Origin of the sequence: Marinomonas sp. BSi20584, from assembly GCF_002792415.1 — a bacterium.
GTDB lineage: Bacteria > Pseudomonadota > Gammaproteobacteria > Pseudomonadales > Marinomonadaceae > Marinomonas > Marinomonas polaris.
On the sequence record NZ_KZ454878.1, the window covers coordinates 115,343 to 173,013 of the forward strand.

The 57,671-nt window shown below is 41.2% G+C and carries 53 protein-coding genes; 35 read left to right on the plus strand and 18 right to left on the minus strand.

Going from position 1 to position 57,671, the window contains the following annotated elements; translation table 11 throughout:
• Positions 1-2: 2 nt before the first annotated feature.
• The 4 genes from TY87_RS11185 (at position 3) to TY87_RS11200 (ending at position 5,267) form a co-directional block, all read left to right on the plus strand.
• Positions 3-1,166 (plus strand): EAL domain-containing protein, encoded by a 1,164-nt coding sequence (locus tag TY87_RS11185; RefSeq protein WP_100187139.1) that lies wholly within the window; start codon positions 3-5, stop codon positions 1,164-1,166.
• A gap of 254 nt (positions 1,167-1,420) precedes the next feature.
• Positions 1,421-3,040 carry a methyl-accepting chemotaxis protein gene (locus TY87_RS11190; RefSeq protein ID WP_100187140.1) on the plus strand — a complete coding sequence of 540 codons (1,620 nt, stop codon included), beginning with the start codon at positions 1,421-1,423 and terminating at the stop codon, positions 3,038-3,040.
• A gap of 153 nt (positions 3,041-3,193) precedes the next feature.
• Complete coding sequence (locus tag TY87_RS11195; RefSeq protein ID WP_100187141.1) at positions 3,194-4,813, plus strand: methyl-accepting chemotaxis protein; 1,620 nt, start codon at positions 3,194-3,196, stop codon at positions 4,811-4,813.
• A 163-nt stretch (positions 4,814-4,976) separates the two neighbouring features.
• Entirely contained in the window at positions 4,977-5,267 is a 291-nt protein-coding gene (locus TY87_RS11200; RefSeq protein ID WP_072841035.1) for a YkgJ family cysteine cluster protein, read from the plus strand.
• 39 nt (positions 5,268-5,306) lie between these two features.
• Here TY87_RS11200 and TY87_RS11205 read toward each other — a convergent pair whose 3' ends face one another.
• A complete protein-coding gene (locus TY87_RS11205; protein ID WP_100187142.1) occupies positions 5,307-5,684 on the minus strand; it encodes a VOC family protein in 378 nt (125 codons plus the stop codon).
• A 91-nt stretch (positions 5,685-5,775) separates the two neighbouring features.
• Between TY87_RS11205 and TY87_RS11210 the strand changes: the two genes are divergently transcribed.
• Complete coding sequence (locus tag TY87_RS11210) at positions 5,776-6,114, plus strand: thioredoxin family protein (protein WP_100187143.1); 339 nt, start codon at positions 5,776-5,778, stop codon at positions 6,112-6,114.
• Between the two features lie 21 nt (positions 6,115-6,135).
• Here the strand turns inward: TY87_RS11210 and TY87_RS11215 are convergent, their stop codons facing one another.
• On the minus strand, positions 6,136-6,405 hold the full coding sequence (locus TY87_RS11215) for a hypothetical protein (RefSeq protein ID WP_100187144.1): 270 nt from the start codon (positions 6,403-6,405) through the stop codon (positions 6,136-6,138).
• A gap of 115 nt (positions 6,406-6,520) precedes the next feature.
• On the opposite strand from TY87_RS11215, the gene TY87_RS11220 reads away from it, so the two are divergent.
• Positions 6,521-7,468 carry an N-acetylmuramoyl-L-alanine amidase-like domain-containing protein gene (locus tag TY87_RS11220; protein ID WP_100187145.1) on the plus strand — a complete coding sequence of 316 codons (948 nt, stop codon included), beginning with the start codon at positions 6,521-6,523 and terminating at the stop codon, positions 7,466-7,468.
• 16 nt (positions 7,469-7,484) lie between these two features.
• Here TY87_RS11220 and TY87_RS11225 read toward each other — a convergent pair whose 3' ends face one another.
• Positions 7,485-7,892 (minus strand): DUF2721 domain-containing protein, encoded by a 408-nt coding sequence (locus tag TY87_RS11225; protein ID WP_072841030.1) that lies wholly within the window; start codon positions 7,890-7,892, stop codon positions 7,485-7,487.
• Between the two features lie 228 nt (positions 7,893-8,120).
• On the opposite strand from TY87_RS11225, the gene TY87_RS11230 reads away from it, so the two are divergent.
• The 7 genes from TY87_RS11230 to TY87_RS11255 all read left to right on the plus strand — a co-directional run bounded on the left by TY87_RS11230 (position 8,121) and on the right by TY87_RS11255 (position 13,656).
• On the plus strand, positions 8,121-9,404 hold the full coding sequence (locus tag TY87_RS11230; protein ID WP_072841029.1) for a polyamine export protein PaeA: 1,284 nt from the start codon (positions 8,121-8,123) through the stop codon (positions 9,402-9,404).
• 233 nt (positions 9,405-9,637) lie between these two features.
• Positions 9,638-9,778, plus strand: a complete 141-nt coding sequence (locus TY87_RS22490) for a hypothetical protein (protein WP_157789894.1) — start codon at positions 9,638-9,640, stop codon at positions 9,776-9,778.
• A gap of 471 nt (positions 9,779-10,249) precedes the next feature.
• On the plus strand, positions 10,250-10,555 hold the full coding sequence (locus tag TY87_RS11235) for a DUF883 C-terminal domain-containing protein (RefSeq protein WP_100187146.1): 306 nt from the start codon (positions 10,250-10,252) through the stop codon (positions 10,553-10,555).
• 17 nt (positions 10,556-10,572) lie between these two features.
• Positions 10,573-10,950 (plus strand): hypothetical protein, encoded by a 378-nt coding sequence (locus TY87_RS11240; protein WP_100187147.1) that lies wholly within the window; start codon positions 10,573-10,575, stop codon positions 10,948-10,950.
• 3 nt (positions 10,951-10,953) lie between these two features.
• A complete protein-coding gene (locus TY87_RS11245; protein WP_072841026.1) occupies positions 10,954-11,370 on the plus strand; it encodes a hypothetical protein in 417 nt (138 codons plus the stop codon).
• 206 nt (positions 11,371-11,576) lie between these two features.
• On the plus strand, positions 11,577-13,160 hold the full coding sequence (locus TY87_RS11250) for an ABC-F family ATPase (protein ID WP_100187148.1): 1,584 nt from the start codon (positions 11,577-11,579) through the stop codon (positions 13,158-13,160).
• A gap of 103 nt (positions 13,161-13,263) precedes the next feature.
• Positions 13,264-13,656 (plus strand): MmcQ/YjbR family DNA-binding protein, encoded by a 393-nt coding sequence (locus tag TY87_RS11255; protein ID WP_100187149.1) that lies wholly within the window; start codon positions 13,264-13,266, stop codon positions 13,654-13,656.
• Between the two features lie 50 nt (positions 13,657-13,706).
• On the opposite strand, the gene TY87_RS11260 is transcribed toward TY87_RS11255, so the two are convergent.
• Complete coding sequence (locus tag TY87_RS11260) at positions 13,707-15,344, minus strand: methyl-accepting chemotaxis protein (protein ID WP_100187150.1); 1,638 nt, start codon at positions 15,342-15,344, stop codon at positions 13,707-13,709.
• A gap of 289 nt (positions 15,345-15,633) precedes the next feature.
• Between TY87_RS11260 and TY87_RS11265 the strand changes: the two genes are divergently transcribed.
• The 9 genes from TY87_RS11265 to TY87_RS11305 all read left to right on the plus strand — a co-directional run bounded on the left by TY87_RS11265 (position 15,634) and on the right by TY87_RS11305 (position 26,674).
• Positions 15,634-17,535: a PhoX family protein gene (locus tag TY87_RS11265; protein WP_100187151.1), complete on the plus strand. Its 1,902-nt coding sequence runs from the start codon at positions 15,634-15,636 to the stop codon at positions 17,533-17,535.
• 341 nt (positions 17,536-17,876) lie between these two features.
• Positions 17,877-20,297 (plus strand): putative bifunctional diguanylate cyclase/phosphodiesterase, encoded by a 2,421-nt coding sequence (locus TY87_RS11270; RefSeq protein WP_100187152.1) that lies wholly within the window; start codon positions 17,877-17,879, stop codon positions 20,295-20,297.
• A gap of 52 nt (positions 20,298-20,349) precedes the next feature.
• Complete coding sequence (locus TY87_RS11275) at positions 20,350-21,912, plus strand: FMN-binding glutamate synthase family protein (RefSeq protein WP_100187153.1); 1,563 nt, start codon at positions 20,350-20,352, stop codon at positions 21,910-21,912.
• Between the two features lie 208 nt (positions 21,913-22,120).
• Positions 22,121-22,534, plus strand: a complete 414-nt coding sequence (locus TY87_RS11280) for a VOC family protein (RefSeq protein WP_100187154.1) — start codon at positions 22,121-22,123, stop codon at positions 22,532-22,534.
• On the plus strand, positions 22,531-23,466 hold the full coding sequence (locus TY87_RS11285) for a 2-hydroxyacid dehydrogenase (RefSeq protein ID WP_100187155.1): 936 nt from the start codon (positions 22,531-22,533) through the stop codon (positions 23,464-23,466). Before TY87_RS11280 ends, TY87_RS11285 begins: the two co-directional genes overlap by 4 nt.
• A gap of 37 nt (positions 23,467-23,503) precedes the next feature.
• Positions 23,504-23,854 (plus strand): 5-carboxymethyl-2-hydroxymuconate Delta-isomerase, encoded by a 351-nt coding sequence (locus TY87_RS11290; RefSeq protein WP_072841009.1) that lies wholly within the window; start codon positions 23,504-23,506, stop codon positions 23,852-23,854.
• Between the two features lie 30 nt (positions 23,855-23,884).
• A complete protein-coding gene (locus TY87_RS11295) occupies positions 23,885-24,880 on the plus strand; it encodes a phospholipase A (RefSeq protein WP_100187156.1) in 996 nt (331 codons plus the stop codon).
• A gap of 181 nt (positions 24,881-25,061) precedes the next feature.
• Positions 25,062-25,577, plus strand: coding sequence for a phosphatase PAP2 family protein (locus TY87_RS11300; protein ID WP_100187157.1), 516 nt, complete (start codon positions 25,062-25,064; stop codon positions 25,575-25,577).
• On the plus strand, positions 25,574-26,674 hold the full coding sequence (locus TY87_RS11305) for an MJ1255/VC2487 family glycosyltransferase (protein WP_100187158.1): 1,101 nt from the start codon (positions 25,574-25,576) through the stop codon (positions 26,672-26,674). The genes TY87_RS11300 and TY87_RS11305 overlap by 4 nt, the downstream gene beginning before the upstream one ends.
• Before the next feature lie 28 nt (positions 26,675-26,702).
• Here TY87_RS11305 and TY87_RS11310 read toward each other — a convergent pair whose 3' ends face one another.
• Positions 26,703-27,626, minus strand: a complete 924-nt coding sequence (locus TY87_RS11310) for a dienelactone hydrolase family protein (protein WP_100187159.1) — start codon at positions 27,624-27,626, stop codon at positions 26,703-26,705.
• A 248-nt stretch (positions 27,627-27,874) separates the two neighbouring features.
• On the opposite strand from TY87_RS11310, the gene folM reads away from it, so the two are divergent.
• The 4 genes from folM to TY87_RS11330 all read left to right on the plus strand — a co-directional run bounded on the left by folM (position 27,875) and on the right by TY87_RS11330 (position 31,063).
• On the plus strand, positions 27,875-28,597 hold the full coding sequence (gene folM, locus TY87_RS11315) for a dihydromonapterin reductase (protein WP_100187160.1): 723 nt from the start codon (positions 27,875-27,877) through the stop codon (positions 28,595-28,597).
• 73 nt (positions 28,598-28,670) lie between these two features.
• Positions 28,671-29,354: a GTP cyclohydrolase I FolE gene (gene folE / locus TY87_RS11320; protein WP_072841003.1), complete on the plus strand. Its 684-nt coding sequence runs from the start codon at positions 28,671-28,673 to the stop codon at positions 29,352-29,354.
• 189 nt (positions 29,355-29,543) lie between these two features.
• Entirely contained in the window at positions 29,544-29,819 is a 276-nt protein-coding gene (locus tag TY87_RS11325; protein ID WP_232617114.1) for a hypothetical protein, read from the plus strand.
• A 68-nt stretch (positions 29,820-29,887) separates the two neighbouring features.
• Positions 29,888-31,063 carry an MFS transporter gene (locus TY87_RS11330; protein WP_100187162.1) on the plus strand — a complete coding sequence of 392 codons (1,176 nt, stop codon included), beginning with the start codon at positions 29,888-29,890 and terminating at the stop codon, positions 31,061-31,063.
• Between the two features lie 28 nt (positions 31,064-31,091).
• On the opposite strand, the gene TY87_RS11335 is transcribed toward TY87_RS11330, so the two are convergent.
• Entirely contained in the window at positions 31,092-32,303 is a 1,212-nt protein-coding gene (locus TY87_RS11335) for an MFS transporter (RefSeq protein ID WP_100187163.1), read from the minus strand.
• A 380-nt stretch (positions 32,304-32,683) separates the two neighbouring features.
• Here TY87_RS11335 and TY87_RS11340 point away from each other — a divergent pair, with 380 nt between their 5' ends.
• Complete coding sequence (locus tag TY87_RS11340; RefSeq protein WP_100187164.1) at positions 32,684-33,901, plus strand: MFS transporter; 1,218 nt, start codon at positions 32,684-32,686, stop codon at positions 33,899-33,901.
• Between the two features lie 12 nt (positions 33,902-33,913).
• Here the strand turns inward: TY87_RS11340 and TY87_RS11345 are convergent, their stop codons facing one another.
• Entirely contained in the window at positions 33,914-34,837 is a 924-nt protein-coding gene (locus TY87_RS11345) for an AraC family transcriptional regulator (protein ID WP_072840998.1), read from the minus strand.
• A gap of 294 nt (positions 34,838-35,131) precedes the next feature.
• Between TY87_RS11345 and exaC the strand changes: the two genes are divergently transcribed.
• The 6 genes from exaC to TY87_RS11375 all read left to right on the plus strand — a co-directional run bounded on the left by exaC (position 35,132) and on the right by TY87_RS11375 (position 42,644).
• Complete coding sequence (gene exaC, locus TY87_RS11350) at positions 35,132-36,649, plus strand: acetaldehyde dehydrogenase ExaC (RefSeq protein WP_100187165.1); 1,518 nt, start codon at positions 35,132-35,134, stop codon at positions 36,647-36,649.
• A gap of 290 nt (positions 36,650-36,939) precedes the next feature.
• On the plus strand, positions 36,940-38,322 hold the full coding sequence (locus tag TY87_RS11355) for an L-serine ammonia-lyase (RefSeq protein WP_072840996.1): 1,383 nt from the start codon (positions 36,940-36,942) through the stop codon (positions 38,320-38,322).
• Between the two features lie 303 nt (positions 38,323-38,625).
• Positions 38,626-40,200: an inorganic phosphate transporter gene (locus TY87_RS11360; protein ID WP_072840995.1), complete on the plus strand. Its 1,575-nt coding sequence runs from the start codon at positions 38,626-38,628 to the stop codon at positions 40,198-40,200.
• 134 nt (positions 40,201-40,334) lie between these two features.
• Positions 40,335-41,030: a hypothetical protein gene (locus TY87_RS11365; protein ID WP_157789895.1), complete on the plus strand. Its 696-nt coding sequence runs from the start codon at positions 40,335-40,337 to the stop codon at positions 41,028-41,030.
• A gap of 180 nt (positions 41,031-41,210) precedes the next feature.
• Complete coding sequence (locus tag TY87_RS11370; protein ID WP_232617115.1) at positions 41,211-41,903, plus strand: hypothetical protein; 693 nt, start codon at positions 41,211-41,213, stop codon at positions 41,901-41,903.
• Positions 41,904-42,023: 120 nt separating this feature from the next.
• A complete protein-coding gene (locus TY87_RS11375; RefSeq protein ID WP_100187167.1) occupies positions 42,024-42,644 on the plus strand; it encodes a LysE family translocator in 621 nt (206 codons plus the stop codon).
• Between the two features lie 41 nt (positions 42,645-42,685).
• Here the strand turns inward: TY87_RS11375 and TY87_RS11380 are convergent, their stop codons facing one another.
• Positions 42,686-44,698 carry a DNA topoisomerase III gene (locus tag TY87_RS11380; protein ID WP_100187168.1) on the minus strand — a complete coding sequence of 671 codons (2,013 nt, stop codon included), beginning with the start codon at positions 44,696-44,698 and terminating at the stop codon, positions 42,686-42,688.
• Positions 44,699-44,806: 108 nt separating this feature from the next.
• The gene (locus TY87_RS11385; protein ID WP_100187169.1) at positions 44,807-45,289 is read right to left on the minus strand and encodes a universal stress protein; all 483 of its coding nucleotides are present in this window, start codon (positions 45,287-45,289) and stop codon (positions 44,807-44,809) included.
• A 452-nt stretch (positions 45,290-45,741) separates the two neighbouring features.
• On the opposite strand from TY87_RS11385, the gene TY87_RS11395 reads away from it, so the two are divergent.
• Entirely contained in the window at positions 45,742-46,362 is a 621-nt protein-coding gene (locus TY87_RS11395) for a BamJ family beta-barrel-assembly machinery protein (protein WP_072840989.1), read from the plus strand.
• A gap of 118 nt (positions 46,363-46,480) precedes the next feature.
• Here TY87_RS11395 and TY87_RS11400 read toward each other — a convergent pair whose 3' ends face one another.
• From TY87_RS11400 to purB, 3 genes are all read right to left on the minus strand, one after another.
• Positions 46,481-46,897: a GNAT family N-acetyltransferase gene (locus TY87_RS11400; protein WP_100187171.1), complete on the minus strand. Its 417-nt coding sequence runs from the start codon at positions 46,895-46,897 to the stop codon at positions 46,481-46,483.
• Between the two features lie 29 nt (positions 46,898-46,926).
• On the minus strand, positions 46,927-48,129 hold the full coding sequence (locus tag TY87_RS11405) for a cupin domain-containing protein (protein WP_100187172.1): 1,203 nt from the start codon (positions 48,127-48,129) through the stop codon (positions 46,927-46,929).
• A 113-nt stretch (positions 48,130-48,242) separates the two neighbouring features.
• Positions 48,243-49,616, minus strand: a complete 1,374-nt coding sequence (gene purB, locus TY87_RS11410; RefSeq protein WP_100187173.1) for an adenylosuccinate lyase — start codon at positions 49,614-49,616, stop codon at positions 48,243-48,245.
• A gap of 259 nt (positions 49,617-49,875) precedes the next feature.
• On the opposite strand from purB, the gene TY87_RS11415 reads away from it, so the two are divergent.
• Entirely contained in the window at positions 49,876-51,477 is a 1,602-nt protein-coding gene (locus TY87_RS11415; RefSeq protein ID WP_100187174.1) for a methyl-accepting chemotaxis protein, read from the plus strand.
• A gap of 162 nt (positions 51,478-51,639) precedes the next feature.
• On the opposite strand, the gene TY87_RS11420 is transcribed toward TY87_RS11415, so the two are convergent.
• The 6 genes from TY87_RS11420 to TY87_RS11445 form a co-directional block, all read right to left on the minus strand.
• Entirely contained in the window at positions 51,640-53,862 is a 2,223-nt protein-coding gene (locus TY87_RS11420; RefSeq protein ID WP_100187175.1) for an NADP-dependent isocitrate dehydrogenase, read from the minus strand.
• A gap of 278 nt (positions 53,863-54,140) precedes the next feature.
• Complete coding sequence (gene hflD, locus TY87_RS11425) at positions 54,141-54,770, minus strand: high frequency lysogenization protein HflD (RefSeq protein ID WP_100187176.1); 630 nt, start codon at positions 54,768-54,770, stop codon at positions 54,141-54,143.
• A 17-nt stretch (positions 54,771-54,787) separates the two neighbouring features.
• Positions 54,788-55,915, minus strand: a complete 1,128-nt coding sequence (gene mnmA, locus TY87_RS11430) for a tRNA 2-thiouridine(34) synthase MnmA (protein ID WP_100187189.1) — start codon at positions 55,913-55,915, stop codon at positions 54,788-54,790.
• Positions 55,916-55,991: 76 nt separating this feature from the next.
• Positions 55,992-56,396 (minus strand): NUDIX domain-containing protein, encoded by a 405-nt coding sequence (locus tag TY87_RS11435; protein WP_100187177.1) that lies wholly within the window; start codon positions 56,394-56,396, stop codon positions 55,992-55,994.
• A complete protein-coding gene (locus TY87_RS11440) occupies positions 56,332-57,060 on the minus strand; it encodes a pseudouridine synthase (protein ID WP_100187178.1) in 729 nt (242 codons plus the stop codon). Before TY87_RS11440 ends, TY87_RS11435 begins: the two co-directional genes overlap by 65 nt.
• A gap of 126 nt (positions 57,061-57,186) precedes the next feature.
• On the minus strand, positions 57,187-57,465 hold the full coding sequence (locus TY87_RS11445; protein WP_072840980.1) for a cold shock domain-containing protein: 279 nt from the start codon (positions 57,463-57,465) through the stop codon (positions 57,187-57,189).
• Positions 57,466-57,671 lie beyond the last annotated feature (206 nt).

Consider the following 57,671-nt stretch of genomic DNA (forward strand, 5'->3'; position numbering starts at 1 on the left):
TTGTGAAAACGGATAGTTTGAATACTGAGCGTGATTGGCAGGAGTTACAAGAAACGAATAGTCGCTTTATTGTGTTAGACAGTAATGATCTGATTGTTTCGTGTAATGACAAGGTAAAGCATGCTCGATTAGACTTACACAGAGAGGATATTCTTCCGTCAGATTGCTTCTGGCTAGACGCCGATCAACGTACATTTTGCTTTAGTGAATTCAAAAAAATTGCTGGAAAGGAAATCAAGCTTCTATTTATGCCGAATGGCTCCGAAGCTCGTAGAGTGAAAGTGCTGGTAGAAGCGTTTCAGTTATTCAATCAACAATATTACAGCCTCCTTATCCAGGACGAACATGTAGAGTTTGTCCAGGACGAGTATATAGAATTTGATCAGGGCAAAACACATCCATTTTATGGCATGGCTCAGGCGTTAAGTGCGGATTTGAAAAATAGTCTGTTAGAGCTGCACTATCAACCTCAGATAAATACTGTTGATAACAGTCTTTATGGAGTGGAAGTCTTAGCTAGATGGACTAGCGATGAATTTGGAAGTGTTACACCTGATCGCTTCGTTGCTCTTGCTGAAGAATTTGGGCTAATTGCTGAATTAGATTTATGGGTATTACGCCAATCATGTCTACAATTAGCTTCATGGCGAGATAGAGGAATTCATATTCCTATGATTGCTGTTAATTTCTCCCCTCTCAGTTTTAATTATCCTAGCCTAAAAAATGAGATTCAAGCCCTTCTTGATCAGACTGGTCTTTTGGCTTCTAGCTTGGTGATTGAAGTCACAGAAAGTAAGAAAATAAAGACATCAGATCTTTTCATTGATGCAATTAATGATCTTCATTCAATTGGCGTAATTATTTCCTTAGATGATTTTGGTACAGGATATTCTAATTTAAAAAGGCTTCTGAAGTTTCCAGTATCTCAATTGAAGTTAGATAGAGCTTTTGTTAGTGACTTACCGAATAAGCTTTCTAAAGAGCTTAGTGCAGTAGTGCTTTCTATTAGTAAAAAAATAGGTGCTGTAGCGATAGCAGAAGGTGTTGAGACTCAGCAGCAGCTGTCTTGTCTAAAAAATATGGGTTACGAGGTTGTTCAAGGTTATATATTTTCTCCCCCTTTATCTAAATCTGAACTAGAACATTGGTTTTATGCTGTGGAATAAATTAGAAAATCACTGATTGAAATAACATTCATTTTAAATTAATTTCGCTTTTACAAAAGTATACATTATTTATCTGATGGGGTTTTCTATTTGATTTATTTTATTATGTGTTTACAAATCTACACATTTTTATTTTTTTCTTCTTGATATGTTTAATTTGAATAAAGTAATTGTTTAATCTTTTAGCACTTAATGTTCATTAGTTGTTTCTAATGTGTTGTGCTTTTAAAACGGAAATTTTAAGAGGAATAGAAATGTTACGGAATGTAAGTGTTAGGTCTCGCCTGTTATTAGCTTTTTCGGGTGTTATTTTTTTGATGGTTTTGTTGGGAGGTGTTGCCATCTCTTCTATGGGGAAAATCCGAGCAAATTCAGAAATGATTGAAACGAATATTTTGCCAGCGATTACAAGCTTGGGCGATGTTAATAGTAACTTGATGCGAGTTAGGATTTTTACCTTAAGACTGCTGAATGATACTAGTGAAGAAGATAAAAAAAGTACCTTGGCTGCGCTTGAAAATATTAAAAAAGAAGTTGCTAAATATCGATCAGAATATGAAGCGACTATTTATTTAGATAGTGAGCGTGGCTTGTTTGAAGAGTTTAAAAAGGCAGAATTAAATTATTATAAATTGCAAGATGATGTTTCTTCCTTATCAATGCAAGGAAATAAAGATGCTGTATTGGTTTTAGTGCCAGATATGAATCATGCAGCTGATAGTATGGTGCGACTACTGAAAGAAATCGTAGTTGCCAATCAAAAAGGCGCAGATGAAGCCAGTATGGACTCTGAAAAATCATATGATGAAGGCTTTATTTTGATTAATGTTGTTATCGCCATAGCTGTAGCTATGGCGATAACTATTGCTTTAGCACTATCAAAGAGTATCAATGCACCATTAAATGATGCTGTTATTTCGGCAGAAGTGATTGCTAAGGGAGATCTTACGCAGTTAATTACTGCGCAAGGAAATGATGAATTAACGCGTTTAACCAGTGCATTAAAAGCGATGCAGGGTAATCTACGAGAAGCGATTATCCACATTGGTGATTCATCGAGTCAGCTAGCATCAGCGGCAGAAGAATTAAATACGGTTACGGAAAGTTCGTCGAATGGATTGATGTTACAAAATGAAGAAATCCAACAAGCTGCAGCTGCTATTACTCAGATGAGCTCTGCGGTAGATGAGGTGGCTCGAACTGCGCAGCAAACGTCTGAGGCTTCAGCAGATTCGGCTAAGTTGGCTGCCGAAGGTAAAGCGCGTGTAGGTGATACGACGGCCGTTATTCTTGATATGAATAAAGAAATGACGACCAGTACCCGAGTGATTAACCAATTGGCTGAACAAGTTGCATCGATTGGTCAGATTCTTGACGTGATTCGTGCGGTGGCAGAACAGACAAACTTGTTAGCTCTAAACGCAGCAATCGAAGCAGCGCGTGCCGGTGAAGCAGGCCGAGGTTTTGCGGTAGTGGCGGATGAAGTAAGAAGTCTTGCTCATCGAACTCAAGAATCTACTGGTGAAATTGAAACCATGGTTCGTCAAGTTCAGCTTTCAGCAAATGAAGCCGTGTCTTCAATGGAAAGCACGAGCCAAAAAACCAATCAAGCTCAAACGGTTGCGGCTGAAGCGGCGAAGGCGTTGGAGCAGATTACCGCTCGTATTATTGCGATTAGTGATAGTAACCGTGTTATTGCTAGTGCAGCAGAGGAGCAGTCTAATGTTGCGAAAGAAATTGATGGCAACATCACGACGATCAGTGATTTGGCTGCGCAAACAGTGGTTGGTGCAAACCAAACTAGTGCAAGTACAGCAGAATTAACTCGATTAGCCATTGAATTAAATGAATTAGTGGTTAAATTTAAGGTATAAATTTTAACTGTTAGTTTTTTAGGTTTAATTTAAAATATATTGTTGATCTAGTTTGGTAAGTTTATATTCCATTAATAACTTCCAAACTAGATTAAATACATGTTTTTTGTGATAAGGTAATAAGGTTTTTTTTGCTTTAAAAAGGATGGCGAAATGTTAAGGAAAATCAATATCAGGTCACGTTTAATGATGGCCTTTACTATAATTATATTTTTACTGGTTTGTCTAGGTGGTGTGACTATGTCAGCTATGAAAGACATTCGAGCTAATTCTGAGATGATTGAAACGAATATATTGCCTGCTATTACAAGCCTAGGTGATATGAATAGTAATTTAATGCGAGTGAGGATTTTTACTTTAAGATTACTGAATGAGACTAATGAAGGTGATAAGAAAGCAACCTTAGTCGAACTTGAAAATATAAAAAAAGAAGTAGGAAAATACCGATCAGAATACGAATCAACTATTAACTTAGATAGCGAACTGCATTTATTTGAAGAGTTTAAAAAAGCAGAAGAAAGTTATTATAAACTACAAGGCGATGTCTCTTCGTTATCTATACAAGGTAATAAAGAAGCGGCTTCAGCTTTAGTATCTGATATGAATAGTGCGGCTGATAATATGGTGCGTCTACTGAGGGCACTTGTAAAAGCTAACCAAGAAGGTGCGGATGAGGCCAATTCAGATTCGGTAAGAGAATATGATGCAAGCTTCACACTAATTATCGTTATTATTGGAGCTGCCGCCGTAATAGCATCGACCATTGCGGTTGTCCTTTCTAAAAGTATCAATACTCCATTACAAGATGCTGTTATCTCAGCAGAAACCATTGCCAAGGGGGATTTGACTCAACCAATTACAGCACAAGGAAACGATGAATTAACGCGTTTGACTAATGCTTTAAAAGCAATGCAGGGTAATCTACGAGAAGCGATTATCCACATTGGCGATTCTTCGAGTCAGTTAGCATCAGCTGCAGAAGAACTAAATACTGTTACGGAAAGTTCGTCGAATGGATTGATGTTACAAAATGAAGAAATCCAACAAGCTGCAGCAGCTATTACTCAGATGAGCACCGCGGTAGACGAGGTGGCTCGAACTGCACAGCAAACTTCTGAAGCATCAGCGGATTCCGCTAAATTGGCGGCTGAAGGTAAAGCACGTGTTGGTGATACAACGGCCGTTATTCTTGATATGAATAAAGAAATGACGACCAGTACCCGAGTAATTAACCAATTGGCTGAACAAGTCGCGTCGATTGGTCAGATCCTTGATGTGATTCGTGCGGTTGCAGAACAGACAAACTTGTTAGCTCTAAACGCAGCAATCGAAGCTGCGCGTGCCGGTGAAGCGGGCCGAGGTTTTGCGGTAGTGGCCGATGAAGTAAGAAGTCTTGCTCATCGAACTCAAGAATCTACTGGTGAAATTGAAACCATGGTTCGTCAGGTTCAGCTTTCAGCGAATGAAGCTGTGTCTTCAATGGAAAGCACGAGCCAAAAAACCAATCAAGCTCAAACGGTTGCGGCTGAAGCCGCGAAGGCGTTGGAACAAATTACCGCCCGTATTATTGCGATTAGTGATAGTAACCATATAATTGCGAGTGCAGCAGAGGAACAGTCCAATGTCGCGAAAGAAATTGATGGCAACATCACGACCATTAGTGATTTGGCTGCGCAAACGGTGGTTGGTGCAAACCAAACCAGTGCAAGCACAGCGGAATTGACTCGATTAGCTATTGAGCTAAATGAGTTGGTGGTTAGATTTAAAGTATAGTTTTTAGCTAGTAGGTTTTACGCTTTTTTATCGATCTGGTTTGGTAGGTTTGTTTTTCATCAATATCTTCCAAACTAGATCACGTGTATATTGCTCCCTTCTGTATTGGCTTGGTTCGCGAAATCGGGCGCAATTTTCTCTTCTTGGTAATCCGTCGTTATTTATGAATATCGCTCTCAAAAATATTGCTGAATCAGATGTTACTTGCTCTAACTGCCAAGCTTGCTGCTGTCGTATGGAAGTGATGATTATTAGTGATACTGGTGTGCCAGACAAACATGTATCGGTAGATGAGTGGGGAGGAGAAACCATGCTTAGATTAGATGATGGTTGGTGTTCGGCTGTCGATAGAGATACTTTTTTATGTACAATTTATGAAAATCGTCCATGGATTTGTCGTGAATTCGAAATGGGCTCTGACGAGTGTCGAGAAGAGTTTAATGTTATCAGGTAGTAACTGAACTGATAGCGACTACCTGATGCGATTAAATGATCAAAGTTTATACAAAGCGCAAAGCTTATTGCCGGATGGATCACGTAAATAAGCTAAATACAGCTTAATACTGCCCATTTCACGAATGCCTGGTAGATCTTCACAAGTGGTTCCACCGTTTGCTATGCCCGCTGCATGCCATGCATTGACAACTTCTTCAGATTTTGCTGAAAATCCTATTGTGCTGCCATTTCCGTGACACGCTGCTTCGCCGTTAATAGGTTTTGTAATGGCAAACGAACCTGTATCTGTGCGATAAAAACATCTTCCTTTTGGATCGACAAAGCCTTCGCTGTAGCCAAGCGTTTTAAAAGTAGCATCGTAAAATGTTTTTGAAGCTTGTATGTCATTAGCGCCTAGCATAACGTGACTGAACATGGTGTCTTATCCTTACCTTATGATTATTATTTAGTAATGCTTTATCTCATATAGACGTGATTTGTTCAAATATTGAAGAGAGGGCTTTTTGATGCACGCAACGCAAATAGGGTTTAATCCAGAATATACAGAAGAATCCCCAAGTCTTGATGAGATCAATAGCCTAAAAGGCATGGCTATTTTAGAGTTTGGTGCGCCTTGGTGTGGCCATTGTCAGGCTTCACATGACTCTGTCGAAGAAGTAATGAAGGGAAATCTAGAGCTAACTCATATTAAGGTGTTTGACGGTAAAGGAAAGCGGCTAGGTCGCCAATTCGGCGTAAAGCTTTGGCCTACATTAATTTTGCTTCGAGATGGGCAAGAAGTTGCTCGCATTGTGCGTTTTACATCGGTTGATGAAATTCACGAGTTACTGGGCTCAAATGTTTAAGCTGTAAGTAGATCGGATTGTTTAGACTGTTATGTCGATGAGGCGGCCAATGGTCTTATCGGAAGTATCTAGAACTTTGGCATTCGCTTGCGCTTCTAATGCACTGCTTTTTGCTTCTATCAAGCCATCTTGAATAGGAGAGCCGTAAAGTCCAGAGTTTTGGGCGGAAGCGGGCAGGCTCAATGTTTGAGTCGACGCATCGGCTACTTTTAGGCTTGCTTGATCTAGCTTGTCTTGGCTACGCTGTAGACCTTGTTGGCCATAAATAAATGACGAATTATTGATTTGCATTGTCGAGCCTTTATTTCAAATTATCAGTTGAGTCTAGCACAATAGGGCGATTGTTTTTTAAACAAGGATTGTTTTTTTATGTTTCAAATTGAAAGCTGTATGAGCAGGAATGTGTATGAAGGGTAGTTTTAAAAAGGCGGTTGTTGTTAGTACGCTTATTCTTTTATTGTCGCCTGCTATGGCTATTAATGCACTTGATTCGACGAATAAAGTGCTTTTCTATAAAACAATAGATGATAACTCTACTAAACTTTCCTCTTCTTCAGCTTCGACTCATGCAGAAAAAATAGATACTTTGAGTCGTATTTTACTTGGCTCTGAGTATGTAGGTGGTAGTGTTGGGGAAGGAGAACAAGGGAAATATGATAAAGACCCTCTTACTCGTTTTGATGTATTTGATTGTACTACCTATGTTGAAACGGTATTGGCTGGTGCTATGTCATCCACTTCTGAAGCATTTAAAACAAACTTGATGCGTTTGCGTTACAAAGATGCAAAAGTTTCCTTTGTGACGCGAAATCATTTCCCTAGCTTAGATTGGTTTCATAATAATCAAGCTATTTTGCAAGATATAACGCCAGATGTTGCTAATGGTGGCGCTCGAGTTGCAAAGACGATTGTCGATAAAGCCGCCTGGTATCAACGTATTAGCAGTGATGTGATTCATTGTGATGCAGAATCTTCCCGCGATTGTCGAGAGTTATTGGCTCAGTTGCATGCAGAAGGAAAGGCTTTTGTCCCAGAACCGGCTTATTTGCCTTATGTTCCTTTAACTGAATTGTTTCTTGGCAGTGATCGGCACGTTAACCAAGAGGTATTAGATCGTATTCCTTCCGGCAGCGTGATCAGTATGGTTCGCCCTGATTGGTCATTAAGACAATATATTGGTACGAATATGAACGTCTCACACCAAGGGCTTGCTATTCGCAAAAATGGCACACTGTTTCTTCGGCATGCCAGCTTAACCCATAAAAAAGTAGTGGACGAAAACTTCGCCGAATATTTTTCGCAGTATTCTGCTAGTTCTTCTTTGAAAGGATTTAATGTTCAAATTTTGAGATAGCGAAGCCTGATTAGCTCTATTTTTTTCGATTTTGTTTTTTAAAATTGGTACTAAAGTGTTGCAAATGTACTTCTAATGCATCGCAAGAGATCGTGATCTCTCTGACAGATAGATACAGAGAATACATCAGGCAAATAAGGCTAGCACCAAAAATGTAACTGCCTATTTGTTGGTACTCAAGATAGATCGCCATCATGGATAATACACAAAGGAAAAAGCTGATAACACCGGCTTCCTGCATGCGTCTTATCAAATAAATTCGCTTACGTAAGTTGGTTATTTGCTCTGTAATGTTTGCGTCTTCTAGCTTTGGGTCAAAGTTACGAATAATCGAGGCCAGTGTCACAAAGCGGTTGGTGTAAGCCAGTAGCAACAGTGAAACCGCAGGAAACAACATGGCTGGTGTAGTGAGTGTGATAATCATGGTCAACCTTGTGAATTAATAGATGCTTTTAATACCGTTTAATTGCTTTATTCTACGTCTTCGTAAAGGTATTTAGTATTGCATTTTACCCTTCTGAAAGTATAAAAAATAAGCGTTGTATCGACTCAACTTCCTTCTATAATGCGCTTATATTTATATATTTTGCCCTAGGAATAGAATATTCCTGCCCGCGTTTGAGTCAGCATTTTCGTAAAAAGAGAGAAAGAAATGAGTGATATGTTTAGTATTGGCTTATTGATTATTGCCAGTGCATTGTTTGCTATGTCTGAAATAGGCATGGCGGCAGCTAGGAAAATTAAATTGCGCGTCCTCGCTGACGAGGGTGATGTTAAAGCGCAAGCTGTTCTCACCTTGCAGCAAAAGCCGGGTGCTTTTTTTGCTATGATTCAAATCGTACTAAATGCAATTGCTATTTTGGGCGGTATTGTAGGTGAGCAAGCGCTTACACCATATATAAAGCAAGTGGTAAATTTGCTTTATTCTGGACCCTTATTGGATCAAGTTAGCTTTGTCTTTTCTTTTCTTTGTTTAACGTCACTGTTTATCTTATTTGCCGATCTGTTACCTAAGCGTTTGGCGATGATTATGCCTGAAGCCGTAGCAATTCGAATGGTTACGCCTATGCTTTGGGTGACTTTCTTATTAACCCCCGTGGTTTTTTTGTTTAATGGTTTTACCAATTTAATTCTACGTTTGTTTAATGTGCCTATTGAGCGCCAAGAAGTTGTTACCACAGAAGACATTGTCGCCATGATGGACGCTGGTGCTGAAGATGGTAGTTTGCAGAGTCAAGAGTATCAGCTTATTGGTAATGTGTTTGAATTAGAAACTCGAAACATTTCTAGTACCATGACGCCTCGTGATCAAATTATCTATTTTGATATTGATGACAGTAGTGAAGAAATCAGCCAGAAGATTATCGATCATCCACATAACGATTTTCTAGTCTGTAATGGTAGCTTAGATAAAATCGAAGGCATTATTGAATCGAAAGAAATATTACGTTTGGTACTAAAAGGTGAGCCGGCGCAAATTAAACCGGAAAAAGTTGATAAAGAAGTATTTTATCTGCCGGAAACTTTGACGCTTTCCGAGGCTCTCAACGCATTCAGAGTGGCGCCACAAGCCTTTGCTGTCATTGTAAATGAATACGCAACTATTGTTGGTATCGTGACAGTGAAAGATTTATTGGGTGGCTTTATGGGCGGTTTATTAACACCGCATGATGAAGAGCAAATTGTACAGCGTGATCCGAATTCTTGGTTGATTGAAGGGTTAACGCCGATTAATGACGTGATGCGCAGTTTGAGTATAGAAGAATTTCCTGACCGAACTCAGTATGAAACACTTGGTGGCTTTATTACGTACAGCTTAAAACGCTTGCCTAAGCGTACAGATTTTTTTGTCTATGAAGGCTACAAGTTTGAAGTACTGGATTTGGAAGGCGTGAGAGTCGAGCAGCTATTAGTAACGCGGATGAAAAAATCATGACACTTTTTCTATCATTGTCTTGCTAGAGTACCAATCTCCTTAAAGCATTCATATAGTGTTATTTTTAGGCGTATTAGAGTGTTTTTGGCTTCATATAAGAACCATACGTCAAGAAACTAAAGGATAGTTCGAGTAATAGGGAAATAGACTTTCTTTAGGGGTTGCTGACGTACCCTTTAGTTTTTCAATGCTAGCATGATATTTCCAAAATCATGAAAGATAAGGAAGCTTAGATGTCTCGTTTTATTAAAAAACTATTGAACATACAGTTATTTAACCGCCATGCTGAAGTACTAGCTGATATTGAGGCCGGAAGTAATTTAGACATGGATGAATGGAGGGGCTGGGATGCTTGGGTAGATGTTAAAAAATAGTCTATATTTTTTGTATATTATTTAAACTCGATATAAATCCTGAATAGATAAATCGGAGCTACTATGAGTCGATTTTAAAAGGGTAGGAAGCGCATGAAATAGTGCTTTTCTACCCTTTTTTATTTCTATTTTTTGTTCTTTTGCTAATTGTTCTATATGTCTACTGAGTTGCTAATAATACCTTAATCTACCTTAGGTTTTCTTTGCATATTTTCTAAAGACTACTATGTAAACACCTCACTCTTTAAAGATCGGCTATAAAAAAAGGAAAGAAGGGACGTTTTTTCTAGTGTATTTGACCATTATAAATTAACCACGTAGTGTAAATAGTGAAGTGTAGCTGGCGCTTTCTTGTTTGATCACTTGTGTTTGTTGACTCTTTTTTAATAAAGAGATTCTAAAAAAACAAGAAAACACCTTACCTTCACGAGCATTTTAAAGTTAGTTTTATTTCTGAAAGGAGAATTAAGAATGGCTACCGGAACGAAAAGTACAGCTCAATCTAAAGCTCATGAAAAAGTAGATAGCGTTGCTGAAGCGGCTCATAAAGGAGTAGATGGTGCTGCTGAAATGAAAGAGCATAGTCAAGAACGCATCGAAGAAGTGGCTCACCAAATCAGTGAGCAAGCACATAAAATCGCCGATACTGCGAAAAACCAATCTGAAAAAATATCTTCAGCAGTTGGTGAGTATGCTAAAGAGCATCCTGTTAAAACCATTGGTATTGCGTTCTTAGCAGGTGCGCTAGCTGCTAGTTTCTTATGTAAACGTAAATAAGCATGGAAACCGTATAGATGGAAACACCACAGCACTCTGATTCATCGCAAAAAAAATCTGACTTGGATGATGTGATTGATACTCATAAAAGTTGGCTAAAGAGTGTATTGGGGCTTGGAGCATTAGAAGCGAAGTTATGGGTGACGTCCAGTGCCCAGCTCCTTGCCTTAATGTGTGGTGTGATCTTCCTATTGCTTACTACCTGGTTATTAATTATCGCCAGCAGTGCCGCGATTGCATGGAGCTACGGATTTTCTCTTGCTGGCATTTTGTTAACCGCTACCTTAGTGACCTTCTTAAGCTCCATCGTCTTGCTTTATTTTGTGAAACGAACATTGAAAAGCATGGATTTTACCCGTACTTTGGATGCCATTATTCCAACGGATGAGGATTAGGATATGTTTGGTCTTAAACAAATGCACCAAAAGCGAGAGCGCCTTTATTTGCGTACTCAGGTTTTGGAAAAACGTGCCAAATTGTCACGTGATAACGCTGTTGATAATATTCTAGACAAAGCGACTAGCCCGACAGGGTTGATTGCTAGCTTTGTTTTAGGTGCAAGTACACAGCTAGATATCACTAGAAAGGCCAGAAAAAATTTGCTTAATGGCGCTAGCCGAGATGTATTAAGCTTTTTAGTAGCACAAGTTTCTGCTTATGTGGCAAACAGTACCGCGCAAATGAATGCGTCTGCAGAAAGCACGCCCTCTAAAGGTGAAGAGCAAACTACTGCTTCACAACAACCTCATTCTGATGAAGAAAACCTCTCCCAAGAAACACCTTCTGCCGCACCAAAAGATACTGGTACTTTATAAGACAGCATCGATCATGCACCGTGATTGAGCGTTGTGAGTTCGTTAAATAAACAATCGCTGCCAATACACTAACTTGTAAACGACACTTAATCCTCGACTTTAGCGCCTTAAGTCTCTATATTCGCCCATCTTTGTGTTTGTCATTTGACCCGCTTCTGTGGTCTGTATGAACGTTTTTCTTTTCTCTTTGTTTAGGGCTTTTTCCTTTGATCTCCACGGCTAATATCACCATGCAATTTGGCGCAACGCCATTGTTTGAAAACATCTCTGCAAAATTCGGTAACGGCAATCGCTATGGCTTAATTGGCGCGAACGGATGTGGCAAGTCTACCTTCATGAAAATCCTTAGTGGGGCGCTGACGCCAACATCTGGAAACGTATCTATTACTCCAGGTGAAAAAGTCGGTACCTTGAGTCAGGATCAGTTTGCTTTTGAAGAATATACTGTTGTTGACGCCGTTATTATGGGGGATGTGGCGCTTTGGAAAGTCAAACAAGAGCGTGACGCCATTTACTCTAAGCCAGAAATGAGTGAAGAAGATGGCATGCGCGCGGGTGAGTTAGAAGCGGAATTCGCCGAGATGGATGGTTACAGTGCGGAAAGTCGCGCAGGCGATATTCTGTTGGAAGCGGGCATCGAAGAAGAGTTTCATTTTGGTTTGATGAGCCAAGTTGCACCGGGTTGGAAACTTCGTGTTTTATTAGCGCAAGCTTTGTTTGCTAATCCTGATATTTTGCTACTCGACGAACCAACCAACAACTTGGATATCCATACCATTAACTGGTTGGCTGGTGTATTGAATCAACGTAAATGCACCATGATTATCATTTCCCATGACCGTCATTTTTTGAACTCTGTATGTACTCACATGGCAGACATCGATTTTGGTGAATTGCGTATTTACCCTGGTAACTACGAATACTTCATGGAAGCCTCGTCTTTGATTCGCGAACAGTTATTAACTGAAAATGCGAAGAAAAGTGCGGAAATGGATGATCTTCAAGCGTTCGTGAATCGCTTTTCTGCTAATGCATCTAAAGCAAAACAAGCCAGTTCTCGCGCTAAGAAATTAGAAAAAATTGAATTGTCAGAAGTTAAACAGTCAAGCCGAATGACACCATCTTTGTCTTTCAAACAGGACAAGAAACTTCATCGTCATGCTTTGATTTTAGAAGATATTGGCCACGGGTATGGCGAGTTACTTTTTTCTGGCGGCAGTATTATTTTAGAAGCGGGTTCAAGACTGGCTATTATCGGTGAAAACGGCGCAGGTAAAACTACTTTCTTACGTTGTTTGATGAAAGAACTAGATGTAAAACATGGCGAGATCAAATGGGCTGAAAACGCCGAGATAGGTTACTGCCCACAAGATAGCACTGATGATTTCGACTGTGATTTAACCTTGTTTGATTGGATGTCCAAATGGCGAACTGTTAAACATGACGACCTAAAAGTACGAGCGATGCTTGGGCGTTTGTTGTTCACTGCAGACGATTTCAACAAAAAAGTACGAGTGTGTTCAGGTGGTGAGAAAAACCGCTTATTGTTTGGTAAGTTGATGATGATGGACTTAAACGTCTTAGTTATGGATGAGCCAACAAACCACATGGACATGGAAGCGATCGAAGCCTTAAACAATGCCTTGTTAGACTTTGACGGCACGCTGATTTTCGTAAGCCACGATAGGGCGTTTGTTTCTTCTTTGGCAAACCGAGTGATCGAAATTAAAGGTCAAAAGGTTATTGATTTCCAAGGTACATATGATGAGTACCTTGCTCACCAAGGTTAGCCTTGTTTAGGTATAGTATTTATTTAAAGCCGCTTACGGGTTGTCAGTAAGCGGCTTTTTTGCTTTATACTCAGGGCTATTTGGAATCTGAAAGGGCACTATTTTGGACTCAACAGCACTTAAAAAGTATCTGCTTTTGAAACCTGAAGCAGAAGAATATTACCCATTTGATGACCACACTGCTGTGTTTAAAGTACAAGGAAAGATGTTTGCCTTGTTGGTTAAGAAGCAAGGCCAGTTGTTACTTAATTTAAAATGCGCACCTGATCATGCCATTGAACTACGTGATATTTTCCCTGAGGTTATTCCTGCTTATCACATGAACAAACGTCACTGGAACTCCGTCATTTTAGATGGTGATTTACCCATGGGCGAAATAGAAAGGCTGATTGATCATTCCTATGGTTTGGTTGTGAAAGGTTTAAAAAAATCCATCAGAGACGGCTTGGAAGTACGATATGGAAAACCAAGTTTATACGTAGGCTCTTATTCTTAAATGTAAAGCAGCCAATAAGTGATGACTTATCGGCTGTTTCTATTTCAATCTTAAAGTTTAAAAATTGACATTATGTCTTGAGTTTCTTTCGCTGTTTTAGCAAGTGATTCACTGGTTAGATTATTTTGTTGAACCAATTTGCCTGCCTGAGTAGATAGTTCCGATACTTTCTCATTGAGATGGTTAAGTCTTTGAACAGCGTCGCTTTGCATATTAACGCTTTGGATAACGGTGTTGCTTGCGCTATTTATACCATCTACTGATGTAGCGATAGCTTGCAGGTATTGTGTGGTGAGCGTTATTTCTTCAGTGGTTTTTTGTGATTGCTGATGGCTTGCAGTGATACGAGCTTCGGCTTCTTTTGCGCCGCTTTGAAGTTTGCTAATCATGTTTTGAATTTCATCCGTGGAGGCCTGAGTTCGGCTTGCTAGCCCTCTCACTTCGTCTGCTACTACAGCAAAACCTCGACCTTGTTCACCAGCGCGAGCGGCTTCAATGGCGGCATTAAGAGCCAATAGGTTGGTTTGTTCTGCGATGGCGCTGATGACATCGAGTACCGACCCAATAGTTTGCGATTGTTCTGCTAATTGAACAACAGTACTTAGACCTGCTTCTAGTTCATAAGAAAGTTTTTCAAGAGATTCGACGGTTTGATTAATCGCATTTTGTCCTGTTTGAGTTTTTTCTACCGTGATTTGAGCTGACGCAAGAGTTGATTGAGTACTGTCGATAACCTCATTTTTAAAATCATCCACTTCTTTTATGGTTTCTGCCATTTGCAAAAACATGCCTTCACGCTGTTGTGTAATGGCTTGTGTTTTTCCAGCAACAGATTTTAGCTCCTGACTCTTATTTTCGACTTCTTGGTTAAGCAGAACAGCTTTACTAAGAGTGAGTGAAAGGCGCTCTACAAACGTATTGTAGTAAATGGCAATTTGGGTCAATTGATCTTTACCGGATTCAGGTAGGCGGGCTCTTAAGTCACCTTCACCATCTGCAATGTTATGCAAGGCGGATTGTATTTGCCCAATAGGTACAAGAATAGATCGTACTATCAAAAAGGAAATGAAGAGGGCGATTAGTATAATGACTGCACTAATTGAACCTAGTTTAGTGACCTCTTTATTATATTGTGTGTCCACATCATCTAAGTAAATACCTGAGCCAATGATCCATCCCCACGGTTTAAAGCCTTGGACATAAGATATTTTCTCTACAGGTGTGTTATTTCCAGGTTTTGGCCAAAGGTAATCCACAAAACCAGCTTCTTGTGCTTTAACCACTTTGACAAACTCTGAGAAGAGCTTTTTGCCATTGGGGTCTTCTAAGTTGGATAGGTCTTTGCCATCTAGAGAAGGGTTTACCGAGTGCATAACCATGGCTGCGTTGTAGTCATTAATCCAGAAATATTCAGACTTTGCATAGCGGGTATCTTTAACCATGTTCATTGCATAGCGCTGGGCATCAGCTTGGCTTAGCTCTCCAGATTGTTCAAGTTTGTAAAAGTAATTGAATACACCTGTAGCGGTTTCAACAACGTTTTTTGTTTGTGCGTATTTTTCATCTAGCAAGGATTGCTTGCTGACGGTTAGCGATAAATAAACAACAGAGATGAGCCCTAATGAAAAAAAGACTACTAAACCTGTTAGGCGTAAGCGAATTGGAATGTTGCGTAAGGTCTTAACCATAAATTCATCCTTTAATAGATATATTTTTTATTATGATGCTGCTCGTTTTTTTGTCTTTTATATGAGTCTTCCTGACACATGTTTTTTCATCTAAACACAATGTCGTTCTACTGTCATTTCTATGTAATGTTTTATCCGTAAATTCATTGATAGTTTCCTTTTGCAGGGGGAAGCAGCGTATTTGAAAAATAGACACTAAAACCAGTAGCCAGGATCGATTTATAAAGGGTAAGCCCCCGAAGTTCGAGTGCCTAGGCGACAAATTTTTTATAAATAATAGGGCAGTGTTATGAATATCAAGAACAACAGAAAACTAGGGTTTGATGAATTAGATGAGCTGGTACGACCAGCACCTGAAGTGGTAGAGTTCGAAGAAGTCGCTACTAAAATGGTCTCTCGCCGCGGCTTTTTAGGTGGCGGTGTGGCCGTTGGAGCTGGTGCTTTTGTTATGGGCTCGACGACATTGGCTGCGGGTAAAGCGCTAGCTGCTGGAACGGCAGAGTCTCGTCTTGCATTCAGCATGGTAAAAGCCAACTCGTTGGATACCGTGACTGTACCTGAAGGCTACAAATGGGAAGTGGTCGCTTCTTGGGGGGACCCATTGTTCAGCAATGCTCCTGCTTTTGATGCGGCGACAGGTGGCACAGGCGCTTCTCAAGAGTTAGCATTTGGCGATCATAATGACGGCATGGCTTTCTTCTCTAAAGATGGCAAACAAATCATGGCCATTAACAATGAATATACCAATGAGAAAACACTTCACGCTAATCGTGGTGATGGCATGCCTGCAACAGCTGATGATGTCCGCAAGAACAAAGCAGCCCATGGCGTATCCATTATCGAGGTGGCGCAACGTGGTGGTAAATGGGGCATCGTCCAGGACTCTCCTTACAACCGCCGCATTACTGCTGATACAGCCATGGATATTACTGGCCCAGCGCGTGGTCATAAATGGATGCAAACATCAGAAGACCCTAAAGGTTTAGTGGCTAAAGGGACTTGGAATAACTGTGGCAATGGACAAACGCCATGGGGTACTTATTTGACTTGTGAAGAGAACTTTAATGGCTACTTCACGGCAAACGACAAAGACTACAAAATGCCTGAAGCATTCAAACGCTACGGCATGAGCACCGAAGGTCGCTACAACTGGGCTATGGCGGATGATCGTTTTAACCTAGTTAAAGAGCCAAATGAGCCAAACCGCTTTGGTTACATTGTAGAGATCGATCCACTAGATCCAACTTCGCGTCCTAAAAAGCGCACGGCTCTCGGTCGTTTTAAACACGAAAACGCTGAACTGACTATTGCAGCGAATGGACATGTCGTGGTTTACCTAGGTGATGATGAGCGTGGTGAATTTTTATACCGCTTCATTTCTAAGCACAAATATTTGGCTGGCGGCAATAATCGAGATCTCCTGGAAGAAGGTACTCTTTATGTTGCTAAATTCCATGACAACAACCGTGGTGAGTGGCTGGCGCTTACGCCTAAAACTACAGGTATGACTGACGCAGAAATTTCGATTCATACTCGTATGGCTGCATCTAAAGTCGGCGCTACAACCATGGATCGTCCAGAGTGGGTAGCGGCTCATCCTCATAAAGCGGAAGTATATTGTTCATTGACGAATAATAAAAATCGCGGCGTTAAGCCAAATGCGGGTGGTGATGCAACGCCAGCTGGTGGTCCAAATCCTCGTGTAAAAAACAACTTTGGTCAAATCGTACGTTGGATGCCAATGGACTCGGATCATACTCATAATGAGTTCAAATGGGACTTGTTCGTTTTAGCGGGTAACCCTGCAGTGTATGACGACGCCAATGCGGGTTCTAGAAATGTTAATCAAGACAACATGTTTAACTCGCCTGATGGCTTGAAGTTCGATTCTAAAGGCTTATTGTGGATTCAAACAGACGGTAATTACTCTAATGAAAAAGGTTTCCAGGGCCAAGGTAATAACCAGATGTTAGTTGCCGATCCTGAAACGGGTGAAATTCGTCGTTTCCTAGTCGGACCAAAAGAATCTGAAATAACGGGTTCTGCCTGGAATGCCGAGCGTACTACTATGTTTATTGGTGTTCAGCACCCAGGGGAAGAAGGTCATTCTCATTGGCCTGATGGCGGTCAGTCTGTACCGCGTTCTAGTGTGATAGCCATATCTCGTGAAGATGGTGCAGTGATAGGTTAACTATCTGCTTTATCAATATTTAGTCGCTTCTAAAGCCAGTATGTTTTCATACTGGCTTTTTTATTTACAAATTGGGGGAATGTTTTGCTCCCTATACTCATAGTGACTTATATTATGACTTATATTATGACTTATATCATAGGAAGTATAAATTATTTTTATATCGTCTTGTTTAACCTTGAATAAAGTGTCAGTCTTGCTAATGTGCATGATAAATGTAAAAAATTAGATTTTTTGTCTGGTGGATAAGATGTTATTTCCAGTCTCTTTTGTGATTTTTATTAGTATGGATGCTGTAAAGGTTATGTGGCAGCAGGATATAAAAATTTAAGTGAGTAAAAATGGGTGTCGTATTTTCAAAATCATTATTTACTAAGCAAGCAATTTTAACCTTAGCACTTGCGATTGTTTTAAGCTTAGTCAGCAGTGGTATTCAATTCGTTGATGGAGTGCGATCTCAGAAAACCGAAATAAATCAAGACTTTAAAGAGTTACTTGCAGTGGTTGAAAAGCCATTGTCCGAAGCGGTTTTTCGATTAGATACCGCCTTTGCTCAACAACAAATTGATAGCTTACTCTTTAACCCATCTATTGCTCATGTAGAAGTTCGCGATGAGTCTGGTGATCTATTCGTAGAAGCAACAGCAACTAAACGTCATTTTTCAGTATCTAGTTCATTAGCCAATTATTTTCTACCTGACCTTCAGGATTATAGTCGCGAACTTCGTTTAGAAACGCCTATTTTTCAAGCCGGACGGTTGCTTATATTGCCTGAAAAACGCTTTCTTCTTGATAAAATATTTAAAGAACATCTTGCCAGTTTGATCTATAACTTATTTAAAGATGTGTTGTTGGCGTCATTGATATCCTTAGTTTTTTACTTTTTAGTTACTCACCCCTTGATGCGTCTCACTGAATCTTTATCGACAGTTGGTTATAAAAAAGAGTTGCCATTGCCTAAGTCATTTTATCGACACCATAAGTCTGATGAACTAGGGAATTTACATTCTACTTTTGCGCGATTATGGAAGAAATTAAATACAGCGCTGAGTGATTTAGAGAGAAGTGATAGTCATACCAAGGCAATGATAGAGCATGCCGCCGATGGTATTCTGTTGTTGGATGAAAATAATCAAATTATCTTAGTAAATACTGCGGCTGAACGCATGCTAAAAATGAGTGCTGAAGAACTCAAGTCTAGTTCTTTGGAAACTCTTCATACCTCTTCGTCTTGGTTGCCATTTTTAAACTCATTAAGCGCTGTCGAGGTCAACTCGCCATTAACAGTTGAAACCATTTATCTGATTCGAGATGTTGAACTTCCTGTCGAAATACGCTTAGCAAAATATAAAGTATTAGATAGAACAGAAGTGTTGCTTCTGATCCGTGATGTTTCAGAACGTAAAGAAACGGAAGCACATATACATCATTTAGCTTATTACGACTCGGTAACCAATCTACCTAATCGCCAATATTTAGCTGATAAGCTTAATGAAACCTTTAAGCGTAAGCAGCAGAAGCTTACTTTGAGCTACTCTGCTGTTGTTTTTATGGATCTTGATAGATTTAAAACCATTAATGATTCATTAGGACATAATGTTGGTGACCAATTACTTTGCTGTGTTGCTTCACAACTTTCTTCGTTGACCGAAGAGAATGTGGTATTTGCTAGAATGGGTGGTGATGAGTTTGCTTTTTTATTGACTCATATCGGAGATGATAAAGATAAAGTTGAAAAGGCGATTAAGGGCTTTGTTGAAAGCATTATGTATGCCTGTCAGCAAGTCAAAAAAGCAGGCCACCACGAAGTTCATATTACCGCGAGCCTAGGAGCCACTATTTTTGATGGTAATGAAGGTTCAACTGAAGCCATTTTAAAGCAAGCAGATACCGCGCTCTATCGTGCCAAGGAATCTGGGCGTAATACCTTTGCTTTGTATAAACCAGAGATGCAGGCAATTTCAGATGCTCGTCTTGAAATGGAAAAGGCACTTCATCATGCAACGGAATTTAAATTGTTTGAGTTGTATTATCAGCCGCAAACCAACGATAAAAATGAATTGATTGGTGCTGAAGCGCTTATTCGTTGGAAGGATGAGAAAAAGGGCTTTATTTCACCCGCTGAATTTATACCTGTGGCAGAAGAAATAGGACTTATTGTTGAAATAGGTCATTGGGTTTTAAATGAAGCTTTGTCCCAAGTGGCGACTTGGCTGAAAGAGGGGAAGTGGCAATTATCATGGCGTATGTCGATTAACGTTAGCCCTATTCAGTTTCAACAAGCGGGTTTCTTGCCTATGTTAAAAGCACAGTTAGAAAAGCATGATGTCCCTGCAAGCTGTGTTGACCTTGAGATTACGGAGAATATGCTACTCAACGATCTTTCATCCTGTTTGGAGAAAATGAACGCCATAAAAGCATTAGGTGTTCACCTTTCTATTGATGATTTTGGAACCGGTTATTCCTCTCTTAAATATTTAAAATCTTTACCTATTGATAGATTGAAAATCGACCAGTCTTTTGTACGTGATTTATTGACAGATAAAAGTGATGAGGCGATTGTTCACGCGGTTATTGCCATGGCAAAGGCTCTTAATATCAGCGTTCTCGCTGAAGGAGTAGAAACCTTACCTCATTATGATCGGTTGCGAGAGATAGATTGTTTTTATTACCAAGGTTATTATTTTGGACATCCTTTGCCGCCAAATGAATTTATTACTGCATTTGTTCATGATTCAGCCACGCTGAAGCCTTTTTTATAGCGTAATATTAAAAATCAATTCACATATCACCATTTCATCTTAAGGGCTAAGTATGGATTTTTTGTCTTCATTGGCGACATTGACCATTCATTGGGGCGCGTTGCTATTCGTATTTTTACTGTTTTTAGCTCTTATTTCAGTGGTGGTGATGTACTGGGTTGATACGCATCAAACCAGTCATACAATCAGACGAAACTATCCTGTTGTTGGGCGTTTTCGCTACCTCTTTGAACACCTAGGCGAGTTTTTTCGACAGTATTTTTTTGCAATGGATAGGGAGGAGCGACCATTTGATCGTGCTGAGCGTTCGTGGGCATATCGAGCGGCTAAAAAAGTTGATTCGACGATTGCTTTCGGTTCGACTCGTTCTTTAGAAACACCGGGAGATATTTTCTTTTTAAACTGTGCTTTTCCAACTCTAGATGAAGATGCCGCACAACCTAGAGAGGTTTGTATCGGTGAATATACTGCGAAAAAACCGTATCGCACTCGATCTGTGGTGAATATTTCTGGTATGAGTTTTGGTGCTTTGTCTAAGCCTGCAGTTCAAGCCTTGTCAAAAGGGGCTCGTAAAGCGGGGATCTGGATGAATACCGGAGAGGGCGGCTTATCGCCTTATCATCTTGAAGGTGGTTGTGACTTGGTGTTTCAAATCGGCACCGCAAAATACGGTGTGCGTAATTTAGAAGGCCACTTAGACGATAGCAAATTGGCGACTTTGGCCGAACACCAAAATGTACGCATGTTTGAAATTAAAATGAGTCAAGGTGCCAAGCCTGGTAAAGGTGGCATGTTGCCAGGAACAAAAGTAACCGAAGAAATCGCACATACTCGAGGTATTGCAGTGGGTCAGGACTCAATCAGTCCAAATGGTCATACCGATATAAAATCCATTGATGATTTATTAAATATGGTTCGCCATGTCCGTCAAGTTACCTCTAAACCCGTTGGTTTTAAAATGGTGGTTGGGGATTTGAAGTTTTTTGAAACCCTATGTGAGTTAATACATAAAAAGGGCATCGATTACTGTCCTGACTTTATTACAATTGATAGCTCAGACGGCGGAACAGGCGCAGCGCCTCAACCATTAATGGATTATGTTGGTATGCATTTACGTGAAAGCTTGCCAACTGTGGTGAATATTGTGACTTCTTATGGTTTACGTCGTTACATTAAAATTATTGCTTCGGGAAAACTGATTGTCCCTGGAAAAGCGGCATGGGCCTTGAGTGCGGGTGCTGATTTCGTTGTTACTGCTCGTGGCTTTTTGTTTTCTCTTGGCTGTATTCAAGCATTGCAATGCAATAAAAATACCTGTCCGACTGGTATTACGACCCATAATCCTGATTTACAAAAAGGCTTAGTGGCTGCTGAAAAATCTGAACGAGTGGCTAACTACGCTGCAGAGCTATTACATGGTATTGGGATGATTGCGCATTCTTGCGGAGTGAAAGAACCAAGAGAGCTAAATCGCTCTCATGTTCGAATTATCGAAAATCAAAGTCGTTCAGTATTGTTCTCAGAGATTAACCCAATGCCTAATGTACGACCTGAGTATATCAATATGGCTGCGCTTCAAGAAAAAGCCTCATCTGTGGAAGATAGGTTGCAGTAACAAATTAATATATATGGCAGTGGAAATAGTCTATAAAATTATTTGGTTAGCAGCTGATTTTATGCTTATCGAATCAGCTTCTTAGGCTATTTTCTATCGCCATTTCTATTTCTAATGCTTGCTATATGTTGCTGTACAACGGCTTCATGTTTACTTTTATCCTGTGTACTGTATTTTCTAACCTAATCTATTATTGTTAGGGGTCCTTATGTCTGCTTTATTTCACTATGCTTTCCATGTCACTTCCTTAGATGAAACACGACTTTTTTATACTCAGGTTTTAGGCTGTATTGAAGGTCGCAGTACCGAGACCTGGATAGACTTTGATTTTTATGGTCATCAATTGTCTTTACATTTAGGTACGCCAAGCCCGACGACAAATACGGGGCGAGTGGGCGAGCATCTTGTCCCTATGCCTCACTTTGGTTTGATTTTGCCACTTTATGAATGGCAAAAAGTCGCTAAGCGCTTAACGGAAGCCAATGTGGCTTTTGATCTTGCTCCAAGTGTTCGCTTTGAAGGCTTGCCGGGCGAGCAGTGGACTATGTTTTTTAAAGACCCAAGTGGTAATGCCATTGAGTTAAAAGGATTTAAAGACTTAGCCCAGGTGTATGAGAAATGATTCCTTTTGTTAGTCGTGCAGATTTAGCAGAACAAAAAAATTGGATTAAGCATTTATCATCAGCGATGCCCAATGAAGTGATTGTCCCTTTTGCCGATTTAACTACAGAGCAAAAACAGCTGTGTGAAATCGCTATTGTCGCCAACCCAGATCCTAAAGATTTACTGTCTCTTCCTTCATTGAAGTGGGTTCATAGTGTATGGGCCGGTGTAGAACGCATGATCAATGAATTATCGTCGCCATCTTTTTCGATTGTTCGGTTAGTTGACTCCAATTTGGCTGAAACTATGTCAGAAGCCGTTTTAGCCTGGACGCTTTTCCTTCATAGAGATATGCCAAGATACGCTAAACAGCAGACTTTACAGTCTTGGGTTCAGCAGCCTATGGTGCGTGCTCAGGATCGTCGAATTGGCGTACTTGGGTTGGGTGAATTAGGGCGTGTTAGTGCGCAGCGTTTAGTTGCTAATGGTTTTTCTGTTGCTGGGTGGAGTCGTAATCCAAAGCAGGTTGAAGGCGTGGAGTGTTTTCACGGTGAAGAGGGGCTCATCCCATTACTGAATCAAAGTGATATACTCGTTTGCCTTTTGCCCTTGACGATGGAGACCAAGGGGTTGCTTAATCATCAAAATTTGTCTTGTTTGCCTGTTGGAGCAAGCATGATTAATTTTGCCCGTGGTCTAATAATTGATGATGAAGCTCTATTGGCGAAACTTGATCAAGGGGATTTGTCTCACGCTGTATTGGATGTTTTCATGCAAGAGCCGTTGCCTATAAATCACTCGTTTTGGCTGCATGATTCTATTACAGTATTACCACATATTTCAGCACCAACACACCCTGTTAGTGCCAGTGAAATTGTAGCTACGAATATTAAACAGTATCGATTAACGGGTAATATTCCGCCGGCTGTTGATATGCTTCGTGGTTATTAGTCAAATACGTCCAATAAATCTAAAAATGGAGTTTTAAATGCCACATTGCATTGTTGAATATAGCCAAAATTTAGAACAAGAAGTGCCACCAGTTGACCTTCTTGAAGCCGTCAAAGGCGCTTGTATTGCCTCGACATTGTTTACTGAAGAAGACATCAAATTACGCAGTTTTCCATATAAGAGTTTTTTAACAGCAGGAAAAGAAGATGCATTTGTCCATGTCATTCTGCGAATGCTTTCTGGTCGCACAATAGAGCAAAGAAAGTATCTTTCTCATTTGGTTCTAGAAGCATTAACACAATTTTCATTAAAAGATGTTAGTTTTTCGGTCGAAGTGTGTGAAATGGAACGTGATACCTACGCTAAAAAGGTTGTTCTGTCCCAATGAAATAGTGTTTTTCACTTAAGGGTTTTAGTAATGAAAGCCATTGTATGCTCAATAATGCTTCTTCCAAGTTTGCTATGGGCTGAAGTGGAATCAACTACGTTAGATAAATCAGGCGATAGTTTTTTTAATACCTCTGATACAGCGACGGTTGTTGAAGGTGGTGAGGAGGCTTATTCTCCAGAAGAGCCCCAAGTACCAGAATCTACTGCCAAGCGGGCTAAAGAAGACAACGGGTTATTGCAACAAAGAGAGAATAGAGAAACGGCAACAGTAAATAATCCGTTTGTTTTAACACCTCATAAACCGAATTATTTTTTACCTATTGCTTATACATCTAATCCTAACGATCGTGCTTTTTTAGGTGATGCGAGCGATTCTGAAAGTCTACAAAGCGTAGAGTTTAAGTTTCAATTTAGTCTTAAGTTTCCCGTTGCTTATGATGTAGTGGGTAGAAATAGTAGTTTGTGGTTTGCTTACACGCAGCAAGCTTATTGGCAGGCGTATAACAGTAGTATCTCGGCACCTTTTCGTGATACTAACCATGAGCCTGAAGCCTTTATTGTTACCAAGCCAAAGCATGGTTTTCTAGGTATTAACCCTGATTATGTGTCTTACGGCTTTGTTCATCAGTCCAATGGCCAGTCAAATGAGCTGTCTCGTTCGTGGAATCGATTTTATGTGGACTTCCTGTTTGAGCATGGCGATACCGCTTTTTCTTTTAAGCCTTGGTATCGGATTCCTGAGAGCTCAAAGGTTGATGATAACCCGAATATTGAAAACTATTACGGCTATGGTGAGTTCAATATAATACACGTTATTGATGATTATACGATTGACGTAATGTTGAGAAATAACCTTAAATCATCCGATAACAGAGGGGCTATCCAGGTCGGTTTTACTTTTCCTTTGTGGGGTAAAAGCCGTGGCTATATTCAGTACTTTAATGGTTATGGGCAATCCTTATTGGATTATAATCATCAGACTCAGTCGCTTGGTATTGGGATAATGCTTACTAACTGGCTATAGCTTGATCATAGGCTTTAAATAATCTGATATTGTAAGCTTTGAAGTGCCTCGTTATGACGAGGTATTTTTTTGCCTGAAAGTTGTGATTACTGTCTGTCACTAAGTTGTCATAGTAATGCCACAGAACGGACATTTTACTGGTTTATGTTGAGAGTAAGACAAAACCAGTGAGGTGATAAGTATGAACATACTTCAGAATATCCACGCAGTAGATGTACAGACTTTTTCTTGGTGTATGGCTAGAAAGCACCGAGCGACACTGACTCGTATTGGGCGCGCTATTTCATTTTCAGCGGATGGCCCGATTTATGCTTTTTTAGCGCTTTTATTTTGGTTTGCTGGAGAGCTCTCTTTGACGCTTGTTTTGCTATTGGGCTTTGCAGTCGAGCGTATTCTATATCTTGTTTTAAAACGAGGTTTTAAGCGTAATCGTCCAGCTGATGCGCTCGATAATTTTAGCAGTTTTATTATTCCTTCTGATCAATTTTCTTTCCCATCAGGACATACCTCAGGGGCATTTTTTATGGCCTTTTGTTTATCTGAATGGTTTCCAAGTATGAACCTGATGTTGTATTTTTGGGCAGCAAATGTGGGCTTATCGCGCATTTTTCTTGGTGTTCATTTCCCAACTGATACGGTAATTGGTGCTTTGTTAGGCACGGCTTGTGCTGCGTTAGCAATAGGGATATTAGCATGAAAATATTGTACGGTGTTCAAGGGACAGGTAATGGTCATATTACTCGAGCAAGAGCTATGGCAGCAGAAATGCATGCTGCTGGCGTAGAAGTTGATTTTGTTTTTTCTGGTCGTCCGCCAGAAGATTACTTTGATATGGCTGTATTTGGTAACTATCGAACCTTCCAAGGTTTGAGCTTTGTGGCGCGAAATGGGCAACTAGATCTGTACGCAACTTGTAAAAGTGTCAATTTTTATAAGCTGTACCGAGACATTCGCTCGATAGATACCCGTGGTTACGATTTGGTGATTACGGATTTTGAGCCTATTGTCGCTTGGGCGGCCAAACGTCAAGGTGTGCCTTGCGTAGGGTTTGGTCATCAGTATGCATTTAAATATGATATTCCTCGCTATAAGAAGAACTTTATTGCTCAGTGGATAATGTCAAACTTTGCGCCCGCTGCGACTCAGCTAGGTGCTCATTGGCATCACTTTGGTCATCCCATTTTGCCGCCACTCATTCATGCTCAGCAAATAAAAAACATGGCCGATCCTGAGCAAGTTTTAGTCTATCTGCCCTTTGAAAACAGTGAAGCTGTGTTGGATTGGCTAGATGGCGTGCCGAATTATCGTTTCCGTCTTCATTGCAAAGATATTGAGCCTGGTGTGTATGGCAATGTAGAAGTGTTCCCTTTTGGTCGAGAAGTATTTCAAAAGAACTTAGGTGAATGCGAATCTGTACTTTGTAATGCAGGATTTGAATTAAATTCTGAGGCCTTGCAGCTTGGCCGTCGTATTTTAGCAAAACCATTAAAAGGTCAAATTGAACAGCATTCCAATGCCATTGCATTAGATTTTTTAGGCATAGCTAAAACAAGTGATGTTTTAAATTCACAAGTGATTAAAGAATGGCTAGAAACTAGCCGAGTGGTACAGATATCTTACCCGAATGTTGCCCGTGCAGTTGTTGCTTGGCTGCAATCTAGTAATGATATCAGCGTATCTGATTTGTGTGAGTCCTTGTGGCGACAAACACCGAATGTTCGCGGTATTGATTTTAAATACAATGAAGCATCGTCTTCCATTAATGTGAAGAATATTAAAGGCGTTACGGCTTAAGTTAGTCGTCCGTAACGCCTTACATAGACTAAGCGCTTAATGTTTTTTTGAAAAAACTAATGGTGCGTTCCCATGCCAGCTCGGCGTTTTTCTCTTGGTAACGAGCTGTGGAATCATTGTGAAAACCATGATTTGCCTGAGCATACACATAGGCTGTGTAATCAACCTTATTAGCCTTTAGCGCTGCTTCGTAATCTTGCCAAGTATCATTCACTCGTTTATCCAATTCGGCAAAATGCAGCTGCAACGGTGCTTTTATTTTATCTATGTTGGACTTAGCTGGTGTGCCGTAATAAGGTGCGCCAGCATCGATAGTATCTGGCATTGAAGCGGCCAAGGCATTGGTTAAGTAACCGCCATAACAAAAGCCGACCATGCCGACTTTTCCAGTACTTAATTCATGTTTTTTCAATAAAGTTGCCGCATCCATGAAATCACCTTCAATCTTATTTCCATCCAGTGTTTTCTGCATTTCTCGGCCTTTATCGTCATTGCCAGGATAACCACCCAAAGGGAACAGCGCATCAGGAGCAAAGGCGATGAATCCTGCTTTTGCTAAGCGTCTGGCGACATCTTCTATATATGGGTTAAGACCACGGTTTTCGTGAGCAACCAGCACGGCTGGGGCTTTGTTGTCAGCATTGACGTTTTTTGGAAGAACTAAATAGCCGCGAGCTTTACCGTGCCCATTGGGTGAATCGTACACCACATAACTAGCTGTAATATCTGGGTCATTAAATGACACTTGCTCCGCCAACGCGTAGTTGGGTGTTAGTGCTCCAGCGACGACGGAAAGAGTTAATCCAGTTACGCTAAGTGTTCCAAGGCGAGATAAAAAGGTGCGTCGATCTATGTCGCCATGAGCGTATTCGTCGTACCAATCGAAAGCTTCCTGGGGAATACTGCCGCTTGTTAATAATGTATCGGTCGATCTTTCTTTTAGTAAGGTCATCGCAATTCCTTCTTTTAGTTGGATAGTGAAATTCAACAACGCATTTTTTAGAACTTATTAATGAAAAGTGGTTCAATGGATACGTAGAAAAAAATGTTTTAGATGATATCGATTGATCTCTTTTTTAAAAGCGCACGTATCTAAGGTTAGCCGAAGAATTAAACGTTGGCTGAAACAAAATACAGATGTTGAATCGATAGTATTTTTTCATGTAGTTAATGATGATAACTCAGTAGGAACGGATACTAATGACGCGTAAAATGCCAATTATTATTACAGGCGGAGGGCAGCGCCTAGGTCTTGCCTGTGCTAAAGCGTTAGTTGCTCAAGGATATGAGGTAATTATTACTTATCGCAGAGAACGAGAAGACATTGCCATATTAGAAAGACAGGGGATTTCTTGTATACAGGCTGATTTTTCATCCATCTCTGGTGTGGATGAATTTATTGCTACAATACAAGCTCGGTATTCGGGACTTGGTGGGATTATTCATAATGCTTCTGAGTGGGATTCTGAAGAAGATTGTTTGGATACGGCGTTATTAATGGAAAAAATGTGGCAAGTCCACGTATTTGCGCCTTATCGTATAAATCTGGCCTTCGAAGCATTATTATGTGCGGGTTCTGAGCAAGATGGGCAAGCAGACATTATTCACATGACGGATTATGTAGCTGAAAAAGGCAGTGATAAACACATAGCTTATGCTGCGAGTAAAGCAGGCTTAGCAAACTTAACTTGCTCGTTTGCTAAACGATTTGCACCTCGAATTAAGGTTAATGCGATCGCACCGTCACTTTTAATGTTTAACAGTGGCGATGACACAGAATACCGTAACAAAGCATTGAATAAATCCTTGCTGCGCAAGGAGCCAGGGGAGCAAGAAGGTGTGCTAGCGATACAGTACATATTAGACAGTCGCTATATGACAGGTCGAACCTTGTCACTTGATGGAGGCCGGCATTTGGTCTAACTCGCCGAATGGGACTTCTTTTTTTGAACGCCTTCATGTCATGAGACAGGGTTAAGCAACTTAGGACAAACATATGAAAGCTAACACAGCTGAACAAACTAATTTAAACCGCCTTGTGTTGTCTAATGAGGCGATAAAAGTACGCGATGCTCTTATCAATAGTGGTTTAGAAACCCCGATGATTGATAATGGTTTGACGAGCGAAGAAAAATACCAGCGTATTAAAAGTGCATTTGAAGATGTGGTGACAACGCTTGGTCTAGATTTGACCGATGATAGCTTGGCTGAAACGCCACACCGTATTGCTAAAATGTACGTAAAAGAAATCTTTTCTGGTTTGGATTACGCACAGTTTCCAAAAATTACCGTGATCGAAAATAAGATGCAAGTAGATGAAATGGTGAAAGTAAGCGATATTAGTTTCACCAGTACTTGTGAGCATCATTTTGTGACCATTGATGGTTTAGCGAAAGTTGCTTATTTACCTAAAACGAAAATTATAGGTTTGTCTAAAATCAACCGTATAGTGCGTTTCTTTGCCCAGCGTCCGCAGGTGCAAGAACGTCTTACTCAGCAGATTCTAGTCACCTTGCAAGCCTTACTTGAAACCGACAACGTTGCGGTAAGTATTAGTGCCGTGCACTACTGTGTAAAAGCTCGAGGCGTTATGGATGCGAGTTCTTCAACTCAAACCACCGCTCTAGGCGGACTGTTTAAACGCAGCGACAAAACGCGTGGTGAATTCCTTGCAAGATAAGAGCTCGCAAGATAAGAGTCTGTAAGATATAAGCTGGCTAGATTAGTACTTTAGACATAATCATCAAGCCCAAAAGTAGAATTATTAATTTCAATAAAAAGAGTCTGCTCACGTAGGCTCTTTTTTTATGGGCTGAATTAAGGCAAAGTGTTTCAGCATATAGCATTATTTAGCTCTGGGGTTTTTGATATGACGGATAAAAAGAAGACAGTTTGGTTTCCAGCAAAAAAGAATGGTTGGGGTTGGGGGAGGCCAAACACCTGGCAAGGCTGGGCTGTTTTAGCCCTATACCTGTTGATGGTCGTCGTTATTAGCATCGTGAATGATCCAAAAACTGAGCTGCTTAAATGGGCCGTGTCTATGGTAATTAGCACGCTTATTTTGATTGCATGTTATTACTGGAAAGGTGAAGCGCCAAACTGGAAATGGAAGACTATTGAAAAAGATAAGCGTAAGTGGCATTAAGTTATTTTAAAGATTTTATTTGTCCAATGAATGGGTTCAAATAATCTTTATTTGAACAAGGATATTTCATGCGCACATCTGGCGTGTTGTTATTTATTGCCTATTTAGGCTTTATTAGTCTGGGCTTACCTGACGCCGCGCATGGTATCAATTGGCCATTTGTTCGGACTGAATTTGGTGTCCCTACCGGCTGGCTGGGTTTAGTTATTGCCGCTGGTGGCGTGGGCTATCTAATGTCGAGCTTTTCAGTCGGTTATTTAATGGTTCGCTTTGGTGTCGGTTGGTTGCTAGTTATCAGTAGCTTGCTGGTGAGTTGCGGTCTTTTCGGTTTCTATTTCAGTTCCTCATTTATTATTTTTGTCTTGTTTTCTATTGTAATTGGTATGGGCTCAGGCGCTATTGATGCAGGGCTTAATGCTTACGCAGCAGAGCATTTTACTACCCGTCATATGAATTGGTTGCACGCCGCATTCGGTGTAGGTGCAACCGCTGGACCTATTATTGTTACAACAGTTTTGGTAAGTTTTTCTCAGAATTGGCGGTTGGGTTATGCTGTTCTCGCGACTATATTGTTTGTCATGGCGATGGTATTTATATTTAGTCGACACCTTTGGGAAAGCGATAAACATGCCCCCAAAAAAGCCGACACTCAAGCAGATGACACGCCAGCAATTACCCAATTTCAGGCATTGAAGCACCCCGTTATTCGTTTTCAAATTGCATTTTTCTTTTTATATTCAGGTGTTGAAGTGGGTGTTGGGCAGTGGGCATTTACTGTGATGACGGAATCTCGCGGTATTTCATTAGCCAGCGCAGGAACTTGGGTAGCTGTTTATTGGGGCGCTTTAGCATTTGGTCGGGCAATTTTCGGGTTCTTAGTAGAGCGTTTTGCCGTAGATCAATTATTACGTCTTTGTTTGGCTGGTGTCGCCTTAGGCGCACTCTCTTTTACAATGAGTGCGACACCTTATACGAGTTATTTTGGTTTGGCATTAATGGGCTTCTGCGCGGCGCCTATTTTCCCTTGTATGATTTCACAAACAGTCACACGAGTTGGAAAAAAGTATTCAGTGCATGCAATCGGCTTTCAAATGAGCGCTGCAGTGTCTGGAGCCATGACCTTGCCATTTTTAAGTGGTTTGATTGGCGGACACTTTGGGCTGACCTCTTTAACCATCAGCTTTTTGTTTTATGCGGTGCTACTGTTTGGTTTGTTCCACATTATTTTAAGACGTGCTTCCTGAGTGTAAGCACAATCCCAACATAAGAGCGCTAATCGTTTTCTTTGTCTAATGTGTGACGCTTTAATAAGGTTGGGAACAAATACATCCAAATACCAACGATAGCAATGGTTCCGACTCCGCCGATAACAATGGCTGGAACCACGCCGAACCATGCTGCAGTTACCCCAGATTCAAATTCACCTAATTGGTTTGAACTGCCAATAAATACAGAGTTAGCGGCACTGACTCGACCGCGCATTTCATCCGGAGTTTCTAACTGTACAAGCGTTGAGCGGATAACAACGCTGATCATGTCAGACGAGCCTAGGAGAACTAAGGCAAGCATCGATAGAATAAGGTTTTCAGATAAACCAAATAGAATGGTTGCAACACCAAAAATAGCCACTGCGGCAAACATAATTTTCCCCACGCTGTGGGTTAATGGACGACGTGCTAAGTACACCGACATGAGTAATGCGCCAAGTGCTGGAGCACAGCGTAATAAACCTAATCCCCATGGACCAGTATGAAGAATGTCTTTTGCCACAATAGGTAAGAGAGCGGTAGCGCCACCTAATAAAACCGCGAACATATCTAATGATACCGAGCCTAATATGACTTTGTTTCCGCGTATAAAAGTGAGTCCACCGAATAGGTGCTCAATGCTAATTGGCGACTTAGTTTTTACCGTAAAGTTGTAATGTAAAAAGAACATAATGACGCAAGAAATTAAGAAGCAACTCATGCTCGATAAATAGAGTGTAGTTGGCCCTAAGAGATAAATTAAGCCACCAAGTGCAGGCCCTGCGATAACCGAAATTTCTCTTGCTGAGGCAATCGCGCTGACAGCTCGAGATAATAGTTCGCTAGGAATAAGATTGGGTAAAATAGCCTGATTTGCAGGCATTTCAAAGGCTCTCGCTGTGCCTAGTAGTGCAGCGCAAATATAAATCATATCGGCTGAGATAGTCGATGTCATATTACCATAGGCTAGTATTCCGACCGTCATAGCCATGGTGAAGCGAGTGCAAACGCAAATTAACCGACGGTTGTAGCGATCTGCGACATGTCCTACTACCAAGGTTAGTAGTAGTTGCGGGAGAAACTGGCAAAGTCCCACTAGACCTAGTGCCATTGGGCTGTTGGTCAGATCGTACATTTGCCAGCCAATACCAACACTGAGCATTTGAAAAGCAAAAGAAGAGGCTATCTGCCCGATCCAGAAATGGACAAAATTTGGGTGTTTAAAAAGAGGCTGCATGATTTCCTTTCTTTTTCATTGCTGAAACAGTCATTAGCGCACTCGTTAAGCACGTTAATTTTGGGAATTCGGCCATTTTTAACGGGAGTGAGCGAGAAGGTACATTTATTATAAAAATGATTTTACGCATTTTTCTATCATTGGTGCAAAAAGAAAACCTAAGCTTTTCTGATTATTTCTTGATAGTCGTTATTTCCATTTTAAATCCTTGGTTTTACTCATAATGGCCAGAAAAAAACACCAGAATATGATAATTTATTGCGCAGTTTATCAGGATGATAAATAGCCCTTTTATGAGATCAAGTTTACGTCACCTGCTTGTTTAAAAAGATCTGCTATCTAGGCAGACTGAACTGCTAGTTTGATATCAAGGATATGCATTGATTAATTCCGAAATCTACTCCTCTCTTCATGAGCGTTTGTCCCGTTGGTTATTGTTATCTTGTTTGATGGCGGTAGGGATTGGGCAGTCTTTTATATTTACGTCTTTACCGCCAATTGGTCGTGAAATTGGTTTGGCTGATGTTCGAATCAGTACGCTTATTACCGCAGGCGCTGCAACCTTTGTTGTTGCTGCTTTTTTATGGGGTGGCATCATTAATCGAATTGGTCGTGTGCGTTCGGTGATTATCGGCATGAGTAGCTATGCAATGACCATTACCCTGACAGGATTTGTGCTGCAAGAAGCCTTGGCTAAGCATTTATCAGCGGAGGAAACCTATTATTTGGTGTTCGGTTTGCGTATTATTTTTTCCCTTGGAATTGCTGGTGTTTTACCTTCTGTTCAGACCTATTTAATCGCTCATACTGACATTAAACATCGTAGTTCTACCATTGCTATGATTGGTGCAGCTTTTAGTATAGGGATGATTTTAGGTCCAGCTTTTGCGTCTTTATTGAGTAGTTTAGGACTGACTGCGCCTTTCTATATCATTGCCTTTTTGGCGGGTAGCATCGCTTTGCTGGTGGTATTTTTTGTAAAAGATACTAAGCATGTGCGTCAATTTGTGAAACCACCTAAGATCAATTGGCTTACTCAGCCGGTTATGCCATTTTTGTGCATGTCTTCGTTGTCCATCTTATCGATGACAGGTGTTCAGCAAATTATGAGCTTTTTGATTCAGGATAGGTTTCAGCTTGATGTTGCTCAGACAACACATCAGTTGGGATTTGCCATGATGACCATGTCTTGCTTTAGCATTTTAGTACAAATGATATTGGTACCACGATTCCAGCTTGGTGTAGTGACTTTGATTTTTTCTGGGGTTGGCGTCGGAGTGCTGGCTCAGCTAGCATTTATCTTTTTAGATTCCTACGCTGGCGTTTTGTTTGCCATGGGGTTGTTTGGCGCAGGATTTGGGTTCTTGTTTCCGGGCATAGTGACCGCACAAACTTTGTTGGTAAAAGATGATCAACAGAGTCGCTTGGCAAGCATGAATGCTTCTATGCAAGGGCTGGGAGCTGCATTGGGGCCTGTCATTTTGGCTTCTTTGTACCAATTAGGGCAGTTAGTGCCATTTTTTGGTTTAATGTTTGGGCTAATTTTTATGCTGGTTGTTTTCATGTACTGCAAATCCAAGTCAGGACACGCCTTTTAGTTCTATCTTCTGTTATGAATTGAGCTGAGTTTGTGTTGCTTGACGAGGCGACATACCAAAGTGTTGATGGAAACGTCGGCTAAAGTGACTCAAACTTAAGTAACCTAGTTCATAACTCACTTCCGTTACTGAACATTTTTCTTGTAGACGCTGGTAAGCGCGGCTCATTCTGCGTTGATGTTGATATTCTAATGGCGTGCAGCCTAGTTGACGTTTAAAGCTTTCGTAGAAGCGACTACGACTCATACAGGCCATCTTAGCTAGCTGATTTATATCCAAAGGTTGTGCTAGGTTTTGTTCGATACATTGGATAACACAAGTGAGACCATTTGCATCTGGTGAGCGTTGGGTGAAGCGTAATAGAGCGTCTCGACCATGATGTCGGATTATTCGAGTGACCAATTCACTTACACCAAAGTCGACGAGTAAATCTCTGTCTGGATCATTGCGAAGAAAGTCACTGGTAAGTCTATCTATGACTTGCTGCGTTGCTTGAGTATGTAGGGTGTGCAGGTGTTGGTTTGGATCTAGTGCGACGCCAGAGGGTAAAGATTCCACCATAATGTCATTCATGCGATCACAAATTTGTGCTACTCGTTCTTGTGAAATAGCAATGGTGAGACATGTAGTTGGGCGATGAAATTGTGCTTCGGGGAAATCAATAAAGACTTCTTCTTTTGGTGCCAATATAAAAGATTCATGGGGCAAGAAGGGAATGTTGTCATGCTCTTTGGTGTGCATGACTTTTGCTCCTGTAACCATTCCACAATAAAGCAAAGAGTCGGCTTTTAAGCTGACTTTTTGTGCTTGCTCGTAAGTGTCGTAAATACTGAGCTCGGAGTGTGGCCCAGCAAAACAAACACGATTTTCGACCAACTGTACTGGCGCGCGCTTATGTTGCAGTAATATTTTCTCTGTTGAGATAGAGCGACTCATTTACACACCTCTTTTGTCTCAATGTTTTTTATTTTAATTGTGCGGCGTGGCTAATTATCTTTTACTCATCATCACTCTTGCTTGCTCGTGGGTCAATACTAAAGCACAGCAGAAATGGATCGCTAGACAAGTTTCATGGACTCACAGGCAAGTTTTCTTCTCGTTTTCTTCCTACTCTTACTATCAAGGTTAAAACAAAGATTAAAAACCTAAAGAGAGCTTTGCACGAAGTTGCGAGTGCAGCAGGCATCAAAGTCCTCTTTAAATAAAAACAACAAGAATGGAGAATATTTTATGATCTACGCTCAACCTGGTACTAACGGTAGCCTTATTACGTTTGAAGCTGAGTACGGTAATTTTATCGGCGGTAAATGGGTCGCACCGGTGAAAGGTCAATACTTCGATAATATTAGCCCAGTTAATGGCGAAGTATTTTGTCGAATTCCTCGTTCTACTGAAGAAGACATCAATTTAGCCCTAGATGCTGCACATGCTGCACGCGCGGCTTGGGGTAAAACATCCGTTACTAATCGTTCCAATATATTGTTGAAAATTGCGGATCGCATCGAGCAAAATCTAGAAGCCCTTGCTGTTGCCGAAACATGGGACAATGGTAAAGCAGTTCGCGAGACCTTAAATGCTGACATTCCTTTAGCGGCAGATCACTTTCGTTATTTTGCAGGCTGTTTACGCGCGCAAGAAGGCAGCACGGCTGAGTTAGACGAACATACTGTGGCGTATCATTTTCACGAGCCATTAGGTGTAGTTGGTCAAATTATTCCTTGGAACTTCCCGATCTTGATGGCTGCATGGAAACTTGCTCCAGCACTTGCTGCAGGTAACTGTGTGGTTCTAAAACCAGCAGAGCAAACACCAGCGTCTATTCTTGAATTGGTCAAAGTGATCCAAGATCTTCTGCCACCAGGCGTGCTTAATATCGTCAACGGTTATGGTAAAGAAGCAGGTGAAGCACTAGCGACCAGCAAACGTATTGCCAAAATTGCCTTTACTGGGTCGACGCCTGTTGGTTCGCATATTTTGAAATGTGCGGCAGAGAATATCATTCCTTCTACGGTTGAGTTAGGTGGTAAATCGCCGAATATCTACTTTGCAGACGTCATGCAACATGAAGAAGCTTTTATCAGCAAATGTGTTGAAGGTCTGGTGTTGGCTTTCTTTAACCAAGGTGAAGTTTGTACTTGTCCATCTCGCGCCCTGATCCATGAATCTATCTATGATGAGTTCATGGCATTGGTTATTGAGCGTACTAAAACCATTAAGCGCGGCAACCCATTGGATACTGACGTGCAAGTTGGCGCTCAAGCATCCAAACAACAATTTGATAAAATCTTAAGCTACATCGAGATTGGTAAAAAAGAAGGTGCAGAGCTATTGATTGGCGGCGGCATCGAATCGGTAGATGGTTTGGATAAAGGTTTCTATGTACAGCCAACCTTGTTCAAAGGCTCTAATAGCATGCGTATCTTCCAAGAAGAAATCTTTGGCCCAGTTGTTAGCGTAACAACCTTTAAAGACGAGGCTGAAGCGCTTGCTATCGCCAATGATAGTGAATTTGGTTTAGGTGCTGGGGTTTGGACACGCGATACCAACCTTGCATATCGCATGGGGCGTAACTTAGAAGCAGGTCGTGTTTGGATGAACTGCTATCACCAGTATCCAGCTCACTCTGCTTTTGGTGGTTATAAAAAATCTGGCGTTGGTCGTGAGACTCATAAAATCGCTCTAGAACATTACCAACAGACTAAAAATATGTTGATTAGTTATGATGTGAATCCATTAGGATTCTTTTAATTCAGTCAAAGTAGATCGCTGACTCATCATGAATAATAATGAAAAACCAAAAGATTTCGGTCTTTTGGTTTTTTTCTTTTCTACTTTAAGGACTAATTTCATCACCAATATAATGATCTTTAAACGTCAAAAAGTTGCCTCTTTCGAAACTTGTAATTGATATAGACAAAAAAAATCTGTTTCCAATTGGAAACTTTATCTCATAAGTGATAATTTCTTTTGGCATTGAACTCGTACTTTGTATTTTAATCGCCGTGTAAAAAAGCATTTATCGGCAGAGGGAAAAGGCTATGGCAATCAGTTTATTTGACCTTTTTAAAGTGGGAATTGGTCCTTCCAGCTCTCATACAGTTGGCCCTATGGTGGCTGCAAATCAATTTGTTCATCAGTTACAAGATCGGCATCTATTACCTAAAGTGAGTCGGTTAAAAATTGATTTATATGGCTCGCTTGGTGCTACTGGGAAAGGACATGGTACTGGATCAGCAGTTTTAATGGGGCTTGAAGGTGAACTGCCAGATTTGATTGATCCTAGCCGTGTTAATGAGCGAGTTGAGCAAATAGAGACATCTTCACATCTTAATCTATTGGCTCAGCGGCCTATTTTTATTGATGTCACGACAGACTTAATTTATCACCGTATTGATCGTTTAGACTTTCATGCTAATGGCATGGTGTTGGTTGCCTTTGATACTGAAGGCCAAGTAATTCACCAAGCGACCTTTTATTCAGTTGGTGGTGGCTTCATTGTGCAGGAAGATGAGCACGGAAATGTGGCGTTGGTTGAGGATGCCACTGAACTTCCTCATGTGTTTCATAGCGCCGAAACATTGATTCAGCTTTGTCGAGCACAAGACAAAAGCATTGCGCAGATCATGATGGAAAATGAAAAACATTGGCGGACCGAAGATGAAATCAAGCAAGGCATTCTTTCCATCTGGTCTGTAATGAGGGCCTGTGTCCAGCAAGGTATTCGTAGTGAAGGAATCTTACCTGGTGGACTAAAAGTAAAGCGTAGAGCCGCTAGCCTATACAGAGATTTAACCAGTAAAACACGCATGGATATGATTACACCATCGTTAGGTGCTATGGATTGGGTCAATCTTTATGCCTTGGCAGTGAATGAAGAAAATGCCGCTGGTGGGCGTGTAGTAACGGCTCCGACAAACGGTGCAGCGGGAATTATTCCGGCTGTATTGCATTATTATTGGGAGTTTTGTCCTCGTTCTAGTGAAGAGGGCGTGATTAATTTTTTCCTTACTGCAGCGGCTATCGGGTTGTTGTTCAAAGAAAATGCGTCTATTTCTGGTGCTGAAGTGGGTTGCCAAGGGGAAGTGGGATCGGCTTGTGCTATGGCTGCGGCTGGATTGGCAGCGGCGACAGGCGGTTCTCCTGAACAAATAGAAAACGCGGCAGAAATTGGTATGGAACATAATTTGGGTCTGACTTGTGACCCTATTGGTGGTTTGGTGCAAGTGCCTTGTATAGAGCGCAATGCCATGGCATCAATTAAAGCCATTAACTCTGCGAGTATGGCACTTCGGGGCGATGGAACGCATTATGTTTCCCTCGATAAAGTCATTCGTACCATGCGAGACACAGGAAGAGATATGAATGATAAGTACAAAGAAACATCTCGAGGCGGACTAGCCGTCAATGTGATTGAATGCTAGCTGCTTAGTAATATTATATTTGTAACAAAACGGTCATATTTCTGTAGTATCTTTTCATTCAGTGCCTCTTTAGGCACTTTTTTTGTCCTTTTTCGAGTCGTAGCTATCAGCAAGTTTAGGGGTTTTTATCTGAAGACTCCCAGTGTAGAATGGCGCCGAATTTACATTTTTCAAAAAATGTGACGGGATGAATTGAGAGCCAAATTTATTTGGGATGCTAGGATAAGCATGTCGTCGGTAGTTTAAGCATCGTTTAAATTATCAACGGTTTGGCATAGATTAATTATAGAAAGAAGAGCCCGTATGGATCTTACAAATAACCCGAAAGAAGAATCCACGTTATTGAGTGGTCATGAGTTTGTCCGTGTATTGATTGCCTTAGCCTTTGTTTTGCTATCAGGTTTTTATGCTTCAGCTAATGGTGTTGGGGTTTCTAATTTATCTATATTAGCCATCGCAGCGGCAATTGGCGCCTACATGGCCGTAAATATTGGCGCTAATGATGTGGCTAACAATGTTGGGCCAGCGGTAGGGTCTAAAGCCTTATCTATGACTGGAGCAATTTTGATAGCTGCTGTTTTTGAAGCTGCTGGTGCTTTGATTGCCGGTGGTACAGTTGTTGGTACTATTAAAAATGGCATTATTAATCCTAATTCAATTGGCGACGCTGAAACCTTTATTTGGGTTATGATGGCGGCCTTATTAGCTGGTGCAATTTGGCTAAACTTAGCGACCTATCTTGGTGCTCCTGTTTCGACAACTCATTCTATTGTTGGTGGTGTACTTGGTGCAGGTATTGCTGCTGGCGGTTGGGATATTGCGAATTGGGATAAATTGATTGCGATTGTTGCTAGCTGGATCATTTCGCCAGTGATGGGGGGCGTGATCGCTGCGTTATTCCTAATGTATATCAAACGTTCAATTACCTATAAAAGCGACATGATTGATGCGGCTAAAAAGGTTGTACCTTTATTAGTTGGCCTAATGGTTTGGGCGTTCTCAACGTATCTTATTCTTAAAGGTCTTAAACATCTTTGGAAGCTAGATTTTGTTACGGCAGCGATGATCGCTTTTGCAATTGCATTAACTGTTTACTTCCTCATTCGTCCTATGATCGATAAAGCGGCAACTGCATTGAAAAATGATAAAGATGCTGTGAATAGTTTATTTACACTTCCTCTTATTGTATCTGCTGCTTTGCTTAGCTTTGCTCATGGTGCTAACGATGTTGCCAATGCGATTGGGCCACTTGCTGCTATTAATGATGCTTTAATGACTGGTGCTGTTTCTAGCAAAGCATCGATCCCTATTTGGATTATGATGGTTGGTGGTATTGGTATTGCTGTTGGTCTTGCTCTATTTGGTCCTAAGCTTATCAAAACGGTCGGATCTGAAATCACTGAATTGGATAAAACACGAGCTTTTTGTGTTGCCATGGCAGCTGCTATTACGGTAATTGTCGCTTCTCAGCTTGGTTTACCTGTTAGTTCTACTCACATTGCTGTGGGCGGGATCTTTGGTGTTGGTTTCTTACGTGAGTACTTGAAACAATCGTATGAGAAAAAACTGGCGTCTATCATTTCTCATTCAGAATCTGCGGGTCACAATGGTCAGCAAACACAAGAGTTTGTGAAACGTTTCAAGTTGGCGGATGTCGAGGAAAAGCGTGCAATTTTGAAAGAATTGAAAGCCGCGCAAGCTTCATCCCCTATCTCATCTGAAGAACGTAAAGGCTTGAAGAAAGCAACGAAGAAAGAATTGGTGAAACGCTCTGCTTTGTTACGTATTGCTGCTGCATGGGTGATTACTGTTCCTGCTTCTGCTGTACTTTCAGCTATAATTTTTTATATGTTACTCGGCTTTTCTGTTTCTCGATAAGTCTCTTTCAAGATAAACAAAAAAAGATCAGCTTCTCTGATCTTTTTTTGTTTTCATCCCGCCGTCTGTGTTATATAAAAGTAAGTTACTTTTTTATTTCTATATAAAGTCGCAACTTAGGTAACTATTAAGTAATGAAATTAAGTATGTTGATTTTAGTTGCCGTTATCTTTTTGGCCGTTCTTTGCTTGCTGCCTGCTTTTTTCCGTTGGAGAAGACATCAAAGGGAGTTAAAAAAGAAGCTACTTTCTCGTTTATCGAATCGAAGTGATCGCTTACTTTATTCATTAGAAATGATTTCTGATCGTTACATGGCGAGAGATACCAAAATCTTTCTCATAGAATATTTGCTTTCTGTTATAACTCAACTTGTGACATCTAATTATAAGTCGGAGTTTGTTTCAAAGCAGGCTGATCTACTAAGACTGTTGACAGAACTGAAGTTAGGGCGTCAAGTAACAGCAAAGGATCGTGTCGTCAGTCAAGAGCAGTTAGATCAAATCCAAAACGCACTTCAATTTATGCTCAGAGAGTTGAGAAGCATGGGTGAAAGTTATGGTGCGAGTAGAGTAATAATAAGGCATCATATTGTTTTGATACGTTATGCGCATGCTTTGGCTTATCGCGATCTTTTAGTACGGCAGGCTAGACTTGATTTAGATAATGATAAGAAAAATAGAGCGCTAGAAAAATATCGAATTGCGTTATCAGTTATGGAAAAAAATGCTTCTGTGAGTAGCTCGAAAAGAGAGATGGCACGTCTACAAAGCATGATACAGGAAGTTGAAAAGGTTTTATTTTCAAAGAACAATAAAGCGGAGCTCAAATAGAAGTTAGTTGGCGAATTTTATTCGTATTCGTACTTTTGAAGCCTGCAGGCGTTTCGTATATAAATATTACTAAGGTAAACTACTCATCATATGACAGCCGTTACCATTACAGTGCTTTTGCTCGTTATCGGTGGATTTATTGCCTTCGCAATTTTTCTGCAGTTAAAAGAGCAGGCTCGATTGGAAAAATTGCGTAAAGTGACAACGCTTAATAATCAATTGCGTCAGGTGCGTCGCTATCTTGATGAGATGCCTCCCCAGTATCAGCCCAAAGATATGAGAATGTGGTTATTTTCTCGAATGATCGCTATATACGATCAGCTTATTGAATTGCAACCAGATCCAACATTAACTCGTCGTCGCGGTCATTTAGCAGAAGAAATGGCAGAGTTCCAAACGAACACGCAGAAAAGACGTGCTAAGCCGATGAATGATGAATTGCTTATAATAGAAGTAAAGCGCCTCTTTGAGTCCTTCAAATCCTATTTAATTTTATCGCAGAAAGAAAAAACCATCGATCAAGATGTTGTTTATCGATACAGTAAGTTATTAAATTTTTATCACTACAAAGTTAACTCGGATTATCATGCCTACCTTGCTCGTAAGGCGTTTTTGAGTGGTCAAATGGACACAGCTATAGAAATGTATAAAGAGGCTTTGTCGCAATTAACACCCATCAAAGAGTCTGTCGAAGCTCAACCTGCTATTCTTAAGCTTAAAGATCTGCTGCAAGAAATTGAAGATGATCTTGCTTTGCAAAAAGCAGAAGAAGAGATGACTAAAAATATGGATAGTGAAGATGAGGGGGAGTTGGATGATGAATGGAGCAAGTTTATTGAGGACTCCACATTTAAAACAAAAAAACATTTTTAGTTTCCCTTCTTTTTATATTTTAAGAACAAGTCCATTTATCTGTATTTTAGTGCTTGCTACTTATGCTAAGTCATGAGAATTTTGTCTCGTAAATTACTACATGTTAGATAAGGATCTCTTGTGAATTTAGCACTGCTCTCCGCTTTTATACCGACCTTCTTTTTTGTCTCTATTACGCCAGGCATGTGTATGACATTAGCCATGACGTTGGGAATGACTATTGGCGTTAAGCGCGCACTTTGGATGATGCTGGGTGAGTTAGTCGGTGTTGCAACTGTGGCTACCTTATCCGCGATTGGTGTTGCTGCATTATTACTGAATTATCCTAGTGTGTTTATGGTGTTGAAATATATAGGCGGTGCCTATCTTGCCTTCGTTGGGATTCAGATGTGGTTGTCTAAAGGTAAAATGGCCATTAAAGCGGACGCCACTGGAGTCAAGCCTGCTTCACGTTTAGATTTAATCTCACAAGGTTTTGTGACCGCAATTGCTAATCCTAAGGGCTGGGCTTTTTTTGTCGCTTTATTGCCACCTTTTTTAGATGCTAGTCGCCCACTTACTGGTCAATTGATTGTATTAATTGCCATCATTTTAACGCTCGAACTCACTTGTTTGCTTATTTACGCTGCAGGCGGGAGAACTTTAAAATCTATTCTTATGCAAAGTGGTAATGTACGCATCATGAACCGTATTGCTGGTACATTAATGGTTGGTGTTGGTGTATGGCTCGCGATCGGTTGATTGTTCGTTAATAAAATGTGGAATGAACAATATTGAATAGACTAAGAAGGCGCTTTCGAGCGTCTTTTTGTATTTGAGCTTGTCGTTTTTGTGCTGATAGATTTCGTTCCGGTTGTTTTTCTTGTACTTGTCGTCCTTTTGTTTGTTGAGCCTTTTCGTTTAGCGAAAGGATTTTTTGTTGGCGGCGGTAGGTTGTGTAATGCGGATGTCGGCATATCTCGGGAAGCACTTAGTAACTGATTTAAGTTGCCTTCTAAATTTGTCATGAATTCTTGATAACTTGCTTCTCCAAGACTAATACTGTTAAGAGCTGACTCCCATTTTGCCGTCATATCAGGAGTGACCAGTTGCTTAGGTAGACAATCAATAAAGGCACGCCCTGTTTGGCTGGCGTGAATTTGTTTACCTTGTCTCATCAAAAAGCCTCGTTTGAAAAGTAACTCTATAATGCTCGCTCGCGTCGCTTCTGTACCTAAACCATCGGTCTCTTTCAGTATTGCTCGAATGTCTTTATCAGTCACAAAGCGACTGATACCGGTCATGGCAGCCAGTAATGTCGCGTCAGTGAAAGCTGCCGGTGGCGTAGTGACTTTCTCTTGGACTTGCCCTTGTATACACCAGAGTTCTTCATTCTTACTTAGCTTTGGTAGCTCGTTTTGGTTTTCATCTTCTGGGTCTTTACTTTTGTTTTTATTGGGTAAAAGCGCTTTCCAGCCAAGTGCAATCGGTGTATTACCTTTCGCTTCAAAGAGTCCACCTTCAATTTCCAATTTGATGTAAGACGCCAAATAATCGTATTCAGGATAAAACTGCATAAGATATTGGCGGGCAATCAAGTTAAATACCAGCGCCTCTGTTTTGGAAAGTGATGCCGCTTTGTGAGCTTGAGTTGTTGGAATAATAGCGTGGTGAGCCGTGACTTGTTTATCGTTCCACGCTTTACTTTTTCGTGATGCATTGGCGTTCTCTGCGCCTTGTTTTATATCACCTCCCGAACGTGTGAGAGCGGCGATAATAGCTGCAGCGTCTTTGTGCTGTTGAGTGGGTAAATAACGGCAATCGGATCTAGGGTAGGTGATTATCTGATGACGCTCATAAAGAGCTTGGCAAGTATCTAACACTTGCTGGGCGGAAAGAGAAAATGCTTTTGCTGCATCAATTTGAAGTGCTGACAAACTGTAGGGTAGTGGTGCTGGTTGCTTCTTTTGTTTGTAATTTGCTTCAATCACAATCGCTGGTTTATTGGTAATGCGATTGGCGACGTTTTGCGCAAGCGGCAAGCTTAGCACTCGGTTTTCATCGTCCATGTAAGGTTGGCAAGCTTCACTAGGCAACCATTTAGCTTGAAATATGGCATCTTGAGTTGTTTGTATGCTCGCCCATACTTGATAAAAGTCTTTTGGAAAAAAGGCTTCTCTTTCTTTGTCCCTAGCAGCAACAAGTCCTAGTACTGGCGTTTGCACTCGCCCAATAGATAGAACACCTTGGTAGCCAGCTTGACGGCCCCTGATGGTATAAGCACGTGTTAGGTTTAAGCCGAACAACCAGTCTGCACGAGCGCGGCCCAACGCCGATCGAGATAGCGCCGCAAATTCATTATTTGAACGCAAATTGCTAAGTGCTTGCTTTACCGCAGAAGGTGTTAAGTCATTCACCAAAAGTCGTTGAGTGTTTTTCAGTTTCTGTGCTGGAACCTTGGTGTAGTGAAGTACTTCATCGACCAGCAATTGGCCTTCTCTATCCGGGTCTCCTGCATGAACTAAAACAGTGGCTTTTTTAATCAATTTTTTTAAAATGCCAAGTTGTTTCTTTGTGTTGGCTTTTTCTTGCCATTGCCAGTCAGTCGGAATGATAGGCAAGTGGTCTAAATTCCAACTTTTATAAGCTGGATTATATTGATGAGGCTCAGCTTGTTCGAGCAAGTGGCCGATACACCAACTAACGCAGTCACCATTAGGCAACCAAATACAGCCCTCTTCTTTTTTTTGTGGTGAGGGAAGGGCGGCGGCAATGGCTCGGGCAAGGCTGGGTTTTTCGGCAATATAAAGAATCATAAATACACTTACTGTTTATATATACAGTAAGTGTATCGGACACAGAGAAGTGTGACTAGAGTAACGTGTTATTTTATTGGCACAACAGCTATTTTATCGGTACAACCGTTACTTTATCGGTACAACTAGCACTGGAATTGAGCTGGTGTGAATGACTTTATTTGCCGTTGAGCCAATGATCATTTGGCTCAGTCGGCCATGTGTTCGGCTATTCATAACAATTAAATCAGCATTTTTTTCTTTTGCAATGCGCTGAATAGAGTCAGCTGGAGCGCCATTGACTATCAAGGTTTCAGGAGCTGTTTCTAAACTAGACAGTTCTTCTGAATACTTTTCCATAAATTCAGCTAGCAATTTATCCATGCGTGTATTGATGTCTGTGATGGCATCTTTGCGCATTGCATTTCTAACTTCTTCGGTAATATAGTTGTTTATCATATTTGATGCTTGAGCATTTAAAGGCTCAATTGCATGCATTAATATGACTTTTGCCCCATGAGTTTTGGCTAAGCTCAGTACTAGCTCCATAGCGGCCTGTGTTTTACTGTCTAGATCGCAAGCGTAAACAATGGTGTTTATTTTAGGTAACATGGCAAGATCCTCTTTTAATGTACCTATAGCTTAATCTTTTTAACTTTTGCTGCTCTGATCTGTGTCAATTATCGTTGTGCTTATTTGATGAGTGGTAAGCGATAAGCTATTGGAAGCTTGTCGATTGCCATGATTAGCAAATAAAAAACAGCTCATTGATGACAAGAAGATAAAGCTAATAAACAGCATACCCCAATAATCGGTCGGCTTTTTATCGTTTATATATCTCTTTGGAGACGGGATAAAGCTCTTATGTTTCATAACGCACTCCTGAATGAATATAGATTTATTAAATGATAATGAATATCATTTAATAAATCTATAGGGCTGATTAATATATTTTCACTGCTTAGGTTTTGGTAAGTCGAGGCGTTTGAAAAACAAGCTCATGAGATTTGCCTATGTTATGATACGCGTTCAATTTTTTAGTAAACGAATAAGAGAGTGTAAACATGTCAGAACTGTCGTTCGACTCTAACGAAGCAAAAATCGCATACGGCATTGGTCGTCAAATTGGTGATCAACTACGTGGTAGCGATCTTGGTGAATTGTCTCTAACGCATCTTTTTGCTGCGATTGAAGATGCACTAAACGGAACTGAAATGCGTGTTCCTGGCGCAGAGCTAGAAGCTGCTTTTGCTGAACTACAGCAAAAAATGGAAGAAAAAGGCCGTGCAGAGTCTGAAGAGAATGTGAAAGCGGGCGAAGACTTTCTTGCTACAAACAAAACAAAAGAAGGCGTTCAAACGACTGAAAGTGGTCTGCAGTTTGAAGTTCTTGAAGAAGGTACGGGTGCAACACCAAGCCGTGAAGCGACTGTTCGTGTACATTACGAAGGCCGTTTGATTGACGGACAAGTATTCGATAGCTCTATTGCTCGTGGCGAGCCAATTGAATTCCCTCTAACTGGCGTTATCGCAGGTTGGACTGAAGGTCTTCAGTTGATGAAAGAAGGCGCGAAGTACCGTCTTACTATCCCTGCTGAATTGGCTTACGGCGCTCAAGGCGCTGGCGCGATGATTCAACCTTTCTCTGTTTTACAATTCGATGTTGAGCTAATTGCTGTTGTTTAATGAAATAGCTTAAAGCAATACATTAAAAACAGTGTATTAAGAGAAATGCATAAAAAAGCGAGTCGACCCATATCGGATGACTCGCTTTTTTGTTTTAAATGGGCTGGTAAAGATAAAGCTAAATGTCTCGTTCCATGTGAATATGCATTTTTCCAGCTTCTAAAAAGACTTTACCATCACCGTGAAATTTTTGTTTTTCATAGAAGGTCTGTACGTCAACTTGAGCATGCAAAAAGACTTTGCGAACTCCCATCTCTCTGGCAACTTTCATTGCTCGGTTTAACAGCATTTCACCATAACCCTGATGACGATATGCAGGTAAAACAGCAAGTCGACTAATTTGTCCGTTTTCTGTTAAGCGGCAGGTTCCTGTAGGAACCGCTGTCGTACCAAAGGATACAAAGTGTACGGCGTCTTCATCTAGCTCGTCCCATTCGTCTTTTGGGTCGATACCTTGCTCAATGATAAAGACTTGTTTGCGCACAAAGGTAAGCTGATCTTTGCTGCTGTTCCAGTCTGACGTTAAAACCTTCATGTGAATACCTTACTTAATATTGCGTTCTTTTATTCTTCTGGTGCAACCAATTCGATCAGCCCTTGCTGGCGAATGAGAAAGCGCACAAGAGGTTCTAGATCTGTATTTTGTTTCAAATCTAGCCCAGAAAAATCAAACTCAACTTGATGGCAAACGGCTTCAACAAAGCTCGTTAGTTCTGCATCCACAAGTAAGTGTTCACCGTTACAAAACACGCTAATCTTACCTTTGTTCTCAGTGTTCTGTTGAACATAGTAACAAATACGCGCATCGCCAGGGCGAATAAAAGTTTGACCTTGTGTCGCACTGCTAAATGCTTCGTTTAATTCTTCATGATTCAGTGGTACGAGGTATTCAGGATACTTGCTCTCGCTCATCGTTTCCCCTAACCATTCAGCCAGTAGGTCGGGCTGATTAATAAGGCGAGCCAGTTGTGTTTGTAGGTATTGAATATCGTCTTTGCTGATGTGCGCACTGTGTTGACGATTTGCTGTTTCAGGTGCGGCAAAGCGATCTTTAACATTGTCAGCTTCGCAAAGTTTATCGCGAATACCTGTTAAGACATCTTGCATACTTGGCGCACGAAAACCGATGGAATAAGTCATGCACTCGTCGTCTAATGATCGGCCATTGTGTGCAAAGTTAGGCGGCAAATATAGAATATCGCCAGCTTCCACTTCCCAATCCATTTCTGAATTGACAGGGAAGTTGTCTAAAATATGTAATTTGATGTTGGGGATCACAGAATCTTGGTATTCATCTGGCGACAATACCTGCCATCGACGTTTACCTGATACTTGTACTAAGAACACATCGTATTGGTCGTAATGTGGGCCAACACTACCGCCTTCTGTTGCATAGCTTACCATGACGTCGTCTAAGCGCCAGCTGGGTAAAAACTCAAATCGTTCTTTAAGTGTTTGGACTTCTGGTACCCAATGGTCAACGGCTTGAACTAATAACGTCCATTCTTTTTCAGGCAAGGTAGCAAAAGTGTCTTCGGTAAAAGGTCCTTGGCGCATTTCCCAAGGTCTTAGTCCGTTCTCGATCACAATACGAGATTCAATTTCTTCTTCCATTGCCATGCCTGCAAGCTCATCGGCTTCCAATGGCACAGCGAAATCGACAAGACCACCGCGAATTAACAAAGGCTTTTTCTGCCAATATTCGTCGATAAAGGTTTGGGCTGTCATGCCACCAAGAATAGCCAACGGTGTATTTAGGTCTGTCATAAATCGCTCAATAAAAAAGAACAAAGAAAGTAGTGATATTGCTAAAGATTAGCAGCCTTGAAGGCAAAAAGAGCCGATAAATCGGCTCTTTTATTTACTTGTTAAAGTAAGACTTAGTCACGAATCGCTTTCGCTTGTGCAACAGCGTTACCGATGTAAGTGCTTGGTGTTAGCGCTTTCAATTCGGCTTTGGCTTGCTCAGGCATTTCTAGCGTATCGACAAAAGCTTCGATAGTCGCTTGGTCGATAGTGCGGCCACGAGTTAGCTCTTTTAGTTTCTCGTATGGAGATTCGATGCCGTAGCGACGCATAACGGTTTGAATTGGCTCAGCCAATACTTCCCATGCATTATTTAAATCTGCTTCAAGACGTGCAGCGTTGATTTCCAACTTGCTGATGCCTTTTAGAGTTGCTTGGTAAGCTATCAAGCTGTGAGCTAAACCAACGCCAAGGTTACGAAGAACCGTAGAGTCAGTTAGGTCGCGCTGCCAGCGTGAGATTGGCAGTTTAGCGCTCAAGTGGCCCATGATTGCGTTCGCAATACCCAAGTTGCCTTCGGAGTTTTCGAAGTCGATTGGGTTAACTTTATGCGGCATGGTAGAAGAACCAATTTCGCCAGCAATGGTTTTTTGCTTGAAGAAGCCCATAGAAATGTAGCCCCACACATCGCGGTCGAAATCGATCAAGATGGTGTTGAAGCGGCAAATGGCGTCGTATAGCTCTGCGATGTAATCATGAGGTTCAATTTGAGTCGTGTAAGGGTTCCAAGTCAAACCCAGGGAAGTAACGAACGCTTCAGCGTGTGCTTGCCAATCCACATCAGGGTAAGCCGAAAGGTGAGCATTGTAGTTACCTACAGCACCGTTGATTTTGCCTAAAAATTCAACGTTTTCGATTTGCTTAAGTTGGCGGCTAAGGCGCGCAGCAACGTTAGCCATTTCTTTACCAACTGTGGTTGGTGAGGCAGTTTGGCCATGCGTACGAGACAACATAGATTGTTCAGCGTGCTCGATTGCTAGATCTTGAACTGCTTTGATGACGTTTTTAAGCTCTGGAGTAATGCCTTCTTCCAATGCTTCACGCAACATTAATGCATGAGATAAGTTGTTGATGTCTTCTGATGTACAAGCGAAGTGAACAAATTCAGAAATCGCTGCTAACTCTGCGTTATCAGCCATTTTGTTCTTAATGAAATATTCCACTGCTTTGACATCGTGGTTCGTGGTTTTCTCAATATCTTTAATAGCTTGTGCATCAGCTTCGCTGAAGTTATCTGCAAGCTGATCTAATAAAGCGCTGGCTTCATTGCTCAATGCTGGAACTTCAACAATTTGTGGGTGTTTGGCAAGAGCCTGTAGCCAGCGAACTTCGACTATGACTCGCATACGCAGCAAACCATACTCGCTCACGGAGCGACGTAGTACGTTTGTTTTCGATCCGTAACGACCGTCGATAGGGGAAATTGCATTTAAGCTAGTTAATTCCATTGAGATAACGCCTCGAACATGGTTTTCAGGGAGCCGCTATTATAGGCAAAAGCGCGGCCTACCGCTACGCCAGACTGTATATTTGCAGAAGGCGGTTTAGTTTTAATGAGCTTATAAACAGTTGGTCTTTTGTTCTGTTTATTAATTACTCGTTTTTTTGAGTATATTTTTGTTAAATCAAGGTGTTTTAAACTCTTCTCACTTGTATGATGCTGCCAAATTAACGCCCTTTTAGAAGTTATTTAGGAAAGTATTGAACATGAAGATCAGCCGTATCATGAATTTGGTCATTGTTATTGTATTGGTAGCCTTGTCTGCGCTTTATTTACTTAGCAAGCAGGGCTTAACTCGTAACGAAGCTGCCATTCGTCAGCAAGTAGTTATCTCTGATGCTGTATCTGCTATGAAGGATGCTCGTTATTACGTTGTGCAAGTGCAACAGTTTTTGACGGATATGGGCGCAACGCGCAGTGATGAGGCGTTACCCGAAGTTGATGCGAGCATGAAAAGTGCTATGAAGAGCTTACAAGAACTGACTCGAATCATGCCTAGTTACCGCTCTCGCGTAAATGAGTTAGAGCAGCAATTGAAACAGGTTTACAAAGTAGGTCGAGAAATGGCCTCTGCTTATATTAATAATGGCACTGATGCTGGTAATAGTTTAATGAAAGGCGCTGGTGGTCTAGATCAAGAATCGGCGCGTTTGGCTCAATCATTAGAGCAAATTGCTAATGAGTTATCTGATCAACTTGATAAAAGTGCAGTAGCTTCGATTGAGACTCTTGAAGATTCTAAATTTTTATCTTTGATCAGCAGTTTAATTTCGGGTGTTGTGATTGTTGGTGTGATAGTTGTTTTACGTCGCCGTGTGCTTCCAGATTTAAATTCGCTTGAATCGTCTCTGCATAATATTTCTGTTGGTGCCCGCGATTTAACGGTTCGCCTTGATGATAAGGGCAATGATGAGTTGTCCTCCGTCGCACACAGTTTTAACGTGTTTATTAAGGGTATCCATTCTCTTGTTGTGACTCAGCAGGGTCAATCAGCTCAGTTGTCGGTAGCCGGCGAGCAAATGCTGGTTGCCTCAAATAAAACGCGTATTGGTATGCAGGGGTTGCAAAAAGAAACATCGGGTATTGCTAGTGTTGTTGCAGAGATGCAAACCACAGTGCGTCATGTTGCTAACAGTGCTGATGCAGCGGCGACAGCTGCGAAAGAATCCGATTACATAGCAAAAGAAGTAGAGTCGGTTGTGAATAACAGTGTTTTATCAATTCAACAATTATCTGAAGGTGTTGAAAAAGCATCACGAGTGCTTCAGGCCTTGGAAAAAGAAACCTCTGATGTTGGTAGTATCTTAGATTCGATTCGAGGCATTGCCGATCAAACTAACTTGCTCGCATTGAATGCTGCGATTGAAGCGGCTCGTGCCGGTGAGCAGGGACGTGGTTTTGCTGTCGTTGCTGATGAAGTTCGAACGCTTGCTAAGCGCACTCAGGATTCCACAGAACAAATTCAGATAATGATTACTCAATTACAAAAAGGCTCGCAAGATGCAGTACTTGTAATGGGCGAAAGTAAGCAACAAGCAGAGCAAAGTGTTGCTCAGTCATTAAAGGCAAAAGAAGCCTTGCATACGATTACGTCTTCTATGGGGAATATTTCCGCCATGGCTATTGAGATTGCATCGGCTATGGAACAACAGGCAGCTGCTTCAGAAAATATTGATGGACGAATTCGTTCTATTCGTGATGAAGCGGAACTAACAAGTGAAAACGCTGAGCAGTCAAACGTGGCGGCTAAGCAAGTGTTGGGGCAATCTAAAGCTTTATCTGATCTTATCTCTAGTTTTAAGGTCTAACTTTAAGGTTAGGTGTGATTTAGCAATGAAGTATGGCGGTTTGTTAATTAACTGGTAAATCGCAATAGAGCATAAAAAACAGATCAAATAGACAAAGAAAAGCTCGAGTAACTGAGTTACTCGAGCTTTTTTATGTCATTTACTTGGCTTTAATAAATAGACTTAAAGCGTTGCTAATGCTGTATTGAAGGTTGTGCTAGGACGCATGATCTTAGCGACTTCAGTTAGGTCCATGTGGTAGTAACCAGATAGGCCAGAAGGTTTGCCTTGTACTGCTGCTAGTTCAGCAACAATCTTGTCTTCGTTGTCTGCTAACTGTTTTGCAAGAGGCGCGAATTTCGCCGCTAATGTTGCATCTTCAGTTTGTGCAGCAAGTTCTTGAGACCAGTAAAGCGCTAGGTAGAAATGGCTACCACGGTTATCGATTTCGCCAACTTTACGAGAAGGAGACTTGTTAGTGTCTAGTAATTTGCCTGTTGCTTTATCTAAGCACTTAGCAAGAATTTTTGCTTTCTCGTTGCTGTGCTTGATACCAAGTTCTTCGAAAGATACCGCTACTGCAAGGAATTCACCTAAAGAGTCCCAACGAAGGTAGTTTTCTTCCATAAGCTGTTGTACGTGCTTAGGAGCAGAACCGCCTGCGCCAGTTTCATACATGCCGCCGCCGTTTAGCATTGGTACGATAGACAGCATTTTCGCAGACGTGCCTAATTCCAAGATTGGGAACAAGTCAGTCAGGTAGTCACGTAGAATGTTGCCTGTTACTGAAATAGTGTCTTTGCCACGAATAATGCGTTCCATAGAGAAACGGATTGCTTCGTTGTAAGACATGATGCGAATGTCTAGACCGCTTGTATCATGGTCTTTTAGGTAAGCTTCTACTTTTTTACGAAGTTCGTTATCGTGTGCACGTTCGTCTTCTAGCCAAAACACAGCAGGAGTGTCAGATTGGCGAGCTCGAGTCACACCTAATTTCACCCAATCACGGATTGGCGCGTCTTTAGTTTGGCATGCACGCCAGATGTCACCTTTTTCGACATTGTGCTGCATTAGAACTTTGCCGTTTGCATCTACAACACGCATCACACCATCGGCTTTTATTTCGAACGTTTTGTCGTGAGAACCGTATTCTTCTGCTTTTTGTGCCATTAGGCCAACGTTAGGTACGGTACCCATGGTGACGGGGTTGAATGCACCATTTGTTTTACAGAAGTTGATAGTTTCTTGGTAAATACGAGCGTAAGTGCTGTCTGGAATAACGGCTTTAGCATCGTGTGCTTTGCCATCACGGCCCCACATTTTACCAGAGTTACGTATCATCGCTGGCATAGAGGCATCAACGATTACGTCACTTGGTACGTGCAAGTTAGTGATGCCTTTGTCAGAGTCAACCATCGCTAGTTCAGGGCGTGTTTTATAAACGTCTTGAATGGCTTGTTTGATCTCTTCTTGTTTCGCTTCAGGAAGGCTTTGAATTTTGTCGTAAACGCTACCTAAACCGTTGTTTGGGTTAACGCCGATTTCTTTGAAAAGCTCGCCGTATTTCTCGAAAACGTCTTTGTAGAAAACGGTTACCGCATGACCAAATACGATTGGGTGAGAGACTTTCATCATGGTTGCTTTTAAGTGCACAGACCACATGATGTTGTCTTCTTTTGCTTCTTGTAATGTCGCTTCAAAGAAAGCGCGAAGCTTTTTGGTGCTGATGTTCATGCTGTCGATGATTTCGCCAGCAAGAAGAGGAAGTGACTTTTTCACTTCAACGGAGCCGTCTGCGCCAACGAATTCTAGGCTAACTGTTTGCGCTGTATCCATAGTGACGGACTGCTCAGAAGAGTAGAAATCACCGTCACGCATGTAATCAGCGTGTGAAATTGATGTTTTGCTCCATTTGCCCATTGAGTGTGGGTTTTTGCGAGCGAAGCCTTTAACTGCTGCAGGTGCGCGACGATCAGAGTTGCCTTGACGTAGTACAGGGTTTACTGCACTACCAAGAACTTTAGAGTAACGGGCTTGAATGTCTTTTTCTTCGTCTGTTTGTGGGTTTTCTGGATATTCAGGAAGACCGTAACCTTCAGCATTCAACTCTTTAATTGCAGCGTTCAGCTGTGGCAAAGAAGCGCTGATATTAGGTAGCTTAACAATGTTTGCTTCAGGGTCTGCGGTTAGGTCACCTAGGAATTTTAGGCCGTCTTCAGCTTGTTTGTCTGCCGGAAGTAGGTCTGCAAAAGCAGAAATAATACGACTAGCCAAAGATATGTCTGTCAGTTTTAATTCGATGTCTGCTTCTTTGGCGAAAGCGCCAAAGATAGGAAGTAGAGACGCGGTTGCCAGAGCTGGCGCCTCATCAGTAAATGTATAGTAAATGGTTTGTTTCGTTGACATGTAATTCCCCTAAAATTTCAGGCATTAGCCTATTGAATCGAAGATGACTTTTAGCCGCCATTCCCTAATTTAAACTGCTCTTACAGGTTAACCCGCACAGGTTAAAAATTTGTACGATATACTACATAAAAAAACAACTTAGAGATATTGGCTCTCAGATATAGTGGAAATTGATTTCAATTATTCGCTGAGGCTTTTGCTCAACCACTTTGATTGCCAACCGCCCGTTAAAGGTTATTTATTAGGCATAAAAAAAGACCCAGTGGGTCTTTTAAGCATTAATGACGTGACTCTAGTGCATTCAATAATGCTTTTCGTTTAAAAATCAAATGCCAGCGTTTACCGCCTAGTTGTCGCCATAGCATGGCAGCACGAATTCCAGACATTAGAGTGGCTCTAACTTGGTTAGCAACTTGTGGTTGCTGTAAAAAACGACTGTCGCCATGTACTTGAATACGAAAGGATAACTTGCTCAAGGTGTCTTGATACATTCCTGAAATCGACGCCAACATGTTTTCGTGTAGAACGCTCTCGTAATGGGCTTTTTTCTGCTCGATTTGAGCGATTTTTTGCCCAATAGTGGACAGCATCTCTGGTGTCTTAGCCAGTTTGTTTTCTAGATGAATTAAGCTAAGTGCATATCTGAGAGTGTCAGGATTTACACTGCTGCGTTCTTTGCCTAAGGCTTGTCGAGAGATTTTTCTTCCCAGGGCAAGATTGGTTGAGCAATCCCATTGGCCACCATAAATATCTTCAGTAGAGGCTGCGTTAACCATTAATAGGCTTTCTAGTAATGGTTGTAGGCTGGCATTATCCACCTGACCTGTTTTCGCTAAAATCGACACCAATTCTGCCGCTTGAAATATGGCGGACAGGGCGATGGTTTGCTCTTTCTCTCTACTACTCACGCTTTCTCTCTCAATAATTACTTGTTAAAGGCGACGTTAATTATGCCGCCACCAAGACAAACTTCATCTAGATAAAACACCACGGATTGGCCAGGAGTGACTGCTCGTTGAGGTTCTACAAAGGATACTTCAACACGGCCATCGGCTAATTCATTGATGGTACACTCTTGATCTGGTTGGCGATAACGGCATTTTGCTTTACACGTTAGCGGAAAAGCTGGTTTTTTTCTTGCAACCCAATCGAAGTTGTCGGCAATTAAATGCGTTTTAAATAACGACTCGTGTTGTCCGCCTTGCGTTACGATTAAAACATTGCGCTCTAGGTCTTTCTCAACTACATACCATGGATCGTCGGAGTATTTAGCTAGACCGCCAATGCCCAAACCTTGGCGTTGGCCAATAGTGTGATACATCAAACCGTGGTGACGAGCAATTTTGTCACCCTCAAGGGTTTCTATATCACCCGGTTGAGCGGGTAAGTATTGCTCTAAAAAATCTTTGAAGCGACGTTCGCCGATGAAACAAATACCGGTGCTGTCTTTTTTGTTGTGAGTAACTAAGCCAAACTCTTCTGCTAAGCGGCGCACTTCTGGTTTTTCTAGTTCACCAACAGGGAAAAGTGTCTTGGCAATTTCGTCTTTGCCAACCGCGTACAAAAAGTAGCTTTGGTCTTTATTGCCGTCTAAACCTTTTAGCAGCAGCGGCTCGCCGTCTTTTTCTCCACGACGAACATAATGTCCAGTGGCAATATAGTCGGCATTTAATGCCATGGCGTACTCTAGAAACGCTTTGAATTTAATTTCTTTATTACACAAAATATCTGGGTTTGGCGTGCGGCCAGCTTTGTATTCAGCCAGAAAGTGCTCGAAGACATTGTCCCAATATTCTGATGCGAAGTTAGCTGTATGCAGTTTTATGCCAAGTTTATCGGATACCGCTTGAGCATCAGCAAGGTCGTCTTTTGCTGTGCAATACTCTGTACCATCGTCCTCGTCCCAGTTCTTCATGAATAGGCCTTCAACCTGATAACCCTGTTGCATCAGAATAAGTGCTGATACGGAGGAGTCGACACCGCCAGACATGCCCACAATGACTTTTTTATCGTGATTGGCTGGTTGATCTGTTAGGTAGTGGCTTTCTTTCATGACCGGTTTTTTCTCGACTGTTAATTTAGTAATACGAAGAGGCATGGCCTCAGTTAATTTGATTGCACATTGTACTTCATTTTTGAGTGCTCGGCACAGGCGACAAGTACTGATCTGACAAGAATGATAAGGAAATAATGGGGTTGTTTTGCGAATCTTCAATGCAGGCTTTAATTAATGGGCTGCGATGAGTTAGTGCCATGATTTCTTCGTAAGTTAACCAGTTGCTAGAAACAATATCTTTATCGAGTGGTTCGTTGGTTTCACTAACAGCTTCGCATAAAAAACATAGGCGATGATAAGTGTCAGCACCTTCGTAAGGTGTAAAAGCATACATACCAAGTAAGCCAATGGGTTTCACAATCCAGCCAGACTCTTCTTTTGTTTCACGAATCACCGCTTCTATGGCGCTTTCGTTATTTTCGATGTGACCGGCTGGTTGATTTAGGACGAGTATTCCGTCTTGCCACTCCTTCACCATGAGATATTTTGTTTCCTTTGGATCCGAGTTGTCTTTTTTGACCAGTGCTGCGACGGTTAGATGAGGCAGCCTTTCTCTTTCTTTGCTCTTCAAACTGATTAACCTCTTTTAATAAATTGTCGGTTGGCTCTATGAAGTTCCATTGGCCTACTATTGTATTTTCTAGAGTATAAGGACCAATGGCATAACGAATTAATCTAAGCGTAGGGAAACCGACTGCGGCTGTCATTCGTCGAACTTGTCGATTTTTACCTTCGCGGATTTGCAGTGATAGCCAGCTAGTAGGGATGTTTTCCCTATGGCGAACCGGAGGAACTCTTTCCAAAACGTCTGGTTCTGCCATACGTTCAGCTTGTGCTGGCTTGGTGAGGCCGTCTTTTAGCTCAACGCCTTGTCTTAGTTTTTCTAAAGCTTCGGGCGAAATCTCGCCTTCGACCTGAACCCAGTAAGTTTTGGGGAGCTTGAAATCGGGTGATGCTATCACATGTTGTAATGCACCTTGATTAGTCAAAAGTAAAAGGCCTTCAGAATCAAAGTCTAATCTACCTGCAGGGTAAAACTCAGGTATTTCAATGTATTGCGCAAGAGTAGACTTATCGCCTTCTGCAGAAAATTGGCTGAGTACTCGAAAAGGCTTATTAAATAAAATTAAGTTAGAGGGCATGGGTTCAATATATGATTGGGAAGAAAGGAAGGAGTCAAAAAAATGGAATAAAAGGGCACTTATCTTACTCCTCAAGATGAGGAGTAAGATAACAAATTCGCTTTAGGATAGCGATGATGTTTCTTTTTATGCTAGTTGAGTGTTTTTATCGCTGGAATGAGCGTCCTCTTGTTTAGCTTCCTGTTTAGTCTCTTGTTTAGGTATTGTTGGATTGATTTCAATCGCATGCAGGCCTCTTTCTCCTGGCTCAACGTCAAACGTTACCGCTTGACCTGCTTTTAGCGTTTTGTAGCCTTCGATATTGATGGCTGAATAATGAATAAATAAATCTTCATTAAAATCTTCCGACACAATAAAACCATAGCCTTTTGCGTTGTTAAACCACTTCACTGATCCGTGATGCATGAGTCACTCCTTATCCACTCAGTCGATGTTTGCTTATATCATCAAAAATGAGTAATGATGACGATAAGCGCGTTAAAAAACATAGCTCGGATAGCGTAGATTGCTAAATAGGTGCAAATTGTTTTTGGCCAATCAATGCTAGAATTTCATTTGTAAACATTGATTGCACATTTGGTCACCCCAATAAAGAGCGTAGAAGCCCTTTT

Excerpts from the sequence above, each read along its gene's own strand:
- TY87_RS11190 (WP_100187140.1), top strand. The coding sequence starts at position 1,421 with ATGTTACGGAATGTAAGTGTTAGGTCTCGCCTGTTATTAGCTTTTTCG.
- TY87_RS11195 (WP_100187141.1), top strand. The coding sequence starts at position 3,194 with ATGTTAAGGAAAATCAATATCAGGTCACGTTTAATGATGGCCTTTACT.
- TY87_RS11200 (WP_072841035.1), top strand. The coding sequence starts at position 4,977 with ATGAATATCGCTCTCAAAAATATTGCTGAATCAGATGTTACTTGCTCT.
- TY87_RS11205 (WP_100187142.1), bottom strand. The coding sequence starts at position 5,684 with ATGTTCAGTCACGTTATGCTAGGCGCTAATGACATACAAGCTTCAAAA.
- TY87_RS11210 (WP_100187143.1), top strand. The coding sequence starts at position 5,776 with ATGCACGCAACGCAAATAGGGTTTAATCCAGAATATACAGAAGAATCC.
- TY87_RS11215 (WP_100187144.1), bottom strand. The coding sequence starts at position 6,405 with ATGCAAATCAATAATTCGTCATTTATTTATGGCCAACAAGGTCTACAG.
- TY87_RS11220 (WP_100187145.1), top strand. The coding sequence starts at position 6,521 with ATGAAGGGTAGTTTTAAAAAGGCGGTTGTTGTTAGTACGCTTATTCTT.
- TY87_RS11225 (WP_072841030.1), bottom strand. The coding sequence starts at position 7,892 with ATGATTATCACACTCACTACACCAGCCATGTTGTTTCCTGCGGTTTCA.
- TY87_RS11230 (WP_072841029.1), top strand. The coding sequence starts at position 8,121 with ATGAGTGATATGTTTAGTATTGGCTTATTGATTATTGCCAGTGCATTG.
- TY87_RS22490 (WP_157789894.1), top strand. The coding sequence starts at position 9,638 with ATGTCTCGTTTTATTAAAAAACTATTGAACATACAGTTATTTAACCGC.
- TY87_RS11235 (WP_100187146.1), top strand. The coding sequence starts at position 10,250 with ATGGCTACCGGAACGAAAAGTACAGCTCAATCTAAAGCTCATGAAAAA.
- TY87_RS11240 (WP_100187147.1), top strand. The coding sequence starts at position 10,573 with ATGGAAACACCACAGCACTCTGATTCATCGCAAAAAAAATCTGACTTG.
- TY87_RS11245 (WP_072841026.1), top strand. The coding sequence starts at position 10,954 with ATGTTTGGTCTTAAACAAATGCACCAAAAGCGAGAGCGCCTTTATTTG.
- TY87_RS11260 (WP_100187150.1), bottom strand. The coding sequence starts at position 15,344 with ATGGTTAAGACCTTACGCAACATTCCAATTCGCTTACGCCTAACAGGT.
- TY87_RS11265 (WP_100187151.1), top strand. The coding sequence starts at position 15,634 with ATGAATATCAAGAACAACAGAAAACTAGGGTTTGATGAATTAGATGAG.
- TY87_RS11270 (WP_100187152.1), top strand. The coding sequence starts at position 17,877 with ATGGGTGTCGTATTTTCAAAATCATTATTTACTAAGCAAGCAATTTTA.
- TY87_RS11275 (WP_100187153.1), top strand. The coding sequence starts at position 20,350 with ATGGATTTTTTGTCTTCATTGGCGACATTGACCATTCATTGGGGCGCG.
- TY87_RS11280 (WP_100187154.1), top strand. The coding sequence starts at position 22,121 with ATGTCTGCTTTATTTCACTATGCTTTCCATGTCACTTCCTTAGATGAA.
- TY87_RS11285 (WP_100187155.1), top strand. The coding sequence starts at position 22,531 with ATGATTCCTTTTGTTAGTCGTGCAGATTTAGCAGAACAAAAAAATTGG.
- TY87_RS11290 (WP_072841009.1), top strand. The coding sequence starts at position 23,504 with ATGCCACATTGCATTGTTGAATATAGCCAAAATTTAGAACAAGAAGTG.
- TY87_RS11295 (WP_100187156.1), top strand. The coding sequence starts at position 23,885 with ATGAAAGCCATTGTATGCTCAATAATGCTTCTTCCAAGTTTGCTATGG.
- TY87_RS11300 (WP_100187157.1), top strand. The coding sequence starts at position 25,062 with ATGAACATACTTCAGAATATCCACGCAGTAGATGTACAGACTTTTTCT.
- TY87_RS11305 (WP_100187158.1), top strand. The coding sequence starts at position 25,574 with ATGAAAATATTGTACGGTGTTCAAGGGACAGGTAATGGTCATATTACT.
- TY87_RS11310 (WP_100187159.1), bottom strand. The coding sequence starts at position 27,626 with ATGACCTTACTAAAAGAAAGATCGACCGATACATTATTAACAAGCGGC.
- folM (WP_100187160.1), top strand. The coding sequence starts at position 27,875 with ATGACGCGTAAAATGCCAATTATTATTACAGGCGGAGGGCAGCGCCTA.
- folE (WP_072841003.1), top strand. The coding sequence starts at position 28,671 with ATGAAAGCTAACACAGCTGAACAAACTAATTTAAACCGCCTTGTGTTG.
- TY87_RS11325 (WP_232617114.1), top strand. The coding sequence starts at position 29,544 with ATGACGGATAAAAAGAAGACAGTTTGGTTTCCAGCAAAAAAGAATGGT.
- TY87_RS11330 (WP_100187162.1), top strand. The coding sequence starts at position 29,888 with ATGCGCACATCTGGCGTGTTGTTATTTATTGCCTATTTAGGCTTTATT.
- TY87_RS11335 (WP_100187163.1), bottom strand. The coding sequence starts at position 32,303 with ATGCAGCCTCTTTTTAAACACCCAAATTTTGTCCATTTCTGGATCGGG.
- TY87_RS11345 (WP_072840998.1), bottom strand. The coding sequence starts at position 34,837 with ATGAGTCGCTCTATCTCAACAGAGAAAATATTACTGCAACATAAGCGC.
- exaC (WP_100187165.1), top strand. The coding sequence starts at position 35,132 with ATGATCTACGCTCAACCTGGTACTAACGGTAGCCTTATTACGTTTGAA.
- TY87_RS11355 (WP_072840996.1), top strand. The coding sequence starts at position 36,940 with ATGGCAATCAGTTTATTTGACCTTTTTAAAGTGGGAATTGGTCCTTCC.
- TY87_RS11360 (WP_072840995.1), top strand. The coding sequence starts at position 38,626 with ATGGATCTTACAAATAACCCGAAAGAAGAATCCACGTTATTGAGTGGT.
- TY87_RS11365 (WP_157789895.1), top strand. The coding sequence starts at position 40,335 with ATGAAATTAAGTATGTTGATTTTAGTTGCCGTTATCTTTTTGGCCGTT.
- TY87_RS11380 (WP_100187168.1), bottom strand. The coding sequence starts at position 44,698 with ATGATTCTTTATATTGCCGAAAAACCCAGCCTTGCCCGAGCCATTGCC.
- TY87_RS11385 (WP_100187169.1), bottom strand. The coding sequence starts at position 45,289 with ATGTTACCTAAAATAAACACCATTGTTTACGCTTGCGATCTAGACAGT.
- TY87_RS11395 (WP_072840989.1), top strand. The coding sequence starts at position 45,742 with ATGTCAGAACTGTCGTTCGACTCTAACGAAGCAAAAATCGCATACGGC.
- TY87_RS11400 (WP_100187171.1), bottom strand. The coding sequence starts at position 46,897 with ATGAAGGTTTTAACGTCAGACTGGAACAGCAGCAAAGATCAGCTTACC.
- TY87_RS11405 (WP_100187172.1), bottom strand. The coding sequence starts at position 48,129 with ATGACAGACCTAAATACACCGTTGGCTATTCTTGGTGGCATGACAGCC.
- purB (WP_100187173.1), bottom strand. The coding sequence starts at position 49,616 with ATGGAATTAACTAGCTTAAATGCAATTTCCCCTATCGACGGTCGTTAC.
- TY87_RS11415 (WP_100187174.1), top strand. The coding sequence starts at position 49,876 with ATGAAGATCAGCCGTATCATGAATTTGGTCATTGTTATTGTATTGGTA.
- TY87_RS11420 (WP_100187175.1), bottom strand. The coding sequence starts at position 53,862 with ATGTCAACGAAACAAACCATTTACTATACATTTACTGATGAGGCGCCA.
- mnmA (WP_100187189.1), bottom strand. The coding sequence starts at position 55,915 with ATGAAAGAAAGCCACTACCTAACAGATCAACCAGCCAATCACGATAAA.
- TY87_RS11435 (WP_100187177.1), bottom strand. The coding sequence starts at position 56,396 with ATGGTGAAGGAGTGGCAAGACGGAATACTCGTCCTAAATCAACCAGCC.
- TY87_RS11440 (WP_100187178.1), bottom strand. The coding sequence starts at position 57,060 with ATGCCCTCTAACTTAATTTTATTTAATAAGCCTTTTCGAGTACTCAGC.
- TY87_RS11445 (WP_072840980.1), bottom strand. The coding sequence starts at position 57,465 with ATGCATCACGGATCAGTGAAGTGGTTTAACAACGCAAAAGGCTATGGT.